Source organism: Arthrobacter sp. PM3, assembly GCF_003352915.1.
Lineage (GTDB): Bacteria > Actinomycetota > Actinomycetes > Actinomycetales > Micrococcaceae > Arthrobacter.
On record NZ_CP022314.1, the window covers coordinates 2,148,846 to 2,206,516 of the forward strand.

A 57,671-nucleotide genomic window follows, 5' to 3' on the forward strand; every position below is an offset into this window, starting at 1 on the left:
GGAGAGGGACTTCTCCCCGTCCGGAGTGAAATGCTCGGTCATGCGCATCAGCTCGGTGTAGCCGCGGATGGCCGTGAGCGGCGTGCGCAGTTCGTGCGAGGCATCGGCGACGAACTGCCGCACCTTCATCTCGCTCTCCTGCCGCGCCTCAAGCGCGTTGGAGACGTTGTCCAGCATCTGGTTCAGCGCGTAGCCCACGCTGCCCACCTCGGTTCCGGGATGGGCGGCCGACGCCGGAACGCGCACCGCGAGCGCCACCTCGCCCGCGTCCAGCGGGAGCCGGGAGACCTGGGTGGCCACTTCGGACAGCTGTTCCAGCGGCTTCATGGTGCGCCGGATCAGGGCAGTGCCGGCGAGGCCGATCAGCACGAGCCCGCCGGCGGAGACCACCACCATGGTCCAGACCAGCGAGGCGAGGGTGTTTTGTTTTTCTTCCAGCGGGAGCCCGGTGACAATGATGTCGCCGTACGGCGCGCGGACCGCCGTGAGCCGGTACGCGCCTGCCGAGAGCGTCCTGTCCACCGGAATGCCGTTGGGGGCCAGCGCCAGGAGGACGGCGTTGTCGTCGGGCGAGAGGCTCTTGCGGGTGGCGTCGCCGCCGAGGAACCCGGCGCTGCCGACCTCACCGTCCTCAATCCGGGCGTTGAGCGTCCCGATGCCCTGCCCCCGGGCCTCGAGCGGGTCGGGGCGCCCGCCCGAAGACCCGGACGAGGGCCGGCCGAACTCGCTGGACCGGTGGGAGGCCTGCTCCAGCTGGGTGTCGAGCTGCCGGGTCAGAAACAGGTCCATTGAGGCATAGCTGAACAGGCCCACAGCGCCGCAGATGGCCACAAGCAGCGCCATGGCGACCAGGACCAGCCGGGTGCGCAGATGCCATGTGGCCGGATTGCGCCAGTCGCGCCCGGGGGCACGGGTCATGCCGGAGAGGGTTGGCACGGATCAGTCCGCCGGTTTCAGGACGTAGCCGGCGCCGCGCACCGTGTGGATCATGGGGGCGTGGTTGGCGTCGACCTTCTTGCGGAGGTAGGAGATGTAGAGCTCCACGATGTTGGCCTGGCCGCCGAAGTCATAGTCCCAGACCCGGTCCAGGATCTGGGCCTTGCTGATCACCCGCTTGGGGTTTTCCATGAGGTAGCGCAGGAGTTCGAACTGCGTGGCGGTCAGGTGCAGCTCCTCGCCGGCCCGGCTGACTTCGCGGGTGTCGACATTGAGCACCAGGTCGCCCACCACGAGTTCCGCGGTGTCCATAGCGGCCACGCCCGAGCGCTGAACCAGCCGGTGCAGGCGCAGCAGGACCTCTTCCATGCTGAACGGCTTGGTGACGTAGTCGTCTCCGCCGGCCGCCAGACCGGTGATGCGGTCCTGGACGGCATCCTTGGCCGTAAGGAACAGCGCCGGCACCTCCGGCGCGAACGCGCGGATCCGGCTGAGCACCTCGACGCCGTCGAACCCGGGAATCATGACGTCCAGCACCAGCACGTCGGGCCGGAACTCCTTGGCCAGCCGGACCGCCCCGGGGCCGTCTTCCGCGACCGCCACGGACCAGCCGGCCATCCGCAGGCCCATGCTCATCAGTTCGGAGAGGCTCGGCTCATCGTCCACCACCAGCGCGCGGATGGGGGAGCCGTCCGGATGCGTGAGCTGGGGAAGGTTGTTGGTCATGGAGTGCGATGTGGCCATGGGACAACTCTCCGATCTACCGGTTAGGCGGGGCTTTGGGGATCCTGTGCGGCGCCTGTGAATCCCAGCCTAGCGAGCTGGACGGCGATCCGGGCAGAGGTGAGGTCACAGGCACGGCTGTCGGCCCGCACAGCCCGGACACAGGATCGCTCAGCACGCTGGGGGTGAACACCGACCCGCACCCTCTGCAGTCAATAAGGAGAAACACCATGAGCGGTCAGCTTCCCGGAACCGGTTCCGGCCCCACACCCGACTCCGCCCGCGACGCCGCCACGGCGTCCCCGCCGGTGACCACGCCCCCGGCACCCGCTGCTGCAGCTGCCCCGGGCTGGGGCGCCCCTGCCGCTTCTGCCGTGCAGGCCCCGGCGCCGGCCTGGGGCATGCCCCCGCAGGAGCGGGATGTTCCCGTAACCGGCGCAGGCTGGGGCTCCCCGGCAAGCAGCTCCAGGAATGCCGCCACGGCCAGGCCCTGGACACTCAAAAGGGGACTCATCGTCACCGGGGCCGCGGCAGCCCTGGCAGCCGGCGCCGGCGCCGGCATCTACGCCCTGACCTCAAGTTCGGCAGCAGCCGACAATTCGGCGCTCGGGGCAGCCGGCGGACAGGGTGCCTTCGGCCAGGGCTCGGCCCCGGGCGCACCGGGCTCCGGGCAGGGCGGCTTCGCCGACGGCGGCATGTCCGGCCATGACGGCCCGGATGACTTCGCGGCCGGCGGGCTGGGCGGCATGGGCACCGGACTGTCCTCCGCGGTGCATGCTGACTACGTGGTGCTGCAGGGCAGCGACTACATCACCATGGCCGAGCAGACGGGGACGGTGAGCGACGTCAGCTCGTCCGCCGTCACGGTCAAGAGCAGCGACGGCTTCACGCGCACCTACGCCCTCGGCAGCGACGTGGTGGTGAGCAATCTGCAACAGCGGCGCCAGCAGGCCGGCGGCACGGGCACGCAGCTGAGCGTCGCGGACATCGTTGCCGGCGGAACGGTGCGGATCGTCGCGGCCAAGGACGGCTCGGGCTACACGGCGGCCACCGTCCTGGTGATGGCGGCCACCTCCACAGGCCAGTCCAACTAGACCCCGGACTCCGCCGCCGGCCCGGGACGGGGCCGGCGGCAGAGTCGACGGAGCCGGCCCGTCCCGGCCGGGACCGCCCGGACCGGATGACCACTCCGTGGACAGCCGGGCAGGCGACGGCGGGACCGCGCGGTTTCGCCCAAGTACGTTGCTGTGAATGATTTCGGCTATGTTGGCCGGTCGGTCGAATAAAATTCGCATGAATCCGCATACTGACCCGCCGGTCGGAAAAACACTTGTTATTTTATCGGCCGGACAGAATTGTGATTTCCACTACAATTCGTTGATCCGTCTCACTATGTGGAATAGGCGGCCCTTTGTTACTTGCACGTTCGCATTGTTACGTTGCACACTTCAATTGTGAACAAGAACTCAACAGCACCTGCAGCCGCAGCTTCCTGGGTCAGCACACCCGCTGGTACCGAGATGAGCTGTTGTCGAATGCACGCCTAACTTTTACACCCCAAGAGTTTCTAGGCATTCGCCCCCCAGCCCAGAGTCGGGCGCCCCTCCCCAGTTTCATTGCGGGGAAAGTAGCATTCGAGCCGCGATGACGGCCATTCACATTGAGGTAAGCATTCCATGTCAGTTGCATCCGGATACGTCCACATCTCCGTCCGTAACGCCAGCAAGGCCGCCCAAACCTCCGGGATCCGCCAGGGCTTCGGCGGACGCTCCGCTTTCGCCCCTGCCGGATCCACCGGCACTTTCCCGGCCCCCGGATATGCAGCCCAAGGCTACAACCCTGATTCCTACGGCCAGCTCCGCGCCGTCCCGCCCGCCCCCGCCACGGCGCCGACGCCCGTGATTGCGCCGGGTGCCGGCAGCCCGGCCCGTCCCGCCGCCAGTGACAACGTCGCCCGCGGCTTCGTGCTGTACATGGGAATCGACGAGGAGACCGCGGCGGCCGCCGGCACCTCGATTGCCAAGCTTGCCCAGGAAATCCGGGCCTACGCACAGTCGCTGGTTGCCGGCGCTGAAAGCTACGCCGCAGTCGCCGTCGCCCCGGCCAGTGCCCCGGGCTCTGCCCTCGACGTCGTCCGCTCGACCTTCGGTGACCCGACCGCCGGAGCCCGCCAGCGCCCCGAAACCGCGCGGCTGCAGCAGCCGCAGGATCCGCGGCCGTCCGGCGTCCTGATCGACCTCGCCCGCCGTGAAGTGCACCTCGACGGCGAATCCCTGAATCTGACGTTCAAGGAATTCGAGCTCCTGAACTACCTCGTGGAGAACGGCACCCGCACCGTGGGCCGTGACGAGCTGCTTGAGGGCCTGTGGCGCAACGCCGAGGAGGTCCCGAACGAGCGGACCATCGACGTCCACATCCGCAGGCTCCGTTCCAAGCTGGGTCGCCTGGCCAACACGGTGCGCACCGTCCGCGGCCAGGGCTACCGGTTCTACGAGCACCCCGAAGTGGTGGTCTGGGCCGCCCCGGAATACTCCATCTAGCCACATTCCCGCGCACAGCGCCCGCCCCCTGCATGGGGGCGGGCGCTGTCGCTTTCGCGGCGCATCCCCGCAGCGGCCCGGGGCGCGGTTGGCCTCTGTTGTGTTTCGCTGCTCCGGCGTAGGCTTCGGATCGTTGATTCGACTACCGGGAGGAAGCATGTCTGTTGCACGTATCACCACCCTGAGCGCCAACTCCAAAACCTCGTTCGACGACGCCATCAAGGAAGGCATCGAGCGGGCCAACAAGACCCTGCGCAACGTCACCGGGGCGTGGGTCAAAGAACAAAAGGTGGAAATCAGCGGCGGCGCCGTCGTCGCCTGGCACGTTGTCCTCGAAGTGACATTTGTCCTGGAGGACTGAGCCGGCACCACAGGCGATGCGCGCCCGTGGGCGGCCGGCGCCGCACTAGGATTGAGCCATGAGCGCGCATCACATCAAACGGCTGGTGATCATGCGCCACGCCAAGTCCGACTGGCCCGGCGGGGTGGCCGACCACGAACGGCCGCTGGAAGAACGCGGCCACAAGGATGCCCCGGTCGCCGGAAAATGGCTGCTCAAGCACGGGTTTGTCCCTGATTTCATCCTCTGCTCCAGCGCGCTGCGCACACGGCAGACCTGCACATGGGTGTGCCACGCGCTCGGTGACAAGGCCCCGACGGCGAAACTCGAGGACGGCCTCTACGCCGCGTCCGCACGGCGGATGCTGGCCGTGATCAACCACGTCCCGGACACCGTGAACACGCTCCTGGTGATTTCGCACATGCCGGGCGTGCAGGACCTGGCCATGCATCTGGCGTCGCGCGATTCAGACCACGACGCCTACATGGACGCCGCCACGCGCTATCCGACCAGCGGGCTGACCGTGCTGGAAACGGAAAAGTCCTGGGCCGAGCTCGACGGGCAGGACGCCAGGCTGACCCACTTCAAGGTGCCCCGCGCCAAATAACGGGCCGCCCGGGCCGGCAACCGGCCCGGGGCCATAGCTACCTGCTGCGTTCTGCGGTTTACTGTTCCTGTTTGCTGATGTGGTTTCTCCAGTGGTTTTGGGGCAGGTAGGACAACTTCAGGGAAAAGGTGGATCAACGTGGATTCAGGGCAGCTCATGGGAATTATCGTCGGCGTCATCGTGGTTCTGGTGATCGTCGCAGTGGCCGTCGTGGTCAGCCGGCGGCGCAAGGAGGCGGCGGACCGCAACCGCGCCGCCGAGATGCGCGAACAAGCCAAGGCGGACGAATTCGCCGCGCGGGAACGCGAGGCCAAGGCGGCACGCGCCGAAGCCGACGCTCAGCAGGCCGAGCTGGAGGCCGAGCGGCTGCGGCAGGAAGCCCGCGGCCGTCAGGAGGAAGCCGAGAAGGTCCGCTCCGGCGCGCAGGAACAACTGCGCAAGGCCGACGAACTGGACCCGGACGTGGTCACGGCCGGGCAGGACACGCCGGCCACAGACACCCCGACCCGCAGGCAGATGCGGTCCGACGAGACCGCCGGCGCCCCCGTCTCCGGTGAGCAGGTGCCAGGTGAGCAGGTCGCCGGTGAGCCGCGCAGCGGCGAAAACGCACCCGGTCCGGGTGCCGCCGGTGGCACGGGGACAACCCACCCGGATGACAGGCCGCGCAACCTCTGAGCCGGTGATCTTCCCGCCGGTTCGGCAGGCGGGTTTAGCGCCGGGACGAGGACCTGGCAGGTGTTTTCGCTGCCGGTGCCTTCACCGGAGACTTGGCTGGCGCCTTGACGGGCGTCTTCATCGGTGCCTTAACGGGTGCCTTGACTGCGGCCTTTGCGGCGGCCGACCGGACCGGTGCCTTCGTCGCGGGCCGGGCCACAGCGCGCGGTGCGGCCGGGCGCGCCGCCGTTCCGCGCGCCGTCGTCCGCCTCCCGGCAGCCCGCGGGCCTGCCGTTCTGGCCCCCGAAGCCCTCGACGCAGGTGCCGGGCGGCGTCCGCCGCGGGCGACCGGGGCGAGCCGGCCGCGGGCCCTGCCGGGCAGGACGGTGCCGGCGAACAGCAAGAGCAGGGTGAGGGCTCCCGCCGCCGCGGACAGGTAGAAGTACAGGTCCGGATACCTGGCGTCGACCCGGGTGGACAGGGCGTCGGGATCGGGATTGAACGCCAGCCCCCATTGCCGCAGGAAGGCGATGCCGAACGCGATGAAGAGGATACTGCCCAGTCCGCTCGCGGCCAGGGTCTTGTGCCGGCGCCGGACCACCACCTCGCCCACACAGGCCACATGCGCGGTGGCCGAAGCGCCGGCGAACCACAAAAACACGGTCTCGTTCAGGGTCATCAGGGTCAGGACCAGCAGCGCCAGGGCGGCGATGAACGCTCCGATGGCGATCTTCCCGCTGATACCCATGTGACGCATGTGAACAATCATGCCTGAGCGGGCGGCTGCTTCACGACGTAGCCGCGCATGGAGGCCATAATTGCGTTCACGCTCTGTTCCCGGGTCCGTTCCGGGTTGTAGGTCTGGCGGTCCAGCCCTACCACGAAGCACGCCCCGAAAATCGCCGTTTCGAGGCTGCCGCGGGACACGGCCGGATCAACCGGATAGGCGGCGGCGACGCCGTCGATTGCGGAACCGATCACGGCGAGCAAGCGCCCGCGGAGTTCGGCAAAGGTGTCCTGCCATTCGCTGGGAGTCCGCCAGTTTTCGCTGACCCAGAGCCGGGCGAACGACGGATAGTCGGCCATGAAGTCCATCGCCTGGCCGATCATTTCCTCCATGGCGGCGAGCGGATCGGCGGAGTCGTCCCGGACACTGAGGAGCCGGGCCATGAGGATGTCCACCCCGTGGCGCAGCAACTGGGCGATCAGGTCCGACTTGCTGCCGAAGTTGTAGTACACAGTTCCCTTGGAGACCCCGGCGGCCGTGGCGATCTCGTCGACGGTCACGCCGGCCGCGCCGCGCTCTCCGATCAGTTCCATGGAGGCCTCGAAGAGTTTCTGCTTCGTGGCGTTGGTGCGGCCGGGCCGGAGTTTCTTCTCGGGATCTCCGGCGCCCGCCGTGCTGCCGCCGCTCGGGCTGGTGGTCATACGGCGATCTCCGGTTTCAGTGACTTCAGGGTCCAGTACTTGTTCTTGCGGACGGCGAGCGTTGACATTGCCAGTCCCAGCAAAGTGTAGCCAACGAGTCCCAGCAGGGTGGGCACGATCAGGGCGAGATCGGCGCCGTAGATCAGGTGGCGCATCCCGGTGACCACGTAGCCCATGGGCAGGATCTGGTGCACCACGTGCAGCGGCTCGGGCGTGGTCTGCCACGGGAAGGTGCCGCCGGAGGACACGAGCTGCAGCACCAGCAGGATGAGCACCACGAATTTGCCCGGCGAGCCCAGCAGCGCCACGACACCCTGGATGATGGCGCTGAACGCCATCGCGGCCGCCAGCATGAGGAACCACATCAGCACCGGATGGGCCGGATCCAGCCCGAGCCCGGCATCCACCACGAGGGTCAGCAGGCTGGCCTGGACGGCGGAGACCGCCAGGAACGGAAGCCAGCCGCCGGCGGCGATCTTCCAGGCCGGCGCGTTGGACGCCAGCGCGCGCTGGGTGACCGGGCGCATCGCCTGCACCAGCATGAAGATGCCGATCCACAGGGCCAGCGTGAGGAAGAACGGAGCCAGTCCGGCGCCGTAGGACCCTGCCTTGGCCTGGGAGACGTTGCTGACGGCGACCGGATCCGCCATGACCTTGGCGAGGCTGTCCTTCTGGGCGTCGTCGGGGTTGGGGACCTTCCCGGCGCCCTTGGCCAGTTCCGAGGCCAGCGTTCCCGCGCCGTCGGAGGCACTGGCCGCGCCGTTCTCCAGCTGCGCGGCGCCGTCGTCGAGCCTCTGGGCCCCCTGTGCGAGCCTGCCGGCGCCGTCCACGGCGTCCTGCTGGCCGGCGGCGAGGGCGGACGATCCGGCGGCGAGCTGGTCCGCGCCGGCGGAGGCCTTGGCGACGCCGCCGCTGAGGGCGGGCGCAGCGCCGGCCAGTTCCGCGGCGCCGGCACTGACGGCGGCTGACCCGTCGGCCAGTTTCTGGACCTGCGCGGCGGCGGCCTGCAGCTTGGCGGCCGCCGCAGAGGCCGGGGCCGACGGCGCCGCCGGGGCGGGGGTGGCGTCGACGTCGGCCACGACCGCATCCGCCTGTGCCTGGGTGAGCACGCCCGTGGCGACCAGATGACCGGTGGATGCCACCACGCGGCTGCGCTGGCCCTGGGCGGCGGCCTGCTGGGCGGCGGCGAGCTGGCCCGGAATGGCCTGGACTGTGCTGTTAAACGCCGTATTGAGCGCGGCGTTGCCGGCGGCCACCTGGGCGGCGCCGTCAGCCAGCTGCTGTGTGCTGGCGGGCAGGGCTGCTGTCTTATCCTTGAGCTGGGTGAGGCCGCCGCTGAGCTGCCCGGCCCCGGCGTTCAGGGACGCGGCGCCGTCCCGGAGCTTGACTTCACCGTCGTACAGTCCGGCGGCGCCGGCCTTAAGTTCGCCCGTGCCCTGGTGCAGGGTTACTGTGCCGTCGTGCAGCCGGGCGACGCCGCCGGCCAGCTCGCCCGCGCCGTCCGAGGCCTGGAGCATCTGCGTGTGGATGGTGCCGAATCCGGTGAGGAGCTGGTTGGCGGTCTCCTCGCCGACTTCCTTGGCGACAGTGGCGTGCACGGCGGTGGTGAGCTTGTCCACGATGGTGCTGAGGAGATAGTTGTTGGCATCGTTGGTGGTGACGTTGAGCATGGCCTGGTTGGCGGCGTCGAAGCTGCCGGGCGAGGCCAGGTTCGCGGAAAAGTCCTGCGGGATTTTCAGGGCGAACGCGTAGGTGCCGTTGCTGACGCCCTGGTCCGCCTCCTCCGTGCTGGCGACCGTCTTCCAGTTGAAGACGTGCCCGTCCACGAGGCTCTCGGCCACCTTCTGCCCGGCTTCGAGCCTGGTTCCGTCGGCCGATGCGGCACCGGTGTCCTGAACCACCAGGGCGGCATCGATCTGGTTCAGCTTGCCGTACGGATCCCAGTTGGCGTAGAGGTACACGGCGCCGTAGAGCAGCGGGACCAGGGCCAGGGCCAGGATGGTCAGCTTGGGCAGCAGACCGCCGGTCATGCGTTTGAGCTCGGAGCGGGCCAGCCGCAGCACAGTCATTTGGCGTCCTCGGTTTCGGGTAGGAGGTTTTCAGCGTTGCCGATCACCGCGGCAGGCCCGGTCCAGCTGTCCGGGATGCGGGTGACGGCGGCGACGACGGCGAGCGGCCGCCCGGCGTCGCGCGCCAGGGCGTCCAGCTGCGGCAGCCAGTCGTCGGGGTCGCCGCCGTGCCGGTCAGGGGAATCAAGCACGAGCAGGTCCGTGGCGGGATTGGCCAGGGCCAGCGCCGTGAGGAGTTGGATCCGCCGGCGGGCCGGAAGCTGTTCGGCCCAGAGCCCGGCGAGGTCCTCAAAATCGTTCATTTTCAGCCATGCGGTGCCGCGCAGGGCGCCGTGGTGGCGGCGCGGGACCAGGGCCAGGTCCTCCGTGACAAGATCGCGGACGCTCAGGTGCTGCTCGGGCTCGTTGACGCCGGGGGAGTCCACCAGGCTGCTGACGCGCCGGAGGGCCGCAACCCGGGTGCTGCCGTCCCAGCCGGCGGTCCCGGAGGAGGGCCGCATCCGTCCGCTGACCGCCAAAGCGAGGGCCGTGCGCTGGTCCTGGCGGTCGCCCGCCGCCAGGAGCAGCTCGCCGGGGCGCACCTCAAAGGACGTGGGCGGGAGGAGGTCATTCCGGCGTCCGTTCACACGGAGTTGTTGCACGGAGAGCATGGGGGCCTTTCGCAGATACAGTGTCTGCTTCAAGGCTAACTAAACTGACTGGTCAGTTCAAATAAGTGACCTCGAGTGTGATCAACGGATCACAGCCCGTACTCCTCCAGCAGGCGGAGCCAGACCTCGCTGATGGTCGGATAGGAAGGCACGGCGTGCCACAGGCGGTCCAGCGGCACTTCGCCGACCACCGCGATCGTGGCCGCATGCAGGAGTTCTGCCACGTCCGGGCCGGCGAACGTGGCGCCCAGCAGCACCTTGCGGTCCTCGTCGATGACCAGCTGTGCCCAGCCCTCATAGTGTTCGGCGTGCAGCGAGGATCCGGCCACCTGGATGGGCAGCTCCACTGTGGAGGCCCGGAACCCGTCCTTCTCCGCCTGCCTCATGGTCCGGCCGACGTTCGCCAGTTCCGGATCGGTGAAAACGACGTTCGGCACGGCGTGGTCGTAGGCCGTGTGGGCATAGCCGCTCCACGGCGCCGGCTCGCCGCTCAGCTCCCCCCGGGCCCGGGCGGCGATGGCGTCGCCGGTGGCCCGGGCGCCGTACTTGCCCTGGTGGGTCAGCATCGCCCGTCCGGCGGCGTCGCCCGCGGCGTAAAGCCAGGGGCCGGCGTCGGGCGCGTTCTCCGCCGCGTGGTGGACTAGGCCACTGGCATCGGTGGAGAGCCGCAGGGGTTCGCCCGCGGGCGCGGACAGGCCGACGCCCTCCAGGCCGAGTCCCTCCAGTGCCGGCCGCCGGCCGGCGGTGACGAGCAGCTGGTCGGCGGTGAGGCTGGCGCCGGCGTCGAGAACAAGGGTGAGGGAGCCGTCGTCGTTCCTGCTGACGCTGCGCGTTCCGGTCTGCAGGCGGAGTTCGACGCCGTCGGCGCGCAGGCCGGCCGCCACCAGTTCGGCGGCCTGTTCCGGGAAGGCGCCCAGGAGGGCGCCGCGGGCCACGAGTGTCACGGAGGAGCCGAGGCGGGCATATGCCTGGGCGAGTTCGACGCCGGCCACCCCGCCGCCGAGGACGGCGAGCCGCGCCGGAACGCTGCGGGCGGAGGTCGCCTCCCGCGTGGTCCAGTACTCGATGTTTTCAAGCCCCTCGATCGGCGGGCGGTTCGGCGTGGAGCCCGTGGCGACCACCACGGCGTGCCGCGCCGTGAGCGCATAATTGTTGCCGTCCAGCCCGGCCACCGCCACCTGGCGCGGGGCCGTGATGTGGCCGTGTCCGCGGATCAGTTCGATCCCGGTCTCCTCCACCCATTTGACCTGGCCGTCGTCCTGCCAGTTCGAGGTGAAGTAGTCCCGGCGCTTCAGGACGGCGTCCACGTCCAGGGTGCGGGTCACGGCCTCCCGGGCGCCGGGGACCGTCTGCGCCCCGTGCAGGGCCGTGCCCGGCCGCAGGAGCGCTTTGGACGGCATGCAGGCCCAGTAGGAACATTCGCCGCCCACCAGTTCCGCCTCGACCAGGACCGCCGTCAGGCCGCCGCGGACCACGCGGTCGGCCACGTTCTCGCCCACGGCGCCCGCGCCGATCACAATGACATCGAATTCCTGCTCGCGCTGTGCCGTCATGGCACCAGCCTACGCCGGGGGTTTGGCCGGATCCGGGGCGGTCGGGGCGTAACGTGCCGGGCCGGGCTCTTTGCAGGACCGGGGACCGTCGCTACTGTTGGGACAGTACTTTGGGGGAGGAGGCGGCCATGGCCGCAAGCAATATGACAGCAGGCAAGACCCTGCCGGTGGCAAGGTTCAGTGCGCAGGCCCGGATGCGGGCCCTTCAGGCGGACATCCTGGAGCTGATCCTGGAGCGTGACCTCGTGGCCGGGGACCCGCTGCCGACGGAGAACGAGCTCACCGCCGCGCTTGGAGTCGGCCGCAACACGTTGCGGGAATCCCTTAAAGCGCTCCAGGCTGTGGGCGTCATTGAAATCCGGCACGGTTTTGGCATGTTCGTGGCTCCCAGCAATTTCGAGGCCCTGACCGACGGGCTCACCTTCCGGGCCCGGCTGTCCCTGCGCCACCATGGCGAGGAAGCCCTGCAGCTCGTCGATGTGCGGCAGGCGCTGGAGTCGGGCCTGGTGGGCGCCGCCATGGACAGGATCACGCCGGAGCAGCTGGACGGCGTGGAGGCATCCGTGGAGCAGATGGAGGCACTGGCCGCCGCGGGGCAACCCTTCATCGAGGCGGACGCCGAGTTCCACCGCCGGCTGTTCGAGCCCCTGAACAATGAGCTGCTGATCAGCCTGATGGACGTGTTCTGGAAGGTCTACCGGCGGATCCACCTGGAGGTCGGCGGACCGTACGCGATCGACCTCCATGAAACGGCGGCGCTGCACCGCGGTATTTACGAGGCCGTCGCCACGGCGGACAAGTCCCTCGCCGCCGCCCGGCTCAACAGTCACTTCGACGGCATCCGCAGCGTGATCGCCCGCGTCACGGCCTGATCAGGCCCGCCGGCGGCACGCGAAGCTTAAAACAGGAGATCCGCCCCGGCGAACCGGGGCGGATCTCTTGTTTCTATTGTGCGCCCAAAGGGATTCGAACCCCTGACCTTCTGTTCCGTAGACAGACGCTCTATCCAGCTGAGCTATGGGCGCATCTTCGGCTTTGGAGAACTTCTCGCTCCCCGAACCTCGAATTACTTTACGCGAGCCCGGGCCCAGTTACAAATCGAGGCGGGTGTAATGTCCGCAACTAGACCGGTCTACGTGACCTTGGTCACAAAATACGCACGTGTCAACCCATAAATTCCTTGAATTTCCGCGGTTTTTGTTTTCCGCTGCCCGGGTCATCCCATGTCCGGGCCCGAATTGGTCCAGTGGCCGGGCCCTAGCATTTAGGACACACCACTGAACCCGAGGAAGGGAACCGTAATGGGAGATCTGGCGCGACTGCCGTTGCTTGAAAAGGCACCCACCACACATGCCGGTCTGCTGGCATGGGTTGAAGAGGTGGCCGAACTGACTCGGCCGGACCGGATCTACTGGGTTGACGGTTCCGAGGAGGAAAACACCCGGCTGACGGACGAGCTCGTTGAAGCCGGCACCCTTACCCGGCTGAACGAGGACCTGTTCCCGAAATCCTTTGCGGCGTTCTCCGACCCCGCCGACGTCGCCCGCGTCGAAGAGCAGACGTTCATCTGCTCCGAGAACGAACGCGATGCCGGGTTCACGAACAACTGGATGGCTCCGGCGCAGATGAAGGAGAAGCTGCGCGGCCTGTTCGCCGGCTCCATGCGCGGCCGCACCATGTACGTCATTCCGTTCGTCATGGGCCACCTGGACGCCGAGGATCCCAAGTTCGGCGTCGAGATCACGGACAGCGCCTACGTTGTTGCCTCCATGCGCATCATGGCCACCATCGGTGCCGAGGTCCTGGACAAGATCACCGCCACGAACGCCTTCTTTGTCCCCGCCCTGCACTCCCTGGGTGCCCCGCTGGAACCGGGCCAGGCCGACGTCGCGTGGCCCTGCAACCCCGACAAGTGGATCGTCCACTTCCCGGAGGAACGCTCCATCTGGTCCTTCGGCTCCGGCTACGGCGGCAACGCCCTGCTCGGCAAGAAGTGCTACGCCCTGCGCATCGCCTCGGTCATGGCCCGCGACGAAGGCTGGCTGGCCGAGCACATGCTCATCCTCAAGCTGACCTCGCCGGAGAAGAAGAACTACTACGTATCCGCCGCCTTCCCCTCGGCCTGCGGCAAGACCAACCTCGCCCTGCTGGATCCGACCATCAAGGGCTGGGAAGTTGAAACCCTCGGCGACGACATCACCTGGATGCGGATCGGCAAGGAAGGTGAACTGCGCGCCACCAACCCGGAAGCCGGCCTGTTCGGCGTCGCCCCCGGCACCGGCTGGGGCACCAACCCGAACGCTATGCGCGCCATCGCCAAGGGCCACAGCATCTTCACCAACGTCGCCCTCACCGACGACGGCGGCGTGTGGTGGGAGGGCATGACCGACGAGACCCCCGCGCACCTGACCGACTGGCAGGGCAACTCCTGGACGCCCGACTCGGGCCGGCCGGCAGCCCACCCGAACTCGCGGTTCTGCACGCCGATCGCCCAGATCGACATGCTGGCCGAGGAATACTACAGCCCCGAGGGCGTGGAGCTTTCCGCGATCCTCTTCGGCGGCCGCCGCAAGACCACCGTTCCCCTGGTGACCGAGGCCCGCAGCTGGACCAACGGCATCTTCATGGGTTCGACGCTGTCCTCGGAGACCACGGCCGCGGCCGCCGGCCAGGTGGGCGTGCTCCGCCGCGACCCGATGGCCATGCTGCCGTTCATCGGCTACGACGCCGGCGACTACCTGAAGCACTGGATCAGTGTCTCGTCCAAGGCCAACCCGGCCCGGCTGCCGAAGATCTTCCTGGTCAACTGGTTCCGCCGCACGGCCGACGGCGACTTCGCCTGGCCCGGCTTCGGCGACAACGCCCGCGTCCTCAAGTGGGCCATCGAACGCATCGAGGGCAAGGCCGACGCCGTCGAGACGCCCATCGGCTTCGTGCCCGCCGGCCACGCCCTGGACCTCGAGGGCCTGGACCTGACCCACTCGCACGTCGAGGACGCGGTCCGCGTTGACCCCGAGGAATGGGCGGCCGAGCTCGCCTCGATCGACGAGTGGTACGCCAAGTTCGGCGACTCGCTGCCGGAGGCACTCCGGACCGAGCTGGACGGGCTGAAGGCCCGCATGGCGGCCGCGCAGTAGCCTGCGGCATCCGGCCACAACGACGGCGGCCCCGCACCTTGGACAAAGGTGCGGGGCCCCCGTTTCTCGTTGCGCCAGGAACGCTGGGACTTAGGCCCCTAGCTGGCAGCCTCGGACCTCCCTAGGCTGGTCCGCACCATCAGCCGGGTCGACTTCAGGAGTTCGCCATGCTTGTCAACGACGACATCCATGCCTTGTCCAGCGCTGTCAGCGGTCCGGTCGCGTTGCCGGACAGCCCGGAATTCGCCGAAGAAACGTTCGCGTTCAACGTCGCAACCGTCCACCGGCCCGATGTCGCGCTTGGTGCCGCCGACGCGCACGACGTCGTGGCCGGGGTGAAATGGGCGGCGGAGCGCAGGCTTCCGGTGTCCGTCCAGGCCACAGGACACGGAGCCGATTCGGCGATCAACGGCGGGCTGCTCATCAACACCCGGCGCCTGCAGGATGTGCAGATCGATCCGGTGCGGCGCACCGCACGGGTTGGTGCCGGCGTGAAGTGGCGCACCGTCCTGGAGGCGAGCGTGCCGCACGGGCTGGTCGGACTGCACGGTTCGAGTACCGACGTCGGCGTCGTCGGCTACACGGTCGGTGGCGGGCTGCCCGTGCTCGGCCGCGCCCACGGTTTCGCCGCGGACCACGTACGCAGCATGGAGATCGTCACGGCCGACGGCGTGCTGCGCCGGATCGACGCGGACGCCGACGCCGAACTGTTCGCTTTGATGTGCGGAGGCAAGGGCAACTTCGGGATCGTGACCGCATTGGAATTCAGCCTGTTTCCAATCGGTGAGTTCTATGGAGGCGGCATCATCTATCCCGGGGCCGATGCGGCGCTGATTTTGGCCGCCTTCCGCCAATGGCTGCCTTCGCTGCCCGATGCCGCCTCGCCGTCGATCTCCCTGCTTCGACTGCCTGACATGGACTTCGTGCCGCCGCCCCTGCGCGGCCAGTTCGTGGTCCACCTTCGGTTTGCCTATCTGGGAAACCGCGGGGACGGGGATGCGCTGCTTGCCCCGATGCGCAAGATCTCCACACCGTTGATGGACACCGCCGGCCCGATGGACTACCTGGACGTGGATCAGATCCACATGGACCCCGCGGACCCGCTGCCCTTCGTCTCCGGCGGGGCCCTGCTGGAGGACTTCGGTGAAGACACCGTTGCGGACCTGCTCGAGGTCGCCGGCGACGGTTCCGACTGTCCGCTGCTCCTGGCGGAGATCCGGCCGTTCGGTGGCGCCCTGTCCCGGGACGTGGGCCGGCCGAACGCCGTGTCCGGGCGGGACGCCGCGTTCCTGCTGTTCCTTGTCGGTTTCAACATGCCGCCCGTGGCCGACGCGTCCATGGCCTCCATCCGCACCGTCCTGACCGCGATGAGCCCGCACTCGACCGGATTCACGCTGGTCAATTTCCATGGGACGCCGGGGGATGAGGCCGATCGGGCCAGGGCATGGACGCCGGAGGTCTACGACCGGATGCGGGCCGCGAAGGCCAGTTACGACCCCGGCAACCTCCTGCGCTTCGGCCACGCGATCACCGGCGTGCCGCCCGCGGGGTGAGCCGGATCAGGAGCGGCCAGCCCCAGCGGCCACAACGACGGCGGCCCCGCACCTTGGACAAAGGTGCGGGGCCGCCGTCGTTCCGTCATCGGTATCAGCTGGCCAGCCAGATGTCCGGGCCGAAGACCTCATAGTGGATCTTCGTGGCGGGGATGCCGGCGCTGATGGCCTCGTTGCGGATGTTCTTCATGAACGGCAGCGGGCCGCACAGGTACAGGGAGGCGTTGGCGGGCAGGTCCACCTCGCGCAGGGACATGAAGCCCTCCCTGGCGCCGGCTTCGGGCTGTTCGAGCCAGAGCTGGAGATCGGCGCCGTCGAGGCGTTCGACGTCGTCTGTCATCTGGGAGCGCAGGGCCCAGCTGTCCAGGGTGCTTTCCGCGTGCAGGACCAGGACCTGGCGGTCCGAGCCGGCCTCGGCGAGGGAGCGCAGGATGGACGCCGTCGGGGTGCAGCCGATGCCGGCCGAGGCCAGGACCACGGGGCCGTCTCCGTCCTTGAGCGTGATTTCGCCGTACGGGTTGGAGATGTCGATGATGTCGCCCACCTGCACGTTGTTGTGCAGCACGGGGGAGACCTCGCCGCCGTCGTCGAGCTTGGTGGTGAAGCTGCGGCTGGTGCCGGCGTCGCCGGAGAGGGAGTACTGGCGGACCTGGCGGAGGCCGTCCGGCAGGGTGACCTTGACGCTGACGTACTGGCCGGGGAGGGCCTCCGTCACGGGGGTGTCGTCGGCCGGTTCCAGGGTAAACGTCATGGACCCGGTGCCGGCGGGGGTCTTCGCGGCAACTTTCCAGGGGGTCCACATCTTGCCATTAGCCTGGGCGGCGTAGAGGCCCTTCTCGAGCTTGATGAGGGCGTCCGCCATGAGCCAGTAGACCTCGGTCCAGGCTTCGGCGATTTCCGGCGTGATGACTTCGGCCAGGTCCTCGGCGATGGCCGCGAACAGGTGCTCGTAGACCACCTGGTACTGCGGTTCGGTGATGCCGAGGGAAGCGTGGCGGTGGGCGATGCGGGCCAGGACGGTCTCGGGCAGGGTCCCCGGGTTGTTCACCAGGTGGGTGGCGAAAGCGGCGATGCTTCCGGCCAGGGCCTGCTGCTGGTTGCCGTTGCGCTGGTTCGAGCGGCTGAAGAGTCCGTCCAGCAGTTCCGGGTGGGCACCGAACAGGCGGGCGTAAAACTTGGGGGTGATTTCGCCGATGCGGGAACCGACCAGCGGCAGGGTGGCCTCGATGACCGGGAAGGACTTGTCCGAGAGCATGCTGACTCCTGAGTTAGTGGCCCGGGGTCTTCAACCGGACCGCGACACAAATACTGTCATTTGAAATACGAGTATTTATGCCTCTAGTTCTACATGGCGTAGAAGAGTGATGCAAATCGGCGGTTCGAGGTTGCGGCGGGCGGAGGCGGGCCTAGAGTCCGGGGCGCAGGCCGATTGACTGGAAGACCGGCGTCATCTGCCGTGTGGTGGGCAGGGAAGCGACCACGATCCCGTCGAGTTCGCGGTAGAAGGCCTCGCGGGCCTGGGCCAGCGCGGTGCGGAGGCGACATTCGGCGATGAGCGGGCAGGCGCCGTCGGCGGCGACGCAGTCGGCCACGTCCTGGCGGGTGTCGAGCTGCCGCAGCAGCTGGCCGACCGTGGCGGCCCGGCCCGTGCCGCTGAGCCGGGACCCGCCGTTGCGGCCGCGTTCGACGTCGATCATTCCCAGTTCGCGCAGCTTCGCCATCGCTTTGCTGACGTGGTTATAGGGCGTCCCCACGGCGTCGGCGATGCTTTGGGTGGTCAGGAGCACGCCGTCGGGAGCGGCCGCGAGCACCATCATGGCGCGCAGGCTCACATCCGCGAAGGCGTTGATCTTCATCTCTCCAGCTTACGGCCGGTCTAGTCCACCCACACGGCGGGCTCGTTGGCGTCGGCGGCGAGCTGGCCGAAGGCGAGGCCGTGCGTTCCGGGGTCCGGGGCATACGGCAGCACCGTGGCGAACAGGGAGCCGTCCCGGTGCTCCGCCGCGACATGGATGGCGTCCGTGTCTTCCTCGGGCAGGGTGATGTCACAGACGACCGCGGCGGCCCGGAACTCGTCGCGGTGCTGCCGGAGCAGTTCGTGCAGGTCCCGGATCATCGTGTCCGAGTCGAAGCCGGCGTCGGGTCCGTCCGCCTCCGCAGGCGTTACGGCCACCAGCCGGACCTCGCCGTCGTTGTGCACCACGAGGGCGAACGGCAGGAAGCCGCCGTTGCGCTCCAGCTGCTCCTGCGCGGCGCCGACGCCGGTGCCGATCAGGTTCTCCAGGTCCGTGGCGCTGGCCTCCGGCACGGAATCGCGCCAGGAGCCCTGACCGGCGGATTCTTCGGGGTGTGCGGCCACCGCTAGCCCCGGACCAGGGCCAGGACGCGGTCGCGGACCCGCTCCATGGTGGCGGCGTCCGTGGCTTCGACGTTCAGGCGCAGGAACGGTTCGGTGTTGGACGGGCGCAGGTTGAACCAGTAGCTGCCGTCGGTGGCGATGAAGGTGCTGCCGTCGAGGTAGTCGATCTCGACGTCTTCATCATGGAAGTCCTGGCGGACGCGCTCCACGGCGCCGGCCTTGTCCTCGATTTCGGAGTTGATCTCGCCGGAGGACCGGTACGGCTCGTATTCGCGGCCGAGTTCGGAGAGCGGGCCGTCCTGCTCGCCCAGGGCGGCCAGGACGTGCATGGCGGCCAGCATGCCGGTGTCCGCGTTCCAGAAGTCGCGGAAGTAGAAGTGCGCCGAGTGCTCGCCGCCGAAGATCGCCCCTTCCGCGGCCATGACCGCCTTGATGAAGGAGTGGCCCACGCGGGTGCGGACGGCGCGGCCGCCGTGCCGTTCGACGAGCTCGGGCACGGCGCGGGAGGTCAGCAGGTTGTGGATGACGGTGGGCGTGTCCTCGCCCTGGCCCTGGGCGCGGGCGATTTCGCGGCGGGCCACCATGCCGGTGATCGCCGACGGGGAGACGGGCTCACCGGTTTCGTCGATGACGAAGCAGCGGTCAGCGTCGCCGTCGAACGCCAGGCCGATGTCCGCGCCGTGCTCGACGACGGCGGCCTGCAGGTCGCGCAGGTTTTCCGGCTCCAGCGGGTTGGCCGGGTGGTTCGGGAAGGAGCCGTCGAGCTCGAAGTACAGCGGCACGATCTCCAGGGGAAGCTTGGGCAGCAGCGCATCGCCCAGCACGGCCGGGGTGGTGAGGCCGGCCATGCCGTTGCCGGCATCTACCACGACCTTCAGCGGCCGTGAACCGCGCAGGTCCACAAGGCTGCGCAGGTACTCGGCATAGCCCTTGAGGACATCGTGCACACCGACCAGGCCGCGCTTGCCGGCGGCGGGGATGGTGCCGGCGTTGAGGTATTCCTCTGCACGGGCCTGGATTTCCTTGAGCCCGGTTTCGGAGGAGATCGGGACCGCACCGGCTTTGGCCATCTTGATGCCGTTGTACTCGGCCGGGTTGTGGCTTGCCGTGAACGTTGCGCCGGCAGCATTGAGGGCACCGCACGCGTAGTAGAGCTCGTCGGTGGAGATCAGGTCCAGCAGTTGGACGTTGGCCCCGCGCGTGGCGGCGCCGTTGGCGAAGGCTTTGGTGAACTCGGGAGAGGAGGGGCGCATGTCCCCGCCCACCAGGACGGTCTCGCCTGCGAGATCCAGGACATCAACGAAGGCGGCACCGACGGCCTCGACGATCTCCGCGGTGATGGATTGGCCCACGATTCCGCGCACGTCATAGGCCTTGAAGGAGGCCGAAAGGTCAAAAGTCTTTGTCTTGTCCGTAGTCACGCGTCTTATCTTACGTTGCGGCCCTGACGCGGCCGCTGCTGTGGGGTTGTCCACATAGCGTGGTCCTGGCTGGGCCGGTGTCGGAGGGGGCTGGGATACTGAATCAATGGCCAGTAACCCGAACTCCCCTTCCAGCACCACCCTTTCCCCGACCCAGGAACAGGCCCTGGCGGTTCTGCGCGAGCTCGTGGGACACCCGGAGGCGCAGTTCCATGACGGCCAGTTCGAGGCCATCGAGGCACTGGTCGACGCCGGCAGGCGGGCCTTGGTGGTGCAGCGCACCGGCTGGGGGAAATCGGCCGTGTACTTCGTCGCCTCGCTGCTGCTGCGCCGCCGCGGCGCCGGGCCCACCCTGATCGTCTCCCCGCTCCTTGCCCTGATGCGCGACCAGGTGGCCGCCGCGGCCCGGGCCGGGGTGCGCGCGGTCGCCATCAACTCCGCGAACCAGCTGGAGTGGGACACCGTCCGCGAGCAGCTCGCCGCCGATCAGGTCGATGTCCTGCTGGTCTCGCCCGAGCGCCTCACCAACCCGTCCTTCCGCGAAAACCAGCTCCCTGAACTCGTCCGCCGGACCGGGCTGCTCGTGATTGACGAGGCCCATTGCATCTCCGACTGGGGCCACGACTTCCGCCCCGACTACCGGCGCATCGCGGACCTCATCACGCAGCTCCCGGACACGGTTCCGGTGCTCGCCACCACCGCCACCGCCAATTCCCGGGTGGTGCATGACATTGAGGAACAGCTCGGCAGGGACGTGCTGACGATCCGCGGGCCGCTGGGGCGGGAATCACTGCGGCTCGGTGTCCTGACCCTGCCGGATTCGCGGGAACGGCTGGGCTGGCTGCTGACCCACCTGCAGGACCTGAACGGCAGCGGGATCATCTACACCCTCACCGTGTCAGCTGCCGAGGACACCGCCCGGCTGCTCGCCGAAGCCGGCCACGACGTGCTGGCCTACACCGGCCGCACCGACCCCGCAGACCGGGAACGCGCCGAGCAGCTCCTCAAGGACAACCAGGTCAAGGCGCTTGTGGCCACGTCCGCCTTTGGCATGGGCTTCGATAAACCGGACCTCGGGTTCGTGGTGCACCTGGGGGCGCCGTCCTCCCCGGTGGCGTACTACCAGCAGGTGGGCCGTGCCGGGCGTGGCGCCGCGAACGCCGACGTCCTGCTGCTGCCTGGCTCGGAGGACCGTGACATCTGGCAGTACTTCGCCACCGCGTCGATGCCGTCTGAGGAGAAGGCCGCCGCCGTCCTGACGGCCCTTGCCGAGGCCGGCACCGCGGTGTCGACGGTGGCGCTGGAGGCCCGCGTGGATCTGCGCCGGACCCCGCTGGAGCTGCTGCTGAAGGTCCTGGCCGTGGACGGCGCCGTGGAGCGCGTCGGCGGCGGCTGGCGCTCCACCGGGCAGCCGTGGACGTACGATGCCGAACGGTACGGCCGGATCGCCGAGGCCAGGGTCGATGAACAGGACTCGATGGTCATCTACCAGGACACCGCCGGCTGCCGGATGGAATACATCACCTCCGTGCTGGACGACGAGACGGCCCGCGCCTGCGGCCGCTGTGACAACTGCGCGGGCCGCTGGTTCCCGGCCGATATCGCCGACGCCGCCACGGAAGCTGCCGGGCAGACACTCCGCCGGGCCGGCGTTGTGCTGGAACCGCGGCTGCAGTGGCCCAGCGGCATGGACCGCCTCGGTGTGCCGGTCAAGGGGAAGATCAAGCCGGAGGAAGCCCTGGCGGACGGCCGGGTGCTGGCGCGCCTGACGGACCTCGGCTGGGGCGGTGCCCTGCGGGAGGCCTTCGCCGCCGGGGCGCCGGACCGGCCCGTGGACCCCGGCATGCTGCAGGCCTGCGTGCAGGTGCTCCGGGAGTGGGGCGCGGGGGACGCCCGGACCCCGGGCTGGTCCGGTGCCGGACGGCCGGCCGCGATCGTCAGCCTGCCCTCCCGGGGGAAACCGGCGCTCGTGGACTCCCTGGCCCGCGGGATCTCCGGGATCGGCCGGATCCCGTATCTTGGCCAGCTGCAGCTGCAGCACGGCGGCCCCACGGGCGGGCGCGGCGGCAACAGCGCCTACCGGCTCGCCGGCGTCTGGGACCGCCTGGCGGTGGGGCCGGAGCTGGAGGAGGCCCTGGCCGGACTCCACGGCCAGAGCGTGATGCTCATCGACGACCTCGTGGACAGCCGCTGGACCCTGACCGTAGCCGGGCGGGCCCTCAGGCTCGCCGGCGCCGGCGCCGTTCTGCCGCTGGCGCTTGGCCAGGCCGGCTGACCTCGGCGCCCGCGTGCCGGGGGAGGGCCAGGCTGTCCAGCGTGCTCAAGAGCATCAGGACGGCGATGGCCACGAACGCGGCCCGGTAAGGCGCGGCCGGATCACCGGCCGCCGCGCCGGCGGATCCGAGCACCTGGCTGCCCGCGTCAAAGAGCCGGAGCAGGAGCGCACCGACGGCGATCCCCGCCGCGGTGGCCAGTTGCACCAGGGTTGCCGAGACGGCGTTCGCTGAGGGCAGCTGGTCCGGGACGACGTCGGCGTACTGGACGGAGGCGTAGGCCGAGAAACCGATGGAGCGGAAGGCGCCGCTGGCCACCAGCAGCACGAAGATCAGCGCTTCGGGCGTGCCGGCGTCGAGCAGGGCGCACAGCGCAAAAGTCGCGGCCGAGGCCAGCGACGCGAACACCAGGACGGGCTTGAAACCGAACCGCCGGATGAGCGGGGTGGTCGCCGGCTTGATCCCGATGTTCCCCACGAACACGGCCGAGACCATCGCCCCGGCGCGCAGCGGGTCCCAGCCGAAGCCGGCCTGGAACATCAGCGGCAGCAGGAACGGCACGGCACTGATGGTCAGGCGGTACACGAAGCCGCCCGTGGCCGTCGCGCGGAAGGTCCGGGCGCCGAAGACGGACAGGTTGAACAACGGCGTGCTGGTCCGCCGCATCCAGGCCACGGCGGCGGCCAGGAACACCACGCCGGCCACGATCCCGGCGGCCGCCGCCAGCGCGGCGTCCCGGCCGCCCGTGAGTTCCAGGCCCACCAGCAGGGAACCCACCCCGAGGGTGGTGAGGGCCAGTCCCAGCCAGTCGAGGCGGCGCGTCCTGTCGCCGCCGACCGCCGGGACCAGGCGAAGCGCGGCGATGAACGCGGCCGCGCCCAGGGGCAGGTTGACCAGGAAGATCCAGTGCCAGGACAAGTAGCTTGTCAGGGCCCCGCCCACGAGCGGGGCCAGGACCGGTGCCAGCAGCCCGGGCCACACCAGGAACGCCGTCGCCCGCAGCAGGTCCTTCTTCGGGGTTCCGCGCAGCACCACCAGGGTTCCCACGGGCACCATCATGGCGCCGCCGGCGCCCTGCAGGATCCGGCTCAGGGTCAGCATGGTGAGGTCCTGGCTGAGCGCGCACAGCAGGGACGCGGCGGTGAAGACCGCGATCGCCAGGCAGAACACCCGGCGCGCCCCCAACCGCTCGGCAAGCCAGCTGCTGAGCGGGATGCCCATCGCCACGGTCATCAGGTAGGCGGTCATGGTGATGTTGACGTCGGCGGCCGGCACCGAGAAATCGGCGGCGATACTCGGAATGGCCGTGGTCAGGACGGTCCCGTCGAGGAACTCCATGAAGAACGTGGCGGCCACCAGGAGGGCCAGCCGCGGGCTCCAGCTGCCCTCAGCCGGGACAGTGCCGCGCGGGGAGGCATTCATGCGCACGTCTCCACGGCCCGGCTCACTCATGGCGGAGGGACAAGTCGGATTCCAGGACGGCCATGGCGGCGTTCTGCCCGCCGATTGCACTGACGGCTCCGCCGCGCCGGGCACCGGACCCGCAGAGCAGGATCTGCGGATCGTCCGTGGCCACGCCCCAGCGGCGTGCCGGCGTGTCCAGCCGGTCGCCGTCCTCAACAAACGGCCAGTCGAGGCCGCCGTGGAAAATGTTGCCCCTCGGCATCCCGACGGCGCGCTCGATGTCCAGGGTGGTCTTGGTTTCGATGCAGGGGCGCCCGGCCGGATCGGTCAGGAGCAGCTCCTGGACGGGCTCGGCCAGGACACTGTTCAGGGACGCCAGCACCGCGTCCTGCAGCTCCGCGCGCCGGTCCTCGTTGTTCTCCGCCGTGACCAGCCGGTCCGGGACGTGCAGGCCGAACACCGTGAGCGTCTGGGCCCCGGCCGCCTGCAGTTCCGGGGACAGGATGCTGGGATCGGTCAGCGAATGGCAGTAGATCTCGCACGGCAGCGGCGAGGGCACGGTGCCGGCGGCTGCGGTGAGGTAGGCGTCGTCGAGCTGGGACCAGGTCTCGTTGATGTGGAACGTGCCGCCGAAGGCCGCCTCCGGGCTGACGGAGCCGTCCAGCAGCCGGGGAAGCCGCTTGAGCAGCAGGTTGACCTTGACCTGCGCGCCCTCGCGGCGGTGGTTGGGATTTTCCGGCGGGGTGCTGCGGGACCGCAGCCGGTCCAGGACGGCCGGTGCCACATTGGAGAGAATCCACCGGGCCGTGGCCGTGTGGTCCTGCCCGCCGTGACGGTAGTCCACGGTGCCGCCGGGCCGGACGGCCGTGACGTCCGCCGAGGTCAGGATGGTCGCACCGGCGTCGCGGGCGGCCCGCTCCAGCTCGCCCGAGACCGCGCCCATCCCGCCGACCGGCACGTCCCAGTCGCCCGTCCCTCCGCCGATCAGGTGGTAGAGGAAGCAGATGTTCTGTTGCAGGTCTTCGTCACCGGCCCGGGCGAAGGTGCCGATCAGCGCATCGGTCAGGACCACGCCGCGGACCAGGTCGCTTTGCAGGTCCTTGCTGATCGCCTGCCCGATCGGACGTTCGATCATGGCCTCCCACGCCGCGGCCGCCCCGGCCCGTGCTGCGAGGGACCGCGCCTCGGAGCGTGTCGGCAGCGGTGCGGTGAGGGTGGGCCAGAGGGTCTCCGTGAGCTGCCGGCAGGACGCATAAAAGCCGGTGAAGGCGCGAAACTCGCCGTCGGGGGCGCCCACGGACGCGAACGACGCAGCCGTGGCGGCCTCGTCCCCGTTGTCGATCAGCAGGCCGCGGCTGCCGTCGCGGGGGTCCGGCGTGTAGGAGGAATAGCGCCGCCGCGCCAGTTCGATGTTCAGGCCGAGGTCGTCGATGACCTGCTGCGGCAGGAGGCTGACGAGGTAGGAGTAGCGCGACAGGCGGGCGTCGACGCCGTCGAACGCCTGCGCCGAGACCGCGGCGCCGCCGGGATGGTCCAGTTTCTCCAGGACCAGGACGTCGCGCCCGGCGCGGGCCAGGTACGCTGCCGCGGCCAGGCCGTTGTGGCCGCCGCCGACGATGATCGCGTCAAATTCCTTGTTGCTCGGCATGGGCCTATCCTGCCATCCGGCCCTGCCGGCGGGCGCGGGGCGTCCGGCAACCGGACGGCCGGCGGGCGCCTGCCCGGGCGGGGCGGCCCGGGCCGCCGCGGTGTCCCGGGAACGCAAAAGGCCCCGGTCGGGGACCGGGGCCAAACGCGGAGACGGGGGGATTTGAACCCCCGGTGGAGTTGTGCCCCACACTTCATTAGCAGTGAAGCCCATTCGGCCGCTCTGGCACGTCTCCAATTGCTATTAACTAGCCAACCAAGGATACGCAGAAGGTGCCACGCAGTGCAAAACGGCGGGTCCCGACGGCGGAGGCGGACTATCCGTCCCGGCCGGCCAGCGCCCGCCACAGGAAATGCTGGCTGCGGGTTTGCAGGGCCGCGGCCTGGCGGTTGTCGGACGCGCCGGCGTGGCCGCCTTCGAGGGCCTCATGGAACCAGACGTTCGGGATGCCCATGGCCTGCATGCGGGCCGCCATCTTGCGTGCCTGGACCGGTCCGACGCGGTCATCCGACGTCGCGGTCCAGATAAACGTTTCGGGGTAGTCCACGCCGTCCTTGAGCAGGTGGTAGGGGGAGAACGTCCGGATGGACTCCCACTGCTCGGGCACGTCCGGGTCGCCGTATTCGCCGATCCACGAGTAGCCGGCGGACAGCTTGGTGTACCGGCGCATGTCCAGGAGCGGGACACCGCAGGACACGGCGCCGAACAGTTCCGGGTACTGGGTGAGCATGTTGCCCACCAGAAGCCCGCCGTTGGAGCCGCCCACGCAGCCGAGCCGCTCCCGGGACGTGACGCCGCGCGAGATCAGGTCCTTGGCCACGGCCGCGAAGTCCTCGTAGGCCCGGTGGCGGTTCTCCTGCAGGGCGGCGCGGTGCCAGGCCGGTCCGTATTCGCCGCCGCCGCGGATGTTCGCCACCACGTAGACGCCGCCGCGGCGGTGCGGGGCCCCGCCGTCGGCGCCGCCGGATTCCGCGGTGCGCCGTTCCAGCCAGGCCCGGCCGATCGCGCCGCTGTAGGCGGGGGTCCGGGAGATCTCGAAGCCGCCGTAGCCGGACAGCTGGGTAGGGTTCTGGCCGTCCAGGACCAGGTCCTTGGCGCCGACCTGGAAATACGGGATCCTGGTGCCGTCCTGGGACACGGCAAAGTGCTGCTGGACCTCATAGTCGGCCTCGTTGAAGAATGACGGCGATGTCCGGATCACCTCGTGCGTGCTGGTCACCCCCGCCCCGGCTCCGGGGCCGCGCCCGCGGGAGAGGGTTCCCCGGGTCAGGGTGGTGGGTGTCGTGAAGCCGGTCGCGACGAGCCAGAAGTCGTTGCCGGCGCCGGGCGCCTCGCCCTCGGCGACCGACGCGCTGCCGCCGGTGCCGTCGTCGTCCGCGTCTTCGGCGTCGTCCTCATCGTCCACGGCGAAGGCGTTGACGTCGTGCAGCGGCGGGCACGCGTCCAGGACGGTGGCCGCCCACGCGGAGTCCGTTCCCGGGCGGCGCGGGTCCAGGACGCGGATTTCCGAGGACACATCGCGGAGCAGGTTCAGTAGCAGGAAGTCCCGCGTCCAGCTCCACGACTGCAGGGAGGTGTGCGGGTCCGGGGTGAAGAGCACGGCCAGGTCGCGGCTGCCGGCGAGGAAGTCCTCGAACCCGGCGGCGAGCAGGGAGCCCGCCGGGTGGGTGGTGCCGTTGACGGTCCAGTCGCGCTGCGGGCGCAACAGCAGCCAGTCGCGGTGCGAGCTCAGGTTGACGTCGGCGGGCACGTCGATCCGCACCCACTCGCCGTCACGCAGGACGGATGTGTTCTTCTCGAAGAAACTGATCCAGTCGACGGCGAACGTGCGTTCGAAGCCCGGCGTGGAGTCGTGGGCCACGATCGCCATCATGTGATCCTCGGGGATCTCGAAAAGCTTCTCGGCCTGCGGCAGGGCGTCGCCGCGGCGCAGCTTCACGCCGGTCCGGGCGTAGGACGAGCTGGTCCGGGGCAGGTCCGCGGCGGTGGTGGCCACCAGCAGGGTGTCCGCGTCCAGCCACGAGGCGTTGCCTTTGCCGGTCGGGAGGTCGAAGCCGCCCTCGGCCGGGTCCACGAAGCCGCGGGTCTCGACGTCGAATTCCCGGTAGCGGTTGGCGTCCCCGCCGTCGGGGGAGAACGCCAGCAGCGCCCGGCGGTGCGGTTCGCCCGGGGCCGGGCGGAGGAAGTTGGCGCCGTGGAAAACCCAGTCCTGGCCTTCAGCGGCGGCGAGGGCGTCGACATCCAGCAGGACGTCCCACTCCGGGGTCCCGGCCCGGTAGCTGTCCCAGCCGGTCCGCCGCCACAGGCCCTTGGGGTTGTCGCCGTCCTTCCAGAAGTTGTAGTACCACTCGCCGTGTTTGCCCACCATGGGGATCCGGTCGGTGGAGTCGAGGACCTCCAGGATCCGGTCTTCCAGCGCGGTGTAGTCGGCGTCTTCGAGGAGTTCTTCGGTACGGGCATTCTGCTCGCGGACCCACGCCAGCTGCTCCTGGCCGTAGATGTCCTCCAGCCAGATATTCTCGTCGACAGGTTCCGGTGCCGTCCCTGCAGCCGGGACGGCACCGGGGGCTTGGCCGGACGCGGACGGGTGATCAGCTTCTGTGGTGGTCATTTTTCCATCCAAGAACATCCGTGGCGGCAGTGGCAAGTCACACGACCGGTCGGGCCGGGGCCCGGTTGCCGATACGCTGGATGCCGTGGGCATATCGCGAAGCATCCGGACGGCAGTGATCGGCGCCGGCCCCCGGGGCACGAGCGTGCTGGAACGGCTCCTCGCCAACTGGGCCGCCGCCGGTCCCGCCGGAACCCTGCACGTCGACGTCATTGACCCGTACCCGGCCGGCCCCGGGCATGTCTGGCAGCCCGGACAGTCGCGGCTGTACCTGATGAACACCCAGTCCTTCTACCCGACGGTGGTTCCCGAGGACCGGGAGCTCGCCGCGCCCCTGGCCGGCCACACGTTTGACCAGTGGCGCGAGCTGCAGCAGCGCGACCCGAACCCGGCGCTGACGGACGCCGAGCGCGCCGAGATCGCCGGGCTCGGGCCGACGGACTTCCCCAGCCGGGCCCTGTACGGCCGTTACCTGCGAGCCACCCTCGAGGAGCTGCTCACACGCCTGCCGCCCGGCGTCACCGTGGACTTCCACCCGGCGACGGCGACGTCCGTGCGCCACGCGGCCGCGGCCGACGGTGATTTGGCGGCCGACCGCGGCGCACCGCCGGTGCGGTTCGACGTCGTCCTTGACGACGGAACTGTGCTCACCGCCGACTCCGTGGTCCTCGCCCTGGGCCATCTCGAGGCGCGGTTGAACGCCGAGCAGCGGGAACTGCGCACCGCCGCGGAGGAACTCGGGCTGCTGTATGTGCCGCCTGCGGCGCCGGCCGACGTCGACTGGTCGCGGGTGCCGGGCGGGGAACCCGTCCTGGTCCGGGGCATGGGCCTGAATTTCTTCGACGTCATGGGGCAGCTGACGGAAGGCCGCGGCGGCCGGTTCGTGGCCGCAGCGGACACCGCGGAACTGACGTATCTGCCGTCCGGCCGTGAACCGCTCATCATCGCCGCCTCCCGCCGCGGGACCCCGTACCGGGCCAAGGCGACGCTTACCGGGTACTACCCCGGCGCGGTCCAGCTGCGGTACTGCACCGAGGAAGCAGCCGCGAAATTCGCCCGGTCCGGGATCCGGCCGTCCTTCGACTTCGACCTCTGGCCGCTGCTGCACCGCGACGCGATCTGGGCCTACTACTCAACCCTCGCGCGCTCGCAGCCCGGCGCCGTCCTGACCGACCCGGCCGAATTCCTGCGCGCCCTGGACGAGTCCCTGCGTCCGCACGCGCACTCGGCCGGCAAATGGGAGGATGCCACGGAATCCGTGGTGGCCGTCCATGTCCGGGCAGCCCACCGGCTGGACCTGCTCGGCCTCGCGGCGCCCCTGGCCGGCCGCTCGTTCGGGTCGCGCGCCGAACTGGACGCCGCCGTCGTCGATTACCTGCTCGACGACGCCCGGCGCTCGGCACTCGGCGAGGACGACCCCGTGAAGATGGCCATCGGCGCGCTGCACCACGGCCGGGCGGTCCTCAAGACGGCCGTCGCGGACAGCGGGATCACCGACGAATCCTGGGTCGCCGGCCTCCGCGGCTGGTTTGAGTCATTCGTCGAAGGGCTGGCTAGCGGGCCGCCGGCACTGCGCTCTGCCCAGCTCGCGGCCCTGGCACGGGCGGGGGTGGTCCGCTTCGTCGGCCCGGATCCCAAATTCGGTGTGGACCGCAAGGCACGTGCCTTCACGGCGGCGTCGCCATGGGTGGGTGGCGGCACGGATGCGAGCGTCGACGACGGCGCGGGATTGGCCGGCGGTGTTGGCGGTTCCGGGCTGGGGAGCGGTGTGGCTGTGGCGGGAAGCGGGGTGTCCGCGGCGGCGATGATCGAGGCGCTGGCGCCGGCGAACCGGGTGGCCGTCAACGCCTCGCCGCTGCTGGAGCAGCTGCTGGCCGAGGGTCTCGTGCGCCCTCGCCTCATGATGAGCGTGGAGGGGACACCGGTGGAGACCTCCGGGCTGGATGTGGTCCCGCATCCGTACAGGCCGCTCGGTGCCAGCGGGTCCGTGACGGAGGGTCTTTACGTGCTCGGTCTGCAGCTCTCCGCCGCGCAGTGGGGCACCGCGATCGCCGCCGAGGCCCGTCCGTCGTCGGGCCCGGTCTACCGCAGCGGCCAGCGCACCCTGCGCGACGCCGACGAGATCGCCCGCACCATCCTGGCCCTCTGACCCCCGGCCCGGCCCGGCGCGGCGCGGCGCGGCCGCGAGGAATGAGCATGCCCTCCTGCGGGCTTGAGCAACGGACACTTGGGGTCTATGTCCAGTCCTGCGGGCAAGGGGTGGGCATGCCTCGTGCCAAGTACCTGCCACGAGTGAGCATGCTCTCCCTGGGTGCCCGCGAGGAATGAGCATGCCCTCCTGTGGGCTTGAGCAACGGACACTTGGGGTCTATGTCCAGTCCTGCGGGCAAGGGGTGGGCATGCCCCGCGGCAAGCACCTGCCACGAATGAGCATGTTCTCCCGGCGCGCCCGCGAGGAATGAGCATGCTCTCCTGTGGGCTTGAGCAACGGACACTTGGGGTCTATGTCCAGTCCTGCGGGCAAGGGGTGGGCATGCCCCGCGGCAAGCACCTGCCATGAATGAGCATGTTCTCCCGGCGCGCCCGCGAGGAATGAGCATGCTCTCCTGTGGGCTTGAGCAGCGGACACTTGGGGTCTATGTCCAGTCCTGCGGGCAAGGGGTGGGCATGCCCCGCGGCAAGCACCTGCCATTAATGAGCATGCTCTCCACGGGGGCTGCTACGAATGCGCATGCTCTCCGCGGGTGGCCGCGAGAAATGAGCATGCCCTCCCTTGGGCCCGTGCGTTGGACACTTGGTGCCTATGTCCATTGCCGCGGGCCAGGGGAGGGCATGCTCAGTGGTGGGGCTCGGGAACCCCGGGGCTCAGGAACTCCGGGGCTCGGGAACCCCGGGGCTCAGGAACTCCGGGGCCCGCGAACCCCGGAGGCGCCAACGCACCCCCGGGGTCCGGGAACCCGGGCCAGGGATCAGCCCTTGAGGCACTTCCGGTAGGCGGCCATGGCCTGACCGTAGTTCACCTGGCCCACGAGGTCCCCGGGCCGGGCAGGCTTGACCGGCGGGGTGCACTTCGGCGGGACGGGGGTGGTGGCCGCGACCAGCACGGCGGTCTTCACCACGGTCCCGGACTCGACGGCGGTCAGCACCAGGGTGCCGGTGCCGGCGGCCGCTCCCGCAGGAACCTTCACATCCACGCTCGCAGCACCGGCGGAAACCGGCACCGTGCCAAGCGACGTCACAGCACCCGCGGCATCCGTGAACTCGGCGCGCAGGGCGGTGTTGACCGGGCTGCCCAGCGAGGTCAGGTCCAGCTTGGCGACCGAGAGCGTGATGGAGTCCCCGCTCTTGACCTCGGCCGCGGTCGAGTTCACCACCGCCACGGATCGGCGCGCGAAGTCCGGAGAGACCGGGGTATGGGTCTGCAGGTACTTGATCCACGCGTCCCGGTCCACCAGGCCGGAGTCCTTGGTGCCGGCGCCTTCCTTGAAGATGCGGAAGTTGTCGCCACCGGTAGCCAGGAAGTTGAACGTTCCAATCCGGTAGGACTTCGCCGGGTCGATCAGTACACCGCTGACCCGGACCGAGGTGATGCGGTCACCGGCGGCGCGGGCGGCGTCGTAGGTGTAGTTGACGTTCTTGGACAGGCCCAGCTGCTGGTAAGCACGGCTGGGAACCGTCCCATCCGGGTTGGTCTGCCACTGCTGCTCCAGGAGCGTCTTGAACTGGGCGCCGGTCAGGGACGTGGTCCACAGATTGTTCACGAACGGCAGCACCGCGTTGGCCTCCGCGTAGGTGATGGTGCCGTCCGGCGCGTAGTACAGCTCGTTGCGCAGGCCGCCGGGGTTCACGACGCCGATTTCGGCGCCGCCGAGTTCCGGCGCCTTCAGCGCATCCACGAGCGAGTCCGCCACGAGGTTGCCCAGCGTGGATTCGCTGGCCCGGTCATCACGCACGGCCGGGGACCCGCCGAAGGCCGTCGTAATGTCGGCCGTGACTTTGCCGACCGGCTGGTTGCCCACCACCGCGGCGTCGGCCAGGGCCTTGTCCACGATGGCCTTGACGGCAGCGACCCGGGGATACTGGGCCACAAGATCGGCCGCCGGCTGCGCCGCACTGGTGGTGCGCTGCACGTTCCCGGCCTTGTACCCGGTCACGGACATGGTCCTGGTGTCGACGGTCAGCTGAATCTGGCCGATGAACTCGCCGTAGTTCCCGGTCTGGACGATCGGGCGGGTCTTGCCGGTGGGCTGGCCTGCCGCGTCCAGGACGGGGGCGTCCCAGGCGTACTGCTTGTGGGTGTGCCCGTTGAAGATCGCGGCGACATCCGGAGTGACCTTTTGGACCATCTTGGCGAAGGGGCCGCCGGCGGCGACTTCCTGCTCCAGCGTGGCGCCTTCGGGTGCGCCGGACCCGGCGCCGTCGTGGTTCTCCACGATGATGACGTCGGCGAGCCTGTCCGCCTTGATCTTCGCCGCCACCCGGTTGATGGCATCCACGGGATCGCCGAACTCAAGGTCAGCGATGCCCGACGGCGTGACCAGGGACGGGACCTCCTGGGTCACGGTGCCGATCACGGCCACCTTGATGCCGTTCATTTCCAGGACCGTGTATTCCGGCAGGGCCGGCTCGGTGGTGCCCTTCTTGTAGACGTTGGCGCCCAGGTAGGGGAACTTCGCGTTGGTCCCGCCGGCGGTGACCCGGTCGTGCAGGTCCGCCCAGCCGCCGTCGAACTCGTGGTTGCCCACCGCGGAAGTGCGCAGGTCCAGGGCGTTCAGCACGTCGATGGTCGGCTGATCCTTGGCGATCGCCGAGGCGAACAGGGAGGCGCCGATGTTGTCGCCGGCCGAAAGGAATGCCGTGGCGCCCGGGGCGGCGGCGGCACGGAGCTTTTCGATGGTCCCGGCGAAGAACACGGTGTTGGAATCGATGCGGCCGTGGAAGTCGTTGATGCCCAGGAAGTTCAGCTCAACGCTGGCCGGCGTGGCGGGCAGATCCAGTCCCACCACCACGGGATCGTGGTCGCTGGCCCGGAACTGGTCCGGAGCGTAGTAGTCGGTGACGTTGTTGTTGTAGCGGCTGTACTCCAGCGCCACGGACTCCACGGAGTTGATGTTCCAGATGTCCGCGCCGGTGACCGCGGCGTTGGCTGCGGGGGAGGCGAGGATGTGGTCCAGCGAGCCCACCAGGCCGCCGAAGAGGTAAGAGTGCTTGGCCGAGCCGTCGGCGTTCTTCGCCTTCTCGTCCTGGTTGACGTACCCGGCGCCGGTGAGGACGTTGATCGGGTCCTCCTTGGCGTAGGAGTTGAAGTCACCGATCAGGAAGACCTTGTCTGTGCCCTTGGACTTCCGCAGTTCGTCGGCAAACGCCAGCAGGGACTTTGCCTGGGCGGTGCGGGCGAGGTTGGAGGCGCCCTGGCCCTTGTCGGTGTCATCCGGCGTGGCGGCGGAGCCCTTGGACTTGAAGTGGTTGGCGATCGCGATGAACTTCTTGTCATCGGCAGCGCCCACGGGTTTGAAGACCTGTGCCAGCGGTTTGCGGGCGCTGGCGAACGCCACTGTGTCGTTGTGGATGATGGACTCGCCGACCGGTTCGGCGGCGGCCTTCTTGAAAATGAACGCGGTGCGGATCATGTCCTCGTCAGCCAGCGGGGGTGCGTTGGCGGGCGTGCGGACGTAGTCCCAGACCCCGGGCGTGGCGATGTTGAGCGCATCCACCAGCTTGGCCAGGGCGTCGTCCCGGTTCTTGCCGAACTGGGCCGAGTTCTCTACCTCCATCAGGGTGACGACGTCGGCCCCGGCCTTGGAGATGGCGGCGACGATCTTGTCCTGCTGCCGTTTGAAGTTCTCCGCATTCGCCGCGCCGCGGACGTCGCAGCCGCCCTTGACGGTGATGGGGTTGCCGTCGCGGTCCGGGTAGAAGGTGCAGCCGGCCACCTGGTCGCCGGTGGTGGGGAAGTAGTTCAGCACGTTGAAGGACGCCAGCTTCAGGTTGCCGCCGACGGCGGCCGGGGTGTCCGTGCGGGTGGCGCCGAAGCTTGCCGGCTGCACCGTGTCCGCGTTGGCGGCCGTCAGCTGGGCCAGCGGCTGGAACTTCCAGGCATTGTTCGCATAGCTGAGCACCACGTTGGTCTTGAACGTCACCGGCGCGCCGACCCGGACATGGTCCGACGGGGTCAGGTAGGGCAGCACCTGGGCCTTGGTGGCGGCGTCCTTGAGGAAGTTGGTGGTGGCGCCGTCGTCGAGCTTGATGCCGCGGGCGGTGTTGGCAGCGACGGCGGCGGTGTACTCCGCAGAGCCGAAAGGCGCGACGGCGGTGGGCTGGGCCAGCGGGGTGGTGCCGCCGGCCAGGCCGATTTCACCGTACTGGTTCAGCGAGAAGTTGTCGGCCACCGTGACGGGACCCTGCGGGGTCAGGAGCATGCCTTCGAGGGATTCCCGGAAGGCCTCGTCGGCGGGGAGCGTGAAGCCCGTGGCCTTGACCTCGGGGACCGCGTCGCTGAGCTCCCTCAGGTCCGCCGCGGCGGCTACGCTCAGCTGGGTCATGCCGAAGTATTCGCTGACGGCGCCGGTGACCTCGACGTAGTCGCCGATCCGGACCGTGCCCACTGTGGCGGGGGAGTAGACGAACAGGCCGTCCGAGGCCGCGTGGTTGGCCGGTGTGAGATCGCCGCCGGTGCCGGGGGTCTGGATGTAGTAGCCGGCGAATCCGCCGGTGGGAAAGGCCGCGGTGACCTTGCCGCGCGTGGTCACGGTGGTTCCGGCCAGCGGGCTCGCCGCGCCGCTGCCCTGGATTTCGGCGATGGTTTTTGCCGCCGGTGGCGTGCCGGGGTCGACGGGCGGGTCGACGGGTCCCGGATCGGTGGTGCCGTTGGTGGCCTTCGGGGTGATGGCCGCGTTGAGGGTGAAGTCGGCGAGGTTGTTGTTGGTGTCCGCGCCGTTGCTGCGGTTCAGGCTCTTGACGTCCGTATTGCCCGACGGCGCCGCGGCCGCCTGCGTCTCGAAGGTGTTGGAGGTGCCGTAGCCGAGGAGGTCGGCGACGTTGGCCGGTTCGATGACCGAGCCCGCCGCCAGCGGGGTGAGTGCGGCGGCCTGCCGGGCCAGCACGATTGTGCCGCCGCCTCCGGCCGGGTTAAAGCCGGTGGCCGTGGCGTCCGCAGCGGGCAGGTCTGCGCCGGCGGTGCCGTTGCTGCCGCCCTTGAGCAGGTAGTAGCCCTTCGCGGGGATGCTGCCGGTCAGGGCCGCGACGGAGCTCGGCGTCCCCGAGCCGGTGGCGGAGCGGTACTGGACGGACCAGCCCTCCAGCGACACGGGCGCGTCGGAGTTGTTGTAGAGCTCGACGAACTTGTTCTTGAAGGCCGCGCCGGAGCTGCCGCCGCTCAGATACGCCTCGTTGATAGTCACCGGCGAGGTTCCGGTTGCCGCCGGGGAGGCCTCCACGGCGTTGGCTGGCGCGGCTGCCAGCGGGGCGGCTATGAGCGCCGCCGACAGTGCTGTGCCCAGCACAGATTTCCAGGGTGTTTGTTTCATCCGCTCTAACTCTCATCAGGGTGCCCCGGGTAAAGGGCGGTGCAGTTAAAAAGGCAGGGTGCAGTGCGTCCGCAGGATGCAGCGGACAGTGGCCGGCTTGAACTCCTGGTCAAGTCATGCCGGGCCCATCCAAACAGGGGTGAATGAACAACGTATGGATTAAACGTGCATTCGGCGGGACGTCCCCCAGCGAGACGCGCCGCAGCCGTCCCGGAGCGGCTCGAAAGCCCCGGGCAACGGTGACGGGTGGTGCAGGTGAGCGGTGTCCGGGTGCCTCCACCGGACGCTCCACAGCAGAATACCGGCCAGTAGCCTGAGGAAAAGGCACTGGCCGGTATTTTTTACAACAATTTTTGTAATTGGGGGACGCAGGCTGCCCGGCGCGGCTAGAGCCCCTGCGGATTGCGGATGGCGGGTGCGGCTAGGCCTCCGGCGCCGCCTGGGCGCCCTGTCCCGTGTCCGCCACGATCTTGAACACCGCACCGGTGGGGTCGGACAGGGTGGCAAGCCGGCCGAAGGGGGTGTCGTCCGGTCCGTCGATCACCGTCGCGCCGAGAGAGACAGCCTGGGCGATCGTGGCGTCCGTGTCCTCAACGGCGAAGTAGACCTGCCAGCTGGACGGAACCTCGGCCGGCAGAAAGGCCGAGGCGTCCATGATGCCGGCCTTCGCCGTAGGCCCTGCGCCCAAGGTGGTGTAGCGGAATTCCGGGGTGTCGCTCATGACGTCGGTGTCCCAGCCAAACACATCCTGGTAGAACGTGACGGCGGTAGCGTAATCCTTGGTGTGGAGTTCGTGCCAGGCCGGTGCGCCCGGTTCGGCCGCAAGTTCGTAACCCGTCATCCCGGCCGGCTGCCATACGCCGATCGACGCGCCGGTGGGGTCGCCGATCATCGCCATGCTGCCCTGTTCGGGAACTTCCATGGGCTGCATGTAGACCTGGCCGCCGTGTTCCTCGGCAGCCTGGACGGTGGCCTCTGCGTCCTCGCTCCGCAGGTACGTGGACCACATGTCCGGCCAACCGGCCTGGTCCGGCCGCTGCTGCATTATGCCGGCCACGGACTTCCCGTCCTTCCAGGCCGTGATGTAGCCGCCGTACTTTTCCTCGTCGCCGGTCTGATAGGTCCAGCCGAACAGTGTGCCGTAAAACAGCTTGGCCTGTTCGGCATCCGATGTCATGAGGTCGATCCAGCATGGTGCGCCGTTGGAGTGGTCGGGTGCGGGCACGGGGGCTCCTGACTGTGTGGTGGGGAACTGTGTGGTGGGGGCGGGCTGGTGGAAACACACAGAGACTATTCCGCGGCACCGACAGTTTCAATGGTGCGCGTTGACTCATTGGAAAGGTCCGCGGGGCCGGATACGTTGCCTCATTGGAAAAGGTCCGGGAAGGAGCGGGCGCGGACATCCTTGAGGGATGGGACTGACGATGGGCCAGCGCAAGGCTGTCACGGTGATCAAGGCCCGGGCGTATGCCCGCGGGAGCCGGCCAGAAAAGGTGCGGATCCTGGATGAGTTGGTGGAGTTGACGGGCTGGAACCGGGACTACGCGCGGCGGGCTTTGCGGCAGGCGCTTGAGCTTCGGCCGGTGCGGGACCGTCCGCTGCGTCCTCCGCTGTATGGTCCGCGGGTCATCGAGGCGTTGGTGGTCTGCTGGGCGGTGCTGAGGGCTCCGGCGGGCAAGCGCCTTGCCCCGATGCTGCCGGTGCTGGTGCCGTTGCTGCGCCGGGACGGGGAGCTGGTGCTCTCGGATGAGGAGGCGGAGTTGCTGATGCGGATGAGCGCGGCGACGATCGACCGCCGGCTGGCTCCGGAGCGGGCCAAGCAGGTGTTGCGGGGCCGGTCGCACACCAAACCGGGATCGTTGTTGAAGTCCCAGATTCCGGTCCGGACCTGGGCGGACTGGGACGACGCCGTCCCGGGGTTTGTGGAGATCGACCTGGTCGGTCATGAAGGCGGGGTGGCGGCCTCCGGGCAGTTCTGCTTCACCCTGACGGTCACGGACATCGCCACGGGGTGGACCGTGAACCGGTCCGTGCCGAACAAGGCGCAGAAATGGGTGTTCGCGGCCCTGCAGTACGCGCTGGGCCGGTTCCCGTTCCCGATCTGCGGGATCGATTCGGACAACGGCTCCGAGTTCATCAACGACTACCTGCTCGAGTACTGCCATGCCCGGCAGATCACGTTCACGAGGTCCCGGCCGGGGAACAAGAACGACGGGGCCCACGTGGAGCAGAAGAACTGGGCCAGGGTCCGGGAGCTGGTCGGCTACTACCGCTACGACACCGCCGCGGAACTGGAGAAGCTCAACGAGATCTGGGAGCTGGATGCGCTCTTCACGAACTACCTGCTCCCGCAGCAGAAGCTGCTCTCCAAAGAACGCCACGGCGCGAAGGTCATCAAGAAGCATGACGGAGCGCTCACCCCGCACCAGCGTGCCGCCCGCCACCCCGATGTCCGGAAACGGCCCGTTATCGCCATGAACGCCCAGTTCAAACGGCTAAAACCCGGGGCGCTGTCGCGCCGGATCCTGGCCTTGACCGGGGAACTGGAAACACTCGCACAGGCCAAAGCCGCACCCCGCAACTACAAGATCAACACCGCGTTCAACCCGCCCCTGAACCGGACCTTTTCACATGAGGCAACGAAGCACCCTTCCCGGACCTATTGACATGAGGCAACAGGTGGTGCTGCCGCAGGCGTTCAACGGTGCCGTCGCGGGTGCGTCTACAGCGAGGCGTAGAGCCTGCCCGTTGACGTCAGGGTGCCGTCCAGGTTGAACAGGGAAGACGTGCCCATGATGGGGTCGTTGATCGGGCGCTGCTTCCATGCGAACCGTTCCACATAGGGCATTTTGCGCATGCCCGCCACGGTCTCCCGCATGAACTTCTCGACCATCGGGCGGGTGTAGATGCTGCGGCGGGTCTTGGTGGCGTTCCAGTCCGCGACAGCGTATTCCGTAACCCAGACGGGCCGTTGATACTTCTCGTGCAGGGCGGCGACCTTCCGGAGGAAACTGTCTGAATTCGGCCAGGCGTAGCAGTGCATGGTCATGAAGTCGACCCGCAGATGTTCCCGCTTGGCCCTGAGCATGAACTGCTCCAGCCAGCGGCTCGTCGAGTTGACGGTGGCGGGAGATCCCAACCGCAGGCCGGTCGTCTGCAGCAGCGGCCACAGCCGGACGGCCTGGTCGACGGACATGTTGGCCTGGAGCGGGTGGTCGGGTTCGTTGAAGCCGAGAAGGTTCTGGGTGTGGGTCTGCCGCAATTCCCGGTTCACGAACCCGAGGGCGTCCTGTTCCAGGAGGCGGCGGGCGTCTTTGATCATGGGGACGAACGGGAGCTTCGTGTACGTGCGGGTGTGCTGCCAGGTGTAGTACCAGTCGGGATTCAGGCTCTTGATCTGACGGAAGGACAGGGCGTCACTGCCGCCGTTGGAGGCGCCTTTGAGGGCCCGGGCGGTCGCCGCCTGGGCCGATCCGGCACCGGCCGCCATCAGCCCAGGGGCTGCCAGGGCGGCCAGTGGCAGTGCGAGAAATGTTCGGCGTTCCATGTGTTCCTTCAACTGGTCGGGGCCTTGGCGTCAGGTGATCCCTTAGGCCCGGTATTGTGCGCGCAGGGCCGCAACGGCGGCGGCGTACTTGTCGCCGGCTGCGGCGAAAGCTGCGCGCGTGGCCGCGAGCCGGGTATCGTGGCCTGCCACCGCCCGGGCGTATTTGCTGCGGAGCGCGGCGGTGCTGGTTTTGTACCTGGCTACGTCTTTGGCGTGGGTGTCCGCGAGCTGGGCGCGCTTGACGGTGTAGTCGGCCCGGGATTTGGTGTACGCGTCGCGGAGCGCGGCGATTCGCGCGTCCCGGGCCGGGGCTTCCTTGGCATAGGCGGCCTTGAGCCGGGCCTTGGCTTTCTTGTAGTCGGTCCTGGACTGGGCGTACGCATCCTTGAGGGCCTGGATGCGGTCCGTCTTGGCCTGGGATGCGCTGGCATATTGTGCTTTCAGCTGTGCCCGCGCGGCGGCGTAGTCGGCCTGGGAACGGGTGTACCCGTCCCTGAGTGCCTGGATGCGGGCATCCCTGGCGGGGGCCTCCTTGGCGTACGCCGTTTTGAGTGCGGCTAGTTCTGCTTCGTAGGCGGCAGCGGCTTTCGTGTGGGCCGCCCTCAGATCGTCTTTGGCTGCTGTGGTTGTCGCTGCGGCGTAGTCCTTGGCGTAGGCGGCCTTCTCCGCGGCGTGTGCCGCCTTGGCCTTCTCCACTGCGGCGTTGTAGGCGACCCTCTTGGCGGCGTAGTTGGCCTTTTCGTTGGCAATGGCACGGTCGAGCGCCGGCCTCTTCAGCCTGTTCGCATCGGCAAGGGCGGCAAGGTCCTTGGTGTAGGCCGTGGTCTTCCGGTCGAAGGCTGCCCGTTCGGCGGCGATGTCCCGGCCCAAGGCGGGGCGTTTCTCGTCCTGGGCGGCGGCGAGGTCCTTCAGGGCTTTCGCGTTTGCTGCGGTTTTCCGGGCGTAGCTTGCCTTTTCCGCGGCAAGGGCCTTGTTCAGCGCGGGCCGCTGTGCGTTTTTCGATTTGGTGAGCGCGGCGACTGCCTTCTCGTAGGCCGAGTCCTTGGCGTCGAGGTCGGCGCGCTTGGCGGCGAGCGCTTTGTCCAAGGCGGGCCGGAGGTTCTGCTGGTACGCGTACTCGCTGGCCTGGTCGTCCACGAACCGCTGGGCCGCCGTCTGGTAGTCGGCGATGAGGGTGATGAGGGCGGCGTTATACGCGGCCTTGGTCATGGGGGCGGAAAGCGCAGCGGCCGCCATGCCGGCGGGGCGGCTGGCAGCCGCCTGGGTTGCGGCGTTGGCCGCCGGCGCCACTGCCGCCGCACCAAAGGCAAGCGCGAGGCTGAGGCCAAAGATGCTGGTGATACTGGTGGTGTTCTTGTGCACGAGGCCGATCGTACAGGACCGTTTTGTTTTTCGGGCGGCCGGATGGTACATAGGCGGAAAGCTTGCGCAGATCCTGCGGAAGGCAGGGGGCCGACGGCGGCATACCGTCACCCAGGCGGACTGGCCGGACGAGAGAGGCCGGCTGAAGCAATCTTCCGATCGCCGCAGCCGGCCCTGAACCGCGCCAACTCGGCGCTTCCGCGGAAGGTAAGAGATTCGAACTCTTGGTACGGGGTTACCGCACACTGGTTTTCAAGACCAGCTCCATCGGCCACTCGGACAACCTTCCCTAGCTAGTAGTCTTTCATAGGCAGTCGGCTGCCACAAAAACGCGCAGCGCTTGCGGATGCGCGGCGCTCCCCGCCATATTCTGGGGAGAGATGTTGATAGGACCTGGTCTTCGCGGCGCGCGCACGGAGCCAGTTAGGAATCGGGAGTGCTCCATGAAGGCTGTCTATATCTCAGAGCCCGGCGGCCCCGAGGTCCTGGAAGTCCGTGAGGTCGAGGCCCCGGTTGCCGGCCCCGGCGAGGTACTGATCGACGTCGTGGCCGCGGGCCTCAACCGGGCCGACGTCCAGCAGCGCAGGGGGTTCTACCCGCCGCCTCCGGGCGCCTCCGAGATTCCCGGGCTGGAGATCTCCGGGCGGATTGCGGGCTTCGGTCCGGGCGTCACCAAGGCCTTCTCCGTGGGGGACAAGGTAGTGGCGCTGCTCTCCGGCGGCGGCTACGCCCAGAAGGTGGCCGTGCCGGCAGGGCAGGTGCTGAGAGTCCCCGACGGTGTGGACCTGGTCACGGCGGCGGCCTTGCCGGAAGTGGCCGCCACTGTCTACTCCAACCTCATCATGACGGCGCAGCTGCAGCCGGGCGAGACTGTCCTCATCCATGGCGCCACGGGCGGCATCGGCACCATGGCCATCCAGCTGGCCAAGGCCGTCGGTGCCCGGGTGGCAACGACGGCCGGCAATGCGGAGAAGGTCGGCACCGCGAAAGCGTTCCTCGGCGCGGACATCGCCATTAACTACGCGGAGGAAAACTTCCCCGAGAGTCTCCGCGCGCAGAACGGCGGCCACGGCGCGGACGTGATCCTCGACGTCGTCGGCGCCAAATACCTCGCACAGAACATCGACGCCCTGGCCGACTACGGCCGGCTGGTGGTGATCGGGCTGCAGGGCGGGACCAAAGCGGAACTGGACCTCGGACAGTTGCTGTCGAAACGTGCCGCCATCATTGCCACGGCCCTGCGTCCCCGCCCGGTCGAAGAAAAGACAGTGATCATGAATGCCGTCCGTGACGCCGTCTGGCCGATGCTGACCGACGGCAGGATCAGGCCCCTTGTGGCAAAAACTTTCCCTCTGGACCAGGCCGCCGCCGCGCACGCGTACTTCGACTCAGGCGACCACGTGGGCAAAGTCCTGCTGGTCATGTAGCCGGGCTGTTTTGCCGGAACGGCATGAATCACGCTAACGTAATTCCATACGCGGTATACACGCGTCTTGGGGCGCGTGTATGCTGTGTGGTTTCCTGACCTTCGGGAGCGCCATGTCCATTCGCCACAGTCTCCTTGCCCTCCTGCAGGACCGGCCGCGCTACGGGTATCAGCTCAGAGCCGAGTTCGAGGACCGCACCGGTGCGTCGTGGCCGCTGAACATCGGGCAGGTCTACACCACCCTCGACCGGCTGGAACGCGACGGGCTGGTCCAAAACGACGGCAGCGACGGCGACGGGCACGTCATCTACAGCATCACGCCGGCCGGCCGGACCGAAGCCCGGAACTGGTTCGCGGCCCCGGTCGCCCGCACCAGCCCGCCCCGGAATGAACTGGCCATCAAGCTCGCCCTTGGCCTCACGATCCCCGGGACGGACGTCGGCGCCATCATCCAGGCCCAACGCGCCGTCTCGATCCGCGCGCTGCAGGAATACACGAAATCCCGCCGTGACACAGCCGCCCTGCAGCGCCCGGCCGATACCGCCAGGCTGCTGGTCCTGGACTCCCTGATCTTCCAGACCGAGGCCGAGGTGCGCTGGCTGGACCTCTGCGAGGCCCGCATGCTGCAGCTCAGCAACCCCCCGGCCTAGCCGCAACGCCGCCCGGGTCCGGGGTCCCCTTCCCGGCCGTTCACCGCGCACGGCCGACCGTTCGTCGCGCAAACCGCGCCGCCGGGCGCAGGGCAGGCGTCAGCACGGGGCCGCGTTGGTAAGGTGCCGGGGGCAGCGCTCACTGGGCTGCCCCGCAGGGTTTCTCAAGGAGGAGACATGGGCACAAGGCCAGACGGCACACTAGGCGACAGTACGCACGGCGAGACTACGAGCGGCGCCGTGAAACTCGACGACGGGCTCGCACCCGACCCGTCCCTTCCGCCGACGTCGGTGGATGAGGCGGTCCGCGAGGCCGCGGACCGCAAATGGACCCCCGGCAAGATCGCGCTGTGGACGGCCATCGCACTGCTGGGCGGCGTCGCCTGGTTCATGCTCGCCATCATCCGCGGCGAAACCGTCAATGCGATCTGGTTTGTGTTCGCGTCGGTCTGCACCTACCTCATCGGTTACCGTTTCTACTCCAAAGTCATCGAGCGATACCTCCTCAAGCCCAATGACCGCCGGGCCACACCGGCCGAATACAAGGCCGACGGCAAGGATTACGTCCGCACGGACCGCAACGTCCTGTTCGGCCACCACTTCGCCGCCATCGCCGGCGCCGGTCCCCTCGTGGGCCCGGTCATCGCGGCGCAGATGGGCTACCTCCCCGGCACCATCTGGATCATCATCGGCGTCGTCCTCGCCGGCGCCGTCCAGGACTACCTTGTCCTGTTCTTCTCCATGCGCCGCGGCGGACGTTCGCTCGGACAGATGGCCCGCGAAGAACTCGGCGTGATCGGCGGGACCGCCGCCCTGATCGCAACCCTGCTCATCATGGTGATCATCGTCGCCATCCTGGCCCTCGTGGTGGTCAACGCCCTCGGCGAAAGCCCGTGGGGTGTCTTCTCGGTGGGCATGACCATCCCGATCGCCCTCTTCATGGGTGTCTACCTGCGCTACCTCCGGCCGGGCAAAGTCATGGAGGTCTCCATCATCGGCTTCGTGCTGCTCATGGCCGCCATCATCGGCGGCGGGGCCGTGGCGGGCACCGAATGGGGCGCGGCGTTCTTCCACCTGGACAAGGTCACCATCGCCTGGGGCCTCATCATCTACGGCTTCATTGCGGCGATCCTTCCCGTCTGGCTCCTCCTGGCCCCCCGCGACTACCTCTCCACTTTCATGAAGATCGGCGTGATCGTGATGCTGGCCCTGGCCATCATCGTGGTCCGCCCGGAGATCACCGTCCCGGCCTTCAGTGAGTTCGCCGGCCGTGACAACGGCCCGGTCTTCTCCGGCGCCCTCTTCCCGTTCTTGTTCGTGACCATCGCCTGCGGCGCCCTCTCCGGCTTCCACGCCCTGATCTCCTCCGGCACCACCCCGAAACTGATCGAGAAGGAACGCCAGACGCGCCTGATCGGCTACGGCGGCATGCTCATGGAGTCCTTCGTGGCCATCATGGCCCTCGTGGCCGCGATCTCCATTGACCGCGGCATCTACTTCGCCATGAACGCCCCCGTGGCGCTGACAGGCGGCACGGTCGAGACCGCCGCTGCGTGGGTCAACAGCCTGGGCCTGTCCGGCGTCAACATCGCCCCCGGCGACCTCGCCCAGACCGCCAAAGACGTGGGGGAGCAGAGCATTGTGTCCCGCTCGGGCGGTGCCCCCACGCTCGCCGTCGGCCTGGCCCACATCATGCAGCAGTTCATCGGCGGCACCGCGATGATGGCCTTCTGGTACCACTTCGCCATTATGTTCGAAGCCCTGTTCATCCTCACCGCGGTCGACGCCGGGACCCGGGTTGCGCGCTTCATGCTGCAGGATTCGATCGGCAACTTCGTCCCCAAGTTCAAGGAACACTCGTGGCGCCCGGGCGCCTGGCTGTGCACCGCCATCATGGTGGCGGCCTGGGGCGCGGTGTTGCTGATGGGCGTCACCGACCCGCTGGGCGGCATCAACACCCTCTTCCCCCTGTTCGGGATCGCCAACCAGCTGCTCGCGGCCATCGCCCTCTCGGTATGCCTGGCCATCGCTGCCAAGCGGACCGCCCTGAAGTACCTGTGGATCGCGGCAGTCCCGCTGGCCTTTGCCGCCGTCGTCACCATCACGGCGAGCTTCTACAAGATCTTCTCGCCCGTTCCGGCGGTGGGCTACTTCGCCAACAACGCGGCCTTCGCCAAGGCCCTGGCGGACGGCAAGACCTCTTTCGGCACGGCGAAGACCCAGGCGGCCATGGAAGCCGTGGTCCGCAACACCATGATCCAGGGCTGGCTGTCGATCATCTTCGTGGTGCTGAGCATCATCGTGATCATCACCGCCGTGATGGCAACCATCAAGGCCCTCCGGAACACGGCGGCGGGGCTCCCCAACGCCGAGAACGAGGACCCCGCCCGCGCCTCGCGCGTCTTCGCCCCGGCCGGGTTCATCCCCACCGTGGCGGAACGCGACGTCATGGCCGCGTGGGACAAACTCCCGGCCGGGCAGCGGCTTGAAAAGTCCGGGCACCACTGATGCCGGCCCGCAAGTGAACGCGGTAATCGCCGCGTTCCGGGGGTTTTCCGGGTACCTCGGCGGCGTCCTGGGCGCCGATGCCTACAAGAAGTACCTGGAACACCACGCGTCCTCGGGCCACGCCGGCCCGCCGCTGACGGAACGGGAGTTCTGGCGGGACCGCACCGACCGGCAGGACACCAGTCCCCAGCAACGCTGTTGCTGAGCTGGTGTTGTTGAGCCGGTGCTGCTGACCGGACCGTGACGCGGCCGGCGCCGCCCCTTCGCTTCGGGCGGACGCCGGCCCCGCGCGGCCGGGTGCGTGAGAGTATGAAGCCATGAGCGATCAGGACGACACTCAGCCACGCACCGGGACGGCCGACGACGTGCCCGTCGAAGGCACCCCCCTGGACGACGGGGCGCCCGCGGGCCCCGGACACCTGGCGGGGCCGGCCGACCTGCCGGCCGGCCGCGCCAACCCTCCGGGCACCGGGTCCCGGCCCCCGCAGGGCGGCGACCCCCAGGACCTGGTGGATCAGCCCGCCAAGGTCATGCGGATCGGCACCATGATCAAACAGCTACTGGACGAGGTGAAGTCCGCACCGCTGGACAACGCGGCCAGGGTCCGGCTGGCGGAAATCCACGACCGATCGATCAAGGAACTCGAGGACGGACTCGCTCCCGAGCTCGTTGAAGAGCTCGAACGGATCAGCCTCCCCTTCCCGGAGGACACGACCCCCTCCGACGCCGAGCTGCGGATCGCCCAGGCCCAGCTGGTCGGCTGGCTCGAGGGGCTCTTCCACGGCATCCAGACCGCCATCGCGGCCCAGCACGCGGCCCGGGAGCACGCCTACGCGCAGATGCAGCTGCGCCAGCTGCCGCCGGGAACGGTGATTGCGCCCGGCGTCATCATCGGGGAAAACGGCGAGCCGGTCCGCGCCGCGGCGCCCCGGCGTGGCGCCGACCCCTCCCAGCCTCCCGAGCCCGCCGACCCGGACCACGGCCCGGGCCAGTACCTCTAGACCGCCTTGGGTTTCTTCCCCACGGCGCGGCAGGGGCGCAAGGACGACGCCGAACTCGGCAAGGGCCTCTGGCGGCGCGCCCACGACCGCTTCAACCGCGGCCTGGACCGCTATCACCAGGTCCTCGAGGGCGTTGAGGACGAGACGCTGTACGCCGAGCTCGTGGACATCGCGGACCAGCTCTCGGCGCTGGGTCCCCGGGTCCGGGAGGTCTGCGCGGAGGCCCAGCGGCGTTACCCCAGCAGCGGACTGGACATTCCGGGCCCGCTGGCAGGGGTCCACCGTGCCCTCTCCATGGCCGGGAATTCGCTGGCAATGACCGCGGAGGCGGCGGCGATGCTCCGCCTCGCCGTGGGCCCAGTCCCGGCGGGCGCGGCGTCCGTGCAGCGACGGGCCGACGCCGTTATCGAACACGTCCATGACGCCGAGCGGCGCCTTGCCGAGGCCGCCGGCAGCGGCGCGGCGCCAGCCTGACCCACGGGTCTGGTGCATGCCCCCGGACACCGGCGGCTGGGTCTTGCCCGGCAGTGACCCCGGCCTCGCTCCCGGGGGGACATGCTCAGTTCGCGACTCCACCATTGGACATGGCAGCACTATGTCCTCTGTTGCCCGCTAAAAATGAGCATGCTCCACGGGGCGGGCGGGGTCCTGGGGGACATGCTCAGTTCGCGACTCCACCATTGGACATGGCAGCACTATGTCCGCTGTTGCCCGCTAAAAATGAGCATGCTCCACGGGGCAGGCGGAATCCTGCGGGGCATGCCCCCGTCGTGACCGCAAAGAATGAGCATGTCCTGCGTGGTGCATGGTGCGTGGTGCGTGGTGGGGTCCTGGGGTGTCCCGGACCCTGGCGGCACCGGGTGCTCCACGTGTCAGGGGTATTCCCGGTTACGCGCCTAGCTTAGCCGGGCCCAGGCGCTGGCCCGGCGGCGCCGATATTGGCAGGATACTTATATGACTTTTTCACCGGAACTGACGTTCAATGACGGCAACACCATTCCCCAGCTCGGCTACGGGGTGTGGCAGGTTGAAGACGACGTGGCGGAGAAGGTAGTGGTCCAGGCTTTCGAGGCCGGATACCGCCACATCGACACCGCCAAGATCTACGGCAACGAAGCGGGCGTGGGCCGCGCCATCGAGCGCTCCGGCCTCAAGCCCGAGGAAATCTTTATCACCACCAAGCTGTGGAACGCGGACCAGGGCTACGAGTCCACCCTGAAGGCGTTCGAAGACTCCATGGACCGCCTCGGCCTGGAGACGCTGGACCTGTACCTCATCCACTGGATGCAGCCCAAGCAGGACAAGTACGTCGACACCTGGAAGGCGCTCATCGAGCTCCAGAAGCAGGGCCGGGTCAAGAGCATCGGCGTCTCCAACTTCACCAAGGAGGGCCTGCAGCGCCTCATCGACGAGACGGGCGTGGTTCCTGCGATCCACCAGATCGAACTGCACCCGTTCTTCAGCCAGGCGGACCTGCGCGAGTTCAACGCCTCCCAGGGCATCCTCACCCAGGCCTGGTCGCCGCTGGGACAGGGCGGTGAGCTCCTCGAGAGCCCTGTCATCTCCCAGATTGCCGCCAAGCACGGTGCCACCCCGGCGCAGGTCGTCATCGCCTGGCACCTGGCTATCGGCAACGTCGTCATCCCGAAGTCGGTGACCGAGTCCCGGATCCGCGAGAACTACGCGGCCCTCGACGTGACCCTCGACGAAACGGACATCCAGGCCATCAACGGACTGGACCGCACCGCCGAAGGCGCCGGCCGGATCGGCCCGGACCCGGCAGTCTCCGACTTCGCCTAAGCACCCTGTCAGCCCGGACGGGCCGGCGTCTGCAGAGGGCCTGCACCCCGCACGGGGTGGGGGCCCTTTCTGCTGCCTAAGCGGCGGCGCGGCGCACCCTCGCCGGGACCACGTCGATGACGGCCCAGCCGTCCTCGCCCGCGACGCACCGGCTCGCGAAACGGTCCGCGGCGCCCGCGTCATCAAAGCTCTCGGTGCGGATCCGGCCGGAGTCGGGGTCCAAGTACGTGACCTCGAAGTACGGGGCGCCGTCGTCCGGAGCGACGCCTCCGCCGGCCTGGAATTCCTGCTGGAAGTTTGCCTGCAGCTCCTGATTGTTCTCCATAATTCCAGTGTGCAGCCGACCCCTGACAGGAAGACTTCACGCCTCCGGCGTGTTGCCGAGCCGCAGCACCCGCTCCCGGGCGAGCACCTCCTTGCGGTGCTGCCGGTCCGCGGCCCGGGCCGTCTGCTGCGCCACGGCCGCCGCCAGCTCGTGCCGCTTCCGCGCTCCTTTTAGCCCGGCCTCGGCCAGGTCAAGGCGCCGCCGGAGATCGCGCGCCTCATCGGCCAGCCCGGCGGCCTCGGCCGCCGCCTCGGCCAGGTCCGCCGCCGCGCGGCGCGCTTCCTCGTCGGCCGCCGCGGCGGCCACCCCGGCCTCCTTCAGGGCCGCCCGCGCCCGCTCCACCGCCGACGGCGTCGGCACCGTTCGCGCCGTGCCGACAGCACGCAGCCGCGGCTGGTCCGCCGGTTCGGCCCCGCGGGTGCCAGGGGAACCGCCGTCGGACGCTTCTTCCGCGGCTCCGGGACCCGTTCCCGGCAGCGCCGGACGTTCCGGGAAACCCGCAGGGGCCGGGACAACCAGATCTTCCGGGACGGCGACCGCGCCCGCGAGATCGACGACGTCGACCCCGTCCGCCGAAAGCGTGCGCAGCAGCCTGCCGCTGCGCACGGCGGCTGCGGCCCCCTGGTCCGTGGTGGCGGCCCGCAGGGTCTGCTCGACTTCCGCCGCGACAGCGGCGCTGAGCGGCCGGCCTTGCTCTGCGGCCACGTCGCGCGCCGCCTTCACGGCCCCGGCCAGCAGTTGCCGCCGTTCCTGCGCCAGGCCACGGAGGGCGGCCGCATCCAGGGCCGACTGCGCTGCCTGCATGGAGGTACCCAGCCGGGCCAGCTCCCGCAGGATGTCAGGACGGTGCACCGCCAGCATGTTGACCGCCCAGGCTGCGACGGAGGGTTTGGGCAGGGCCCGGACTTCAGCCGCCAGACCACGCTGCTGCGGGGCCGGGGTGCCGGCGTCACCGACGCCTTTGGCCGCAGCCGCCCGTGCCGCGATGAACTCGCCGTACGGCAGCGCGTACAGCGGCCCGGCAATGCCCGCGAGGTCCGGGGATCCCATGCAAGAATCATAGAAGTCTTCCGGAGGAGTGTTCACGTGATCGAAATTGGCGGGCTGCCGGCCCACGTCCTGCTGGTCCACGCGGTGGTGGTACTCGGCCCGATCGCCGGCCTGGGCGCCATCATCTACGCCGCGGTGCCGCGATGGCGGAACTACCTTGCCTGGCCCCTGGCCGTCTTGTCGCTCGTGCTGGTCCCGGTAACGGTGGTGACAGCGCAAGCCGGTGAGCAGCTGGAAAAGGCCCGTCCGGCCTCGGCCCTGGTGCACGAGCACGCCGAACAGGGCGATGTGCTCAAGGTGGTTTCGGTGATCTTCTTCGTCATCGTCGCGGCCATGCTGGCCGTCACGTACGAGCCTTTTGGCCGGCGGCTGGCGTTCCTGGGCGGGTTGCGGGAGAACCGGGTGGTCTGCGTGATCCTCCTGGTCGCCGGCGCCGCGGCCGGCGCCTTCTTCATCTACCAGAGCATCGTCACCGGTCACTCCGGCGCGGCCTCCGTCTGGGGTCGCTAAGCCGGCGCCCGGGCGGGTCCGTGCTCCGCTGACCCGCGCCGGACTTTGCGCAGCGTCACGAGGAGCAGGGCCAGGGCGGCAACCTGAAGGGCGGCCACCGCGGCGATGAGCAGCGGCCGGGCCCCGTAAAGCCAGCCGTACAGCGCGCCGCCAACCAGCGCCCCTGCGCCCTCGAATGCCGCGAAGACGCCGTAGGCCGTGCCCTGGCGGGGCTGCGGGACGAGGTCGGCGACCAGCGCCTTGACCGTGGAATCCTGGACACCCGTGGCCGCGCCCCAGACCAGGACGCCCGCCACTGCGGCCCCGGCACCGGGTGCCAGGGCCAGGATCGGCACGGCCGCAATCAGCACGGGCAATCCCAGCAGCACCGCGGCCCCGGCACGGTCGTACAGGACACCGCTGGCGAGGGCGGCGAGGGCCGCAGCCCCCATGGCGCCGGCGTACAGCAGCGGAACCACCGGGACGGGGACAGCGACTGCGGCCGTCAGATGGTAGGAGATGACGCCGAACGCCACCAGGCCCGCGCTCCAAAAGAACGCGGCCACGGCAAACAGGGCGAAAGCGCCGGCGAACACCGGCGGACGGCCGGGGTCCGCCGCCGGCGACCCGGCGCGGCCGGCGTCGGACGCCGGGGTATCCACGCCGGGATCGCTGACCCGGCGGCGCAACGACACGAGGATTGCCAGCGCGGCCGCCGCCGGAATGACCAGCACCGCAAACGCTGCCGGCAGTGAACCGGTGGCAACCAGCACCGCGGACACGAGCAACGGGCCCAGGAGGGCCCCGACCAGGTCCAGGGACTTATGGACGCCGAAGCCGCGGCCGCGGCCCACCGCAGTGGCAGCGGCGGCCAGCAGAACGGTCTTGGCCGGGCTGCGGACGGCCTTGCCGACCCGGTCCCCGATGATGAGCGCGGCCGCCAACGCCAGACCGGCGGATCCCGCCAGGGGCGTCACCGCCAGCAACGGGACGCAAACGGCGGTGAGCGCATACCCGGTCATGGTGAAGGCCCAGTACTTCCCGGTCCGGTCCGCCCAGGGTCCGAACAGCAGCCGGAGACCCTGGGACGCGGCCTCGGCCGCGCCGGTCACCAGGCCGACGAACAGTGCGGACGCGCCGAGCTGGGCCAGCAGGGGGCCGCCGAGCGGGCGGGCGCCGTCGGACACCATGTCCGTGGCGAGGCTCACGAGGCCGAATCCGAGCACCGGCCCCCACAGCCGGGACTGCCGTTCCATTCCCTAAGGCTGGCGGACGTCCCCGGAAAAGACAATATGCGCAGGTCAGGGGCCTGCGCGCCGTCCGTGATGCCGGAAGAAATATAGCCGGAAGCGGTTGTTTCGTGTCTGCGGCTTGATACTTTTTTCACAGCCGATCCGCACCGTGCGGGCCGGGGGGACCCACGATGTCGGACTGAATAGAGGAACTGTGAAGCCCTTTTCGCATCTGCTGCGCCGCAGCGACAGGAGACTGCCGGCAATCTCCGCCGCGTTTCTTGGCTCGGCCGTCGCCGCCGCGCTGGCACTCACCGGCGTCGCCGTGACGGCGCCGCCGCTGGCCGTCGCCGCCACCACCCCTGCCCCCACCGGGTGGCTGCACACGTCCGGCGGGACCATCCTGGACTCGAACAACGCCCCGTACACCATCAAGGCCGCCTCCTGGTTCGGACTGGAAACACCGGACTGCGTCCCGCACGGCCTGTGGGGAACGCTCACCATCGACGAGGCCCTGGCCAACATCAAGTCGATGGGGTTCAACACGGTCCGGCTGCCGTTCTCCAACGAGTGCCTGGCCGCGACGTCCATCAAGGGCAGCGTCAACTACTGGGCCAACCGGGCCTACAACCTCGAGGGCAAGCGCCCCCTGGATGTCATGGACACCGTCATTGCCCGGGCTAGGGCCAACGGACTGCAGATCATCCTGGACCGGCACCGGCCGTCCTCCGCTGACCAGTCTCCGCTCTGGTACACCTCGGCCTACCCGGAGTCGAAGTGGATCGCCGACTGGAAATTCCTGGCCGACCGCTACAAGAACGATCCCACGGTCATCGGCGCCGACCTCCACAACGAGCCCGCAGGTGCCGCGACCTGGGGCGGCGCCGCCGCCACCGACTGGCAGGCCGCCGCCACCCGCGGAGGGAACGCGGTCCTGGCCGCCAACCCCAACCTGCTGATCATCATCGAGGGCATCGAGAACCAGGGCAACGGCACGTCCACGTGGTGGGGCGGCGGCCTGGCCGACGTCAGGAACAAACCCGTCACGCTGGCCACGCCCAACCGCGTGGTGTACTCCCCGCACGACTACCCGCCGTCGCTCTTTGCCCAGAAGTGGTTCAGCGATCCCAACTACCCCAACAACCTGCCGGCCGTGTGGGACGCCAACTGGGGCTACCTCCAGAAGCAGGGCATCGCCCCGGTCCTGCTCGGCGAGTTCGGCACCGCGCTGCAGACCACCCCGGACAAGCAGTGGATGGAGAAGATCGTCTCCTACCTCGGCAGCAACGCCATGAGCTTCGCCTATTGGTCGTTCAACCCGAACAGCGGCATCACCGGAGGCCTGGTCCAGTCGGACTGGCGCACCCCGGAAGCGGCCAAACTCGCGGCCCTCGCGCCGATCCTGAAGGGCACCGCGACGCCGACAGCGACCGCGGCACCGACGGCGACGCCGACGGCCACTGCGACGCCGACACCTACGGCGACTGCGACCCCGACTCCGACCGTCACCGCCACACCGACGCCTACGGCAACGCCGACTCTGACGGCGACCGCGACGCCAACGCCCGTGCCGACGTCGGGCGCTCCGATCAGCGCGGCCTGGAAGCTCAGCAGTTCCTGGAACGGCGGCTATGTGGCCAATATTGAGGTCACGGGCCTCCGGGCGGCCGCCGGCTGGAGCGTCAGTTGGCCCGATCCCAACGTCACGAAGGTCGTCAACTCCTGGGGGATCAGCTGCACCGCGGTCCCGAAAGTGTCTGTCACCTGCAGCGGCTCGGACTGGGCCACGAAGATCGCCGCCGGCCAGAAACTGTCCGTGGGCCTGCAGGTGGATTCACTCAAAGCCCCGGTCAACCCCGTGCTGACCCTGAAGTAATCCGTCGGACCCGCCGGGCCGGCGGTGGGCCGGCCGTGCGTCACCGGTACCGGGCCGGCGGCTGCACGGTCAGCGCGAACGGCCCGGCGTGGTCGGACGTGACCCGCACAACGTAGGGACCCGGCGTGAGTCCCGCGACGTCGATCGTCCGGCGCCCGGCGTCGTTGGCGGCTGCCCGCACCAGTTCTCCGGCGTCATCGAGCAGTTCCACGTGGACTGACTCCGGGAGCACGCCGGTGGAGGCGTCGCCGAGCACGAGTTCGTGGTCGCGGAGCATGTCCTCGCCGATCACCACGCCCCGGAACTCCTCCGGCCGGCTGAACCAGTCGGGGTGCACGTCCTCCCACCAGTCCGGGAGGATGTGCAGCTCTTCCTGCCAGCTGCGGCGCAGGGCGTCCGCGTTGAGGTTCGCGCCGACCCACAGCGTGTACCGCGTATGGGTCGGTCCCGAAACCCGGACGTAGTAGGTCCTGCCCTCCTGGAGCCCTAACGTCGTGGAGCGGGCATGGTTGGTGAAGAGCTGCCCCCGCGCGTCGTCGTACAGGGTGACATCGACCTCCTCGTCGCTGCCCACCACCACCTGCGGGATCCGCAGGGCGCCGACGTCGGCCGGGACGTTTACCCGGAAGTAGTCCTGGTCGGCCGTCGCCGGGCCGGCGCCGAGGCTGTGGAGTGTCAGAGGGAAAAACCCCGGACCGAATTCGAACAGTGCCGATACCCAATCAGGCGCCCCGGCCGGGCGGACCACGCGAAGATGCGTTGCCGTGTCAAACGTGTCATTCGCCTCGAACGGATCCGGTGCCAGGGTGCCCGGACGGATGCGGCCGGAGAGCAGGTAGGCACTCGGCCCGCTGCCGCGCACCACCAGGCGGTACCGGCCGGATCCCAGCTCGGCCGTCAGCCGTGCCGTCCCGGCGCCGGCCGGGGCCGTGACGGCAGCCGACGGATCAACGGCGTTCGGATCAGTGCTCTCCAGGAGGAGGCTGACCCGGGACAGCCGGTCGTACCATTGCAGGTCGACCTGGAGGGTCGAAAACGAGGCGATATCCAGGAGGAACTCGTCCCTGTCGCCGGTGCGGTTGATAGCGGAGTTGAATATCGGCTCGAAGGTGCCGTCGGCTCGGGGGAAGAGCCGTTCCGGGGCGCTTTCTGTGGCCGTCTCCGCCATCCGCGCGGACATCGCCGCCCAGACGGCGGCATAAGCGTCGAGGCCCTTGCCGCCGGGTCCCGCTCCGTCCCAGCCGGCCGTCACGAGGGTGTCCCGGAGCTGGTCCACGGAAAGGGCCGGGTTGGCGTAGCGCATCATCGCGGCAACGCCGGCAACCAGCGGGGCCGAAAAGGACGTCCCGGACGGCAGGGATCCTGTCAGGCTCATCGGCGTCGGCACCACCGGGATGTTGACTCCAGGCGCCCAGAGGCCCACCGAACTGCCGTAATTCGAGAAGCCCGCCTTGGTGCCGTCATCGTTCAGCGCCCCGACCGTGAGCGCCCGGGGGGTGCGCGTGGCCGGACGCAGCACCGAGTCATCCGGCAGGCTGATGTTGTCGTTGCCAGCCGAAGCGATCATGAGGACCCCGTTGTCGGCCGCCCAGTTGAACGTGTCGTTCCAGGCGCTCGTGCCGAAGAAGAATTCCACGGACGTGAACCCGCCCGAATAGACCACGAAGGGGATGCCCCATTGCGTGCACCGGATCATCGCGGTCTTGGCCGAATCGGCAGAGCGGTCGTCGTAGAAGTAGCAGGCACGGGCGACGCTTCCGCCGGATCCTGCGGCTCCGGCAACGTTTCCCACCGCAGCGGCCGCCGAACTCGCCACCATGGTGCCGTGGTAGGTCGTGCGGCCGGGGCCGGTAGGGATACCCGCGACGTCATCCACGGTGTTCCAGCGCGGCAGTCCTGTGCCAAGATCAGCCAGCGCTTGGGCGCCGCCGGAACCCGGCGTACTCGGTGCGTCGAACCAGAAACCGCTGTCCACAATGGCCATGAACACCGGTCCTCCGCCCGCCGACCGCGCCAGGCGCAGCGTCTCGATCAGTTGCCAGGCATCGGCGATTCGTGAGGGTCCGCTGAACGCAGGCCAGGTGGTTGGATCCGCGCTGTAGAGCAGGCCGGCGCCCTCAGCCGGACCATAGAGCGGAAGCGAGTGATGGTCGACGCCGACCTCATTGAGCCAGACACCGCGCCCTTCCTCCAGCATCGGAGCGATGAGTTGGCTGAGCGCCAGCCCGGCCGGATCCGAGTAGCGGATGCGGCCGGCGGCCAGTCCGGCGCGGTCAAGGCAGGCGCCGAGATTCACGTCCCGCGCGTCGGGGAGCCGGTCAAAGCGGAACTTCACGCTCCTCGGCAGGCCCGTCGGATCGACGGGCTCGGGACGCCCGACTCCGGCCCGGCGGAATTCCTCCGGCAACCCGGGATCTGAGGCGTCCCGCACGATCCTGCCGCCGAGACCGGTCAGCCGGGCAATCAGTTCGCGCTCGCCGGCGTCGACGATCACTTCGTCCGCCACGAAACTCACCGGCCGTCCGTCGTCGAGCGCCAAGGCCGCAATGGGCCGGCGGCTCTGCCACGAACGGGCCTGCGCGAATCTGGCGAGCGATCCCGATGCTTCGTCGACGTCGATGTCCATGGCTGCCTGCTTTCTCGAGCGTGGCGAGGACAGAGGCGCAAGAGCGCGGCGTGATCGCCGATTATTCTCCGATACCGAGGTCCATGATGGCCCGGCCGGCCCGACGTGTCACTACCCCCGGAACAGGGGTTGCGACGGCGTACTGCAGGGCGATTTCGCCGCAGCCAGCAAAAAACCCCGTATCACCGCTGAATCAGCGGAAATACGGGGTTCTTCCCGAGCTTCCTATCAGAATCGAACTGATGACCTTCTCATTACGAGTGAGACGCTCTACCGACTGAGCTAAGGAAGCAACCACATGAAAGTCCGGTGAACCGGGCGGATCATGCAAGAGACAACTGTAATAGAGTCCCGGCGTCCGGGTCAAAATGAGCGTCCGGCGCCCAACCTGCCCTAGCAGACGGTGTTGTCCGCCGGCGCTTTGCCGTCCACCAGGTAGTTGTCCACGGCGTTGCCGATGCAGCTGTTGGAGCGGCCATAGGCCGTGTGGCCCTCGCCCTTCCACGTCAGCAGCGAGGCGTTGCCCAGCTGCTTGCGCAGGGCGCTGGCCCATTGCAGGGGAGTAGCCGGATCGCCGGTGGTTCCCACCACAACGATCGGGGCCGATCCCTTGTACTCCACCGGGGCAGGGGTCCGGACGTTCTTGTACGGCCAGTCCTTGCAGTTGCTGCCGCCGTAGGCGAAATAGTAGCCAAACGTGGGCGACACCTGGCGCAGCTTCTGGTCCTCGGCCCGCATGGCGGCGGTGTCGGACACCATCGGGTAGTCCAGGCAGTTGATGGCGTTGAAGGCGAAGGAACTGTTCGAACTGTACGTGCCGTTGGGTTCCCGGTCGGCGCCGAAGTCGGCCAGCTGGAGCATGCCTGTGCCGTCGCCGGCCAGGGCCTGCGCGAGGGCCCGGGTGAGGATGGGCCAGTTGTCGTTGTTGTACAGCGGGATGATGAGGCCGCTGACGAAGGTCGACCCCGAGACCTTCCGCCCGTCCCTCGCCGGCAACGGATTGGCCTCCGCGGCAGCGATGGCATTGGTGATCTGCTGGACACCATCCTCGGTGCTTCCCGTGAGCGGGCATCCGCTGCTCTGCAGGCACTTGGCGACATAGGCGTGGAGGGCCTTGTCGAAGGCAGCAGCCTGGTCGCGGGTCAGTTCCTCGTTGCTTCGCGACGGGTCCATGGCGCCGTCAAGGACCAGCCGGCCGACATTGTCCGGGAACAGCGACGCGTAGGTGGAGCCCAGGAGGGTCCCATACGAGTAGCCGAGATAGTTCAGCTTCGCGTCGTTGACCACGCCGCGCAGGATGTCGAGGTCCTTGGCGGCGCTGACGGTGTCGATGTGGGCCAGGACCGGGCCGGTCTTCTCGACGCACTTGGCGGCGATGGCCTTGTTGTCGGCCAGGGCTGCGTCCAGTCCGGCGTCAGTGTCCAGGGCGTAGGTCTTGGCGCGGAACTCGTCACGTTCCTTGTCCGTGAGGCAGGTGACCGGGGCGGAGCGCTTCACGCCGCGCGGGTCGAAGCCCACGATGTCGTAGGCGGACCGGACCTTCTCCGAGATGTTGGTGTTGGCCGCGTCCCGGACGAAGTCGTAGCCGGAGCCGCCCGGACCGCCCGGGTTGACCAGCAGGGTGCCCTTCTTGTTGCCGTGCGTCGCGAGCTTGATGGCGGCCAGCTCGATGCGGTCGCCGTCAGGCTTGCTGTAGTCGAGCGGGACTTTGACCGTGGCGCACTGGAAACTCCCCTCGCACGGTTTCCAGTCCAGCTGCTGGGAGTAGTAGTCGCGCAGTTCCGCGGGCGCCGCGGCGACGATCGAGGGGTCCGGCTGTCCCGCGGCCGCGCCGGACGAGGCGGCGCCCGAGCCGGTGCCGCCGCCCCCGCCGAACAGGCTGCATGAGGCCAGCGTCAGCGCCATGGCCAGGGCGCCGGAGGCCCGCATGCCGACCGCCAGGGATCGGGATCTCGCGGACCGGGGTCGAGCAGGCTTCATGCGGTTCTCCTTGGGGATCGGAACGGTGGCGTTGGTGTCGGTGCGGCGGCCGGGGCCGTCAAATCAGGCTTGACGCCATGGACTCGATGGCCAGTAGCGGAGCAACGTTGGTGGTGGTGATCCGTTTGCGGGCTTTGTTGATGGCGTCCATCCGGGCGAGGGTCACGTCGGCGGTGGAACGCGCGGCGAACTCCACGAGCTCACCTCGAAGTTCAACGTTGACGAGCTCGACGGCGTTCCCCATCTGGATGATCAGGACGTCCCGGTAGAACGACAGAAGGTCCGTCAGGGTCCGGTCCAGGGAATCGGTGACGGAGCGCTTGGCACGGCGTTTCTGGTCGTCTTCAAGCTGTTTGACCTGTCCCCG

General features: G+C 68.9%; 44 protein-coding genes and 4 tRNA genes (2 of these 48 cut by a window edge). 20 read left to right on the forward strand and 28 right to left on the reverse strand.

Features of this window, described 5'->3' with window-relative positions:
• Together CFN17_RS09940 and CFN17_RS09945 are read right to left on the reverse strand one after the other, a co-directional pair.
• Positions 1-918: the 5' portion of a HAMP domain-containing sensor histidine kinase gene (locus CFN17_RS09940; protein WP_208751228.1), read on the reverse strand. Its footprint begins 681 nt before the window's first position; 918 of the gene's 1,599 nt are visible here — the first part of the coding sequence; it begins with the start codon at positions 916-918; the stop codon falls past the left edge of the window.
• A gap of 21 nt (positions 919-939) precedes the next feature.
• Positions 940-1,680: a response regulator transcription factor gene (locus CFN17_RS09945; RefSeq protein ID WP_208751229.1), complete on the reverse strand. Its 741-nt coding sequence runs from the start codon at positions 1,678-1,680 to the stop codon at positions 940-942.
• A 209-nt stretch (positions 1,681-1,889) separates the two neighbouring features.
• Between CFN17_RS09945 and CFN17_RS09950 the strand changes: the two genes are divergently transcribed.
• From CFN17_RS09950 to CFN17_RS09970, 5 genes are all read left to right on the forward strand, one after another.
• Complete coding sequence (locus CFN17_RS09950) at positions 1,890-2,753, forward strand: hypothetical protein (protein ID WP_261792432.1); 864 nt, start codon at positions 1,890-1,892, stop codon at positions 2,751-2,753.
• A gap of 582 nt (positions 2,754-3,335) precedes the next feature.
• Positions 3,336-4,199: a winged helix-turn-helix domain-containing protein gene (locus tag CFN17_RS09955; protein WP_208751230.1), complete on the forward strand. Its 864-nt coding sequence runs from the start codon at positions 3,336-3,338 to the stop codon at positions 4,197-4,199.
• A gap of 157 nt (positions 4,200-4,356) precedes the next feature.
• On the forward strand, positions 4,357-4,560 hold the full coding sequence (locus CFN17_RS09960; protein WP_208751231.1) for a dodecin family protein: 204 nt from the start codon (positions 4,357-4,359) through the stop codon (positions 4,558-4,560).
• Positions 4,561-4,618: 58 nt separating this feature from the next.
• Positions 4,619-5,146 carry a histidine phosphatase family protein gene (locus CFN17_RS09965; RefSeq protein WP_208751232.1) on the forward strand — a complete coding sequence of 176 codons (528 nt, stop codon included), beginning with the start codon at positions 4,619-4,621 and terminating at the stop codon, positions 5,144-5,146.
• A gap of 138 nt (positions 5,147-5,284) precedes the next feature.
• Positions 5,285-5,821, forward strand: a complete 537-nt coding sequence (locus tag CFN17_RS09970) for a hypothetical protein (RefSeq protein WP_208751233.1) — start codon at positions 5,285-5,287, stop codon at positions 5,819-5,821.
• 34 nt (positions 5,822-5,855) lie between these two features.
• On the opposite strand, the gene CFN17_RS09975 is transcribed toward CFN17_RS09970, so the two are convergent.
• The 5 genes from CFN17_RS09975 to CFN17_RS09995 all read right to left on the reverse strand — a co-directional run bounded on the left by CFN17_RS09975 (position 5,856) and on the right by CFN17_RS09995 (position 11,500).
• Positions 5,856-6,557 (reverse strand): hypothetical protein, encoded by a 702-nt coding sequence (locus tag CFN17_RS09975; protein WP_208751234.1) that lies wholly within the window; start codon positions 6,555-6,557, stop codon positions 5,856-5,858.
• 8 nt (positions 6,558-6,565) lie between these two features.
• Positions 6,566-7,228 carry a TetR/AcrR family transcriptional regulator gene (locus CFN17_RS09980; protein ID WP_208751235.1) on the reverse strand — a complete coding sequence of 221 codons (663 nt, stop codon included), beginning with the start codon at positions 7,226-7,228 and terminating at the stop codon, positions 6,566-6,568.
• Positions 7,225-9,297 carry a YhgE/Pip family protein gene (locus tag CFN17_RS09985; protein WP_208751236.1) on the reverse strand — a complete coding sequence of 691 codons (2,073 nt, stop codon included), beginning with the start codon at positions 9,295-9,297 and terminating at the stop codon, positions 7,225-7,227. Before CFN17_RS09985 ends, CFN17_RS09980 begins: the two co-directional genes overlap by 4 nt.
• The gene (locus CFN17_RS09990; protein WP_208751423.1) at positions 9,294-9,947 is read right to left on the reverse strand and encodes an ABC transporter ATP-binding protein; all 654 of its coding nucleotides are present in this window, start codon (positions 9,945-9,947) and stop codon (positions 9,294-9,296) included. Before CFN17_RS09990 ends, CFN17_RS09985 begins: the two co-directional genes overlap by 4 nt.
• Before the next feature lie 89 nt (positions 9,948-10,036).
• Positions 10,037-11,500 (reverse strand): NAD(P)/FAD-dependent oxidoreductase, encoded by a 1,464-nt coding sequence (locus tag CFN17_RS09995; protein ID WP_208751237.1) that lies wholly within the window; start codon positions 11,498-11,500, stop codon positions 10,037-10,039.
• Positions 11,501-11,628: 128 nt separating this feature from the next.
• Here CFN17_RS09995 and CFN17_RS10000 point away from each other — a divergent pair, with 128 nt between their 5' ends.
• Positions 11,629-12,372, forward strand: a complete 744-nt coding sequence (locus CFN17_RS10000; RefSeq protein ID WP_208751238.1) for a FadR/GntR family transcriptional regulator — start codon at positions 11,629-11,631, stop codon at positions 12,370-12,372.
• 79 nt (positions 12,373-12,451) lie between these two features.
• Here the strand turns inward: CFN17_RS10000 and CFN17_RS10005 are convergent.
• A tRNA-Arg gene (locus tag CFN17_RS10005) sits at positions 12,452-12,525 on the reverse strand.
• 276 nt (positions 12,526-12,801) lie between these two features.
• Here CFN17_RS10005 and CFN17_RS10010 point away from each other — a divergent pair.
• Positions 12,802-14,637, forward strand: a complete 1,836-nt coding sequence (locus CFN17_RS10010) for a phosphoenolpyruvate carboxykinase (GTP) (protein ID WP_208751239.1) — start codon at positions 12,802-12,804, stop codon at positions 14,635-14,637.
• A gap of 167 nt (positions 14,638-14,804) precedes the next feature.
• Positions 14,805-16,190 carry an FAD-binding oxidoreductase gene (locus CFN17_RS10015; protein WP_208751240.1) on the forward strand — a complete coding sequence of 462 codons (1,386 nt, stop codon included), beginning with the start codon at positions 14,805-14,807 and terminating at the stop codon, positions 16,188-16,190.
• Between the two features lie 94 nt (positions 16,191-16,284).
• On the opposite strand, the gene CFN17_RS10020 is transcribed toward CFN17_RS10015, so the two are convergent.
• From CFN17_RS10020 to CFN17_RS10035, 4 genes are all read right to left on the reverse strand, one after another.
• Positions 16,285-17,445, reverse strand: a complete 1,161-nt coding sequence (locus tag CFN17_RS10020) for a globin domain-containing protein (protein WP_208751241.1) — start codon at positions 17,443-17,445, stop codon at positions 16,285-16,287.
• A gap of 151 nt (positions 17,446-17,596) precedes the next feature.
• On the reverse strand, positions 17,597-18,046 hold the full coding sequence (locus tag CFN17_RS10025; protein WP_208751242.1) for an Rrf2 family transcriptional regulator: 450 nt from the start codon (positions 18,044-18,046) through the stop codon (positions 17,597-17,599).
• A gap of 20 nt (positions 18,047-18,066) precedes the next feature.
• Positions 18,067-18,549, reverse strand: coding sequence for a hypothetical protein (locus tag CFN17_RS10030; RefSeq protein ID WP_208751243.1), 483 nt, complete (start codon positions 18,547-18,549; stop codon positions 18,067-18,069).
• Between the two features lie 2 nt (positions 18,550-18,551).
• Positions 18,552-19,970, reverse strand: a complete 1,419-nt coding sequence (locus CFN17_RS10035) for a phosphomannomutase/phosphoglucomutase (RefSeq protein WP_208751244.1) — start codon at positions 19,968-19,970, stop codon at positions 18,552-18,554.
• Positions 19,971-20,076: 106 nt separating this feature from the next.
• On the opposite strand from CFN17_RS10035, the gene CFN17_RS10040 reads away from it, so the two are divergent.
• Entirely contained in the window at positions 20,077-22,245 is a 2,169-nt protein-coding gene (locus CFN17_RS10040) for an ATP-dependent DNA helicase RecQ (RefSeq protein WP_208751245.1), read from the forward strand.
• Here the strand turns inward: CFN17_RS10040 and CFN17_RS10045 are convergent.
• The 4 genes from CFN17_RS10045 to CFN17_RS10060 form a co-directional block, all read right to left on the reverse strand.
• Positions 22,190-23,665: an MFS transporter gene (locus CFN17_RS10045; RefSeq protein ID WP_208751246.1), complete on the reverse strand. Its 1,476-nt coding sequence runs from the start codon at positions 23,663-23,665 to the stop codon at positions 22,190-22,192. The genes CFN17_RS10040 and CFN17_RS10045 overlap by 56 nt on opposite strands.
• Positions 23,666-23,687: 22 nt before the next feature.
• Complete coding sequence (locus tag CFN17_RS10050; protein ID WP_208751247.1) at positions 23,688-25,295, reverse strand: NAD(P)/FAD-dependent oxidoreductase; 1,608 nt, start codon at positions 25,293-25,295, stop codon at positions 23,688-23,690.
• 147 nt (positions 25,296-25,442) lie between these two features.
• Positions 25,443-25,530, reverse strand: a tRNA-Ser gene (locus tag CFN17_RS10055).
• Between the two features lie 81 nt (positions 25,531-25,611).
• Complete coding sequence (locus CFN17_RS10060; protein ID WP_208751248.1) at positions 25,612-27,906, reverse strand: prolyl oligopeptidase family protein; 2,295 nt, start codon at positions 27,904-27,906, stop codon at positions 25,612-25,614.
• Between the two features lie 85 nt (positions 27,907-27,991).
• Between CFN17_RS10060 and CFN17_RS10065 the strand changes: the two genes are divergently transcribed.
• Positions 27,992-30,055, forward strand: coding sequence for an FAD/NAD(P)-binding domain-containing protein (locus CFN17_RS10065; RefSeq protein WP_208747601.1), 2,064 nt, complete (start codon positions 27,992-27,994; stop codon positions 30,053-30,055).
• 820 nt (positions 30,056-30,875) lie between these two features.
• On the opposite strand, the gene CFN17_RS10070 is transcribed toward CFN17_RS10065, so the two are convergent.
• Entirely contained in the window at positions 30,876-35,432 is a 4,557-nt protein-coding gene (locus CFN17_RS10070) for an ExeM/NucH family extracellular endonuclease (RefSeq protein ID WP_208747602.1), read from the reverse strand.
• A 421-nt stretch (positions 35,433-35,853) separates the two neighbouring features.
• Positions 35,854-36,657, reverse strand: a complete 804-nt coding sequence (locus tag CFN17_RS10075; protein ID WP_208747603.1) for a VOC family protein — start codon at positions 36,655-36,657, stop codon at positions 35,854-35,856.
• 187 nt (positions 36,658-36,844) lie between these two features.
• Here CFN17_RS10075 and CFN17_RS10080 point away from each other — a divergent pair, with 187 nt between their 5' ends.
• Positions 36,845-38,098, forward strand: coding sequence for a DDE-type integrase/transposase/recombinase (locus CFN17_RS10080; protein ID WP_261792141.1), 1,254 nt, complete (start codon positions 36,845-36,847; stop codon positions 38,096-38,098).
• Between the two features lie 56 nt (positions 38,099-38,154).
• Here the strand turns inward: CFN17_RS10080 and CFN17_RS10085 are convergent, their stop codons facing one another.
• From CFN17_RS10085 to CFN17_RS10095, 3 genes are all read right to left on the reverse strand, one after another.
• Entirely contained in the window at positions 38,155-38,979 is an 825-nt protein-coding gene (locus CFN17_RS10085) for a glycosyl hydrolase (RefSeq protein ID WP_208747604.1), read from the reverse strand.
• A 42-nt stretch (positions 38,980-39,021) separates the two neighbouring features.
• A complete protein-coding gene (locus tag CFN17_RS10090; protein ID WP_208747605.1) occupies positions 39,022-40,341 on the reverse strand; it encodes a hypothetical protein in 1,320 nt (439 codons plus the stop codon).
• 201 nt (positions 40,342-40,542) lie between these two features.
• Positions 40,543-40,630, reverse strand: a tRNA-Ser gene (locus CFN17_RS10095).
• A 154-nt stretch (positions 40,631-40,784) separates the two neighbouring features.
• Between CFN17_RS10095 and CFN17_RS10100 the strand changes: the two genes are divergently transcribed.
• From CFN17_RS10100 to CFN17_RS10130, 7 genes are all read left to right on the forward strand, one after another.
• The gene (locus tag CFN17_RS10100) at positions 40,785-41,768 is read left to right on the forward strand and encodes an NAD(P)H-quinone oxidoreductase (RefSeq protein WP_208747606.1); all 984 of its coding nucleotides are present in this window, start codon (positions 40,785-40,787) and stop codon (positions 41,766-41,768) included.
• 112 nt (positions 41,769-41,880) lie between these two features.
• Positions 41,881-42,417 carry a PadR family transcriptional regulator gene (locus CFN17_RS10105; protein WP_208747607.1) on the forward strand — a complete coding sequence of 179 codons (537 nt, stop codon included), beginning with the start codon at positions 41,881-41,883 and terminating at the stop codon, positions 42,415-42,417.
• A gap of 177 nt (positions 42,418-42,594) precedes the next feature.
• On the forward strand, positions 42,595-44,925 hold the full coding sequence (locus CFN17_RS10110) for a carbon starvation CstA family protein (protein WP_261792142.1): 2,331 nt from the start codon (positions 42,595-42,597) through the stop codon (positions 44,923-44,925).
• Positions 44,926-44,938: 13 nt separating this feature from the next.
• Positions 44,939-45,130, forward strand: a complete 192-nt coding sequence (locus CFN17_RS10115; protein WP_208747608.1) for a YbdD/YjiX family protein — start codon at positions 44,939-44,941, stop codon at positions 45,128-45,130.
• 112 nt (positions 45,131-45,242) lie between these two features.
• The gene (locus CFN17_RS10120) at positions 45,243-45,926 is read left to right on the forward strand and encodes a bacterial proteasome activator family protein (protein WP_208747609.1); all 684 of its coding nucleotides are present in this window, start codon (positions 45,243-45,245) and stop codon (positions 45,924-45,926) included.
• A gap of 6 nt (positions 45,927-45,932) precedes the next feature.
• Positions 45,933-46,400 (forward strand): hypothetical protein, encoded by a 468-nt coding sequence (locus CFN17_RS10125; RefSeq protein ID WP_208747610.1) that lies wholly within the window; start codon positions 45,933-45,935, stop codon positions 46,398-46,400.
• A gap of 480 nt (positions 46,401-46,880) precedes the next feature.
• Positions 46,881-47,726, forward strand: coding sequence for an aldo/keto reductase (locus tag CFN17_RS10130; protein WP_208747611.1), 846 nt, complete (start codon positions 46,881-46,883; stop codon positions 47,724-47,726).
• A 76-nt stretch (positions 47,727-47,802) separates the two neighbouring features.
• Here the strand turns inward: CFN17_RS10130 and CFN17_RS10135 are convergent, their stop codons facing one another.
• Both CFN17_RS10135 and CFN17_RS10140 read right to left on the reverse strand, forming a co-directional pair.
• The gene (locus CFN17_RS10135) at positions 47,803-48,051 is read right to left on the reverse strand and encodes a hypothetical protein (RefSeq protein WP_208751613.1); all 249 of its coding nucleotides are present in this window, start codon (positions 48,049-48,051) and stop codon (positions 47,803-47,805) included.
• Between the two features lie 36 nt (positions 48,052-48,087).
• Positions 48,088-49,101, reverse strand: coding sequence for a hypothetical protein (locus tag CFN17_RS10140; protein ID WP_208747612.1), 1,014 nt, complete (start codon positions 49,099-49,101; stop codon positions 48,088-48,090).
• A 36-nt stretch (positions 49,102-49,137) separates the two neighbouring features.
• Between CFN17_RS10140 and CFN17_RS10145 the strand changes: the two genes are divergently transcribed.
• Positions 49,138-49,611 (forward strand): DUF2231 domain-containing protein, encoded by a 474-nt coding sequence (locus tag CFN17_RS10145; RefSeq protein ID WP_208747613.1) that lies wholly within the window; start codon positions 49,138-49,140, stop codon positions 49,609-49,611.
• On the opposite strand, the gene CFN17_RS10150 is transcribed toward CFN17_RS10145, so the two are convergent.
• Positions 49,608-50,846 carry an MFS transporter gene (locus tag CFN17_RS10150; protein WP_222612626.1) on the reverse strand — a complete coding sequence of 413 codons (1,239 nt, stop codon included), beginning with the start codon at positions 50,844-50,846 and terminating at the stop codon, positions 49,608-49,610. The genes CFN17_RS10145 and CFN17_RS10150 overlap by 4 nt on opposite strands.
• 190 nt (positions 50,847-51,036) lie before the next feature.
• On the opposite strand from CFN17_RS10150, the gene CFN17_RS10155 reads away from it, so the two are divergent.
• Positions 51,037-52,698 carry a cellulase family glycosylhydrolase gene (locus CFN17_RS10155; RefSeq protein ID WP_261792143.1) on the forward strand — a complete coding sequence of 554 codons (1,662 nt, stop codon included), beginning with the start codon at positions 51,037-51,039 and terminating at the stop codon, positions 52,696-52,698.
• Positions 52,699-52,738: 40 nt separating this feature from the next.
• Here CFN17_RS10155 and CFN17_RS10160 read toward each other — a convergent pair whose 3' ends face one another.
• From CFN17_RS10160 to CFN17_RS10175, 4 genes are all read right to left on the reverse strand, one after another.
• On the reverse strand, positions 52,739-55,324 hold the full coding sequence (locus tag CFN17_RS10160; RefSeq protein WP_208747614.1) for a S8 family serine peptidase: 2,586 nt from the start codon (positions 55,322-55,324) through the stop codon (positions 52,739-52,741).
• A 219-nt stretch (positions 55,325-55,543) separates the two neighbouring features.
• Positions 55,544-55,616, reverse strand: a tRNA-Thr gene (locus CFN17_RS10165).
• A 101-nt stretch (positions 55,617-55,717) separates the two neighbouring features.
• On the reverse strand, positions 55,718-57,304 hold the full coding sequence (locus tag CFN17_RS10170; RefSeq protein WP_208747615.1) for an alpha/beta hydrolase: 1,587 nt from the start codon (positions 57,302-57,304) through the stop codon (positions 55,718-55,720).
• Between the two features lie 58 nt (positions 57,305-57,362).
• Positions 57,363-57,671: the end of a DNA polymerase III subunit delta' gene (locus tag CFN17_RS10175; protein ID WP_208747616.1), read on the reverse strand. Its footprint extends 834 nt past the window's final position; 309 of the gene's 1,143 nt are visible here — the last part of the coding sequence; its start codon lies off the right edge, out of view; the stop codon is at positions 57,363-57,365.

Coding starts and splice junctions, on each gene's coding strand:
- CFN17_RS10060 (WP_208751248.1), bottom strand. CDS start 27,906: ATGACCACCACAGAAGCTGATCACCCGTCCGCGTCCGGCCAAGCCCCC.
- CFN17_RS10040 (WP_208751245.1), top strand. CDS start 20,077: ATGGCCAGTAACCCGAACTCCCCTTCCAGCACCACCCTTTCCCCGACC.
- CFN17_RS09980 (WP_208751235.1), bottom strand. CDS start 7,228: ATGACCACCAGCCCGAGCGGCGGCAGCACGGCGGGCGCCGGAGATCCC.
- CFN17_RS09945 (WP_208751229.1), bottom strand. CDS start 1,680: ATGGCCACATCGCACTCCATGACCAACAACCTTCCCCAGCTCACGCAT.
- CFN17_RS10100 (WP_208747606.1), top strand. CDS start 40,785: ATGAAGGCTGTCTATATCTCAGAGCCCGGCGGCCCCGAGGTCCTGGAA.
- CFN17_RS10010 (WP_208751239.1), top strand. CDS start 12,802: ATGGGAGATCTGGCGCGACTGCCGTTGCTTGAAAAGGCACCCACCACA.
- CFN17_RS10150 (WP_222612626.1), bottom strand. CDS start 50,846: ATGGAACGGCAGTCCCGGCTGTGGGGGCCGGTGCTCGGATTCGGCCTC.
- CFN17_RS09995 (WP_208751237.1), bottom strand. CDS start 11,500: ATGACGGCACAGCGCGAGCAGGAATTCGATGTCATTGTGATCGGCGCG.
- CFN17_RS10120 (WP_208747609.1), top strand. CDS start 45,243: ATGAGCGATCAGGACGACACTCAGCCACGCACCGGGACGGCCGACGAC.
- CFN17_RS10000 (WP_208751238.1), top strand. CDS start 11,629: ATGGCCGCAAGCAATATGACAGCAGGCAAGACCCTGCCGGTGGCAAGG.
- CFN17_RS10050 (WP_208751247.1), bottom strand. CDS start 25,295: ATGCCGAGCAACAAGGAATTTGACGCGATCATCGTCGGCGGCGGCCAC.
- CFN17_RS09985 (WP_208751236.1), bottom strand. CDS start 9,297: ATGACTGTGCTGCGGCTGGCCCGCTCCGAGCTCAAACGCATGACCGGC.
- CFN17_RS10015 (WP_208751240.1), top strand. CDS start 14,805: ATGCTTGTCAACGACGACATCCATGCCTTGTCCAGCGCTGTCAGCGGT.
- CFN17_RS10025 (WP_208751242.1), bottom strand. CDS start 18,046: ATGAAGATCAACGCCTTCGCGGATGTGAGCCTGCGCGCCATGATGGTG.
- CFN17_RS10080 (WP_261792141.1), top strand. CDS start 36,845: ATGGGACTGACGATGGGCCAGCGCAAGGCTGTCACGGTGATCAAGGCC.
- CFN17_RS10170 (WP_208747615.1), bottom strand. CDS start 57,304: ATGAAGCCTGCTCGACCCCGGTCCGCGAGATCCCGATCCCTGGCGGTC.
- CFN17_RS10135 (WP_208751613.1), bottom strand. CDS start 48,051: ATGGAGAACAATCAGGAGCTGCAGGCAAACTTCCAGCAGGAATTCCAG.
- CFN17_RS09965 (WP_208751232.1), top strand. CDS start 4,619: ATGAGCGCGCATCACATCAAACGGCTGGTGATCATGCGCCACGCCAAG.
- CFN17_RS10130 (WP_208747611.1), top strand. CDS start 46,881: ATGACTTTTTCACCGGAACTGACGTTCAATGACGGCAACACCATTCCC.
- CFN17_RS09990 (WP_208751423.1), bottom strand. CDS start 9,947: ATGCTCTCCGTGCAACAACTCCGTGTGAACGGACGCCGGAATGACCTC.
- CFN17_RS10085 (WP_208747604.1), bottom strand. CDS start 38,979: ATGGAACGCCGAACATTTCTCGCACTGCCACTGGCCGCCCTGGCAGCC.
- CFN17_RS09960 (WP_208751231.1), top strand. CDS start 4,357: ATGTCTGTTGCACGTATCACCACCCTGAGCGCCAACTCCAAAACCTCG.
- CFN17_RS10020 (WP_208751241.1), bottom strand. CDS start 17,445: ATGCTCTCGGACAAGTCCTTCCCGGTCATCGAGGCCACCCTGCCGCTG.
- CFN17_RS10110 (WP_261792142.1), top strand. CDS start 42,595: ATGGGCACAAGGCCAGACGGCACACTAGGCGACAGTACGCACGGCGAG.
- CFN17_RS10045 (WP_208751246.1), bottom strand. CDS start 23,665: ATGAATGCCTCCCCGCGCGGCACTGTCCCGGCTGAGGGCAGCTGGAGC.
- CFN17_RS10140 (WP_208747612.1), bottom strand. CDS start 49,101: ATGGGATCCCCGGACCTCGCGGGCATTGCCGGGCCGCTGTACGCGCTG.
- CFN17_RS10160 (WP_208747614.1), bottom strand. CDS start 55,324: ATGGACATCGACGTCGACGAAGCATCGGGATCGCTCGCCAGATTCGCG.
- CFN17_RS10105 (WP_208747607.1), top strand. CDS start 41,881: ATGTCCATTCGCCACAGTCTCCTTGCCCTCCTGCAGGACCGGCCGCGC.
- CFN17_RS09955 (WP_208751230.1), top strand. CDS start 3,336: ATGTCAGTTGCATCCGGATACGTCCACATCTCCGTCCGTAACGCCAGC.
- CFN17_RS10070 (WP_208747602.1), bottom strand. CDS start 35,432: ATGAAACAAACACCCTGGAAATCTGTGCTGGGCACAGCACTGTCGGCG.
- CFN17_RS09975 (WP_208751234.1), bottom strand. CDS start 6,557: ATGCGTCACATGGGTATCAGCGGGAAGATCGCCATCGGAGCGTTCATC.
- CFN17_RS09950 (WP_261792432.1), top strand. CDS start 1,890: ATGAGCGGTCAGCTTCCCGGAACCGGTTCCGGCCCCACACCCGACTCC.